Origin of the sequence: Pseudomonas sp. FH1 (assembly GCF_000510895.2) — a bacterium.
Taxonomy (GTDB): domain Bacteria; phylum Pseudomonadota; class Gammaproteobacteria; order Pseudomonadales; family Pseudomonadaceae; genus Aquipseudomonas; species Aquipseudomonas azotoformans_A.
Genome location: NZ_AOHM01000070.1, coordinates 1 through 51,234, shown reverse-complemented (window position 1 = coordinate 51,234; position 51,234 = coordinate 1). Strand labels below are relative to the sequence as shown.

Genomic DNA, 51,234 nt, shown 5'->3' with positions numbered 1-51,234 from the left:
CTAATTATATGATATTTATGGATAATTTCCAAAGTTGATGACATTGGCCTGTTCCCTACCCCGCTCGGTCAGTTCCGGGTCGAGCGCGCCGAGGTAGCGGTGCTCAGCGTTTGCCCAGGTTTCGCCGTGGCGAACAACGTAGAGGTTCATGAGGGTGCTCTCATTGAAGGGGGAAAGGGATAGTAGCAACTGTCGTGCATCGCCAGCCTCGACTTGACGCGTCCCGATGCCAGACTTTCCCTACACCTCATTCTTTATCCAATGTTCACTATGTCGCCCGAGCCGCACGCAGGAGGGCTTGTCCCTGTCGGGTTTCCATTCCCCGGTCGACCAACCTGCGTACGGCTCACCTTTTTTCAGGCTTCTTTGTGGCGGCTGTGCGCGGGGCACTTTCGAGTGCGCCGGGGTCCTGGAGTCCGGTCTTCCACACCTGCGTACAGTCGCCACCCATCATGTGGAAGTGATTGTGGCGGCTCCCTTTACTCCAGGAGCTACCGTATGAAAAAAGTCACGCCAAACCCTCCGTCATCCACCACGGGTCAAACCCCACCCGACGTAATTTTCACCGTCCGTCCCGGCCTCAGTACTGAAGTTGCCTTGAGCAACGCCAGCGAGATGCTTGAGTCGGCAACTGTCTGTGCGTACGACTGCGCTGAACATCTGGGTGGCTCGGGCCGCAAGCAAGTGCTGGCGGTAGTGCAGATGATTGAAATTGCGCAGTTGTTGGTGAATGAAGCGCTGAACCGGGAGTGTCCCGTGGCCTGATGGCTACCGCTCCCACATGGGGTCCGAGTACATCAGCGCATGTTCGTTTGCCGCTGACGCAGTCGCACCGCGACGAAGTCCAGGAATGCGCGCACTTTCAACGGCAGCGGCGCCTGCCCTTTGTGCACCAGGCTGATGGGCAAGGCGGCTGATTCGTAGGGCTGCAGCACCACCTGTAAATCGCCTTTTTGCAGCGCATCCGCCACTTGATACGACAACACGCGAATCACGCCAACGCCCAGCGTCGACGCGGTAATCGCAGCTTCCGCGGTGTTCACCGACAGCCGTGAATGCACCGGCACGGTCTGTTGCGATTTGCCACGTCCAAACACCCAGGCACCCACCGAGGCCAGCACGTCGAAGGTGATGCAGTCGTGGGCCGCCAAATCCTGCGGCGTGGCAGGTTCGCCGTGGGTTTGCAGGTAGCCGGGACTGGCACACACCACTCGCCGTACATTGCCCACGTTGACAGCCTTGAGTGAACTGTCGGGCAGGTCACCGATGCGTACGGCGACATCACATTGCTCTTCCATCAGATGCACCACGCGGTCGGTGAGCATCAGGTTGACGCTGATCTCGGGGTATTGCGCCAGAAACTGCGCCACCACCGGCACGATGTGCAAACGCCCGAATACGATGGGCGCGGTCACCGTCAGCTCGCCTTTGGGCACGGTATATTCGCCGGTTGCCGCACGCTCCGCCTCGCCAATCTCTTCCAGAATCCGCCGGCATGCCGCCAGGTAGGAAACGCCCACGTCCGTGAGCGACAGCTGCCGCGTGGTGCGGTGCAGCAGGCGCGTGTTCAGGTGGGTTTCCAGCTCTGTCACTTTGCGGCTGACGGTGGCAAGCGGCATGTCCAGCGCGCGCGCCGCCGCCGACAGGCTGCCCGCGTCCACAACCGTAACGAATACTGACATCGACTCAAGACGGTTCATAGCGCCCTATCAAATTCTGGAAGGATGATTCCCGATCCTAGGGGATTATCGACATAAAGGCGACTGCGTAAGGTTGGCCACTCTTCCCCTGCCCCCTAAGGAGCGCGCCATGAGCACAGCCGAGAGTCACCCACCGCGAGGCAAGATCATCATGATGGCGGTGATCGCCGGGGCGGTGGTCACCAACATCTATTGCACCCAGCCGGTGCTGCCGCTGATTGCTTCGGACATGGGCGTGGCGGTGTCGACGGTCAACCTGGTGGCGGGCGCGGCACTGTTAGGGTTTGCCACCGGCCTGTCCCTGTTGCTGCCGATGGGCGACCGTTTTGACCGGCGCAAACTGGTGCTGGGCCAGATCGCGTTGGCGTTCTGTTTTGCCTTGGCGGCGGCGTTTGCACCGAGCATCTGGGCGCTGATCGTCGCGTCATTCGGCTTGGGTATCGTGTGTTGCGTGCCGCAACAACTGGTGCCGTTTGCAGCGGTGATGTCCCAGCCCCATGAGCGCGGGCGCAATGTGGGCACGGTGGTCAGCGGGATCATGCTGGGGATCTTGCTCGGGCGCACCATCAGCGGCGTGGTCGGTGAGGCGTATGGCTGGCGCGCGGTGTACGGCATGGAAGCAGCCTTCATGATTCCGGTGTGGTTTATCGCGGCCAAGCTGTTACCGCCTGGGGTGCCGAGCAGCACGTTGTCCTACCCTCGCCTGCTGGCTTCACTGTGGCCGTTGATGCGCGATAACAGCCCGATCCGTCAATCGATGATGGTGCAGGCGTTGTTGTGGGCATGCTTCAACGCGTTTTGGGTGAATCTGGCCGGGTTGCTCGCCAATGGGCCATGGCAACTGGGCAGTGCCTGGGCCGGCGGCTTCGGGATTATCGGTGCGGTGGGCGCGCTCGCGGCGTCGTACGGTGGGCGCGCGGCGGACAAGGTGGGTTGCCGCAAGGTGATCGGGCCAGTGTCGGGATTGTGACCTTGGCGTTTCTGTTACTGGCCGGGGCGCAGACCTCGCTGATCTTGCTGGTTTTGGGAGTGATCGTGCTGGATATCGGGGTGCAGGCAGGGCTGGTCGCGAACCAGACCCGCGCGTTTGCGGTGGACCCGAAGGCGCAGGGTCGGATCAACAGTTTGTACATGACCGCGACCTTTGTGGGCGGGGCGATTGGGGCGACGGTGAGTGGGTGGTTGATGGCGCAGTTTGGCTGGGTGGGAATTGTGGAGTTTGGGGTGGTGTTGGGGGTGGCGGCTGGGGTGATTCATTGGCTGGGTGCGCCGCGCCCCATTCAAGAGCTTGCATAAATACCAGATCAATTGGAGATCAAAACTGTGGGAGCGGGCTTGCTCGCGAAGACGCAGTGTCAGTCACTGTATTAGCTAACTGAACCACCGCTTTCGCGAGCAAGCCCGCTCCCACATTTGGGCTCCAGTGGATGCAAAAATGCAATTCATGGGTATGAAAAAGGCGACCTGTAAAGGTCGCCTTTTATCATTGCGCGTACTGCTTGCTCAACCCCGGCGGCACGCCCTGCACATCCGTCTCTTCCCACGGCCCGTTCGGGCTGATGGAGCGGCTCCAGCCGTTGCTCCAGCGGTAATACGTGCGCTGGCGGTAGAAGGTGTCGGGCTGTTCGTCCAGCACATACACCTGCATCTTGCCGTCCCAGTGGCTCACGGCGCCCGGGGGTGGGGCGAAGGTGGCGGATTTGGTGGGCACTGGCTTCGGTGCAGGGGTCACTGGGCCGGAGGGTTTGGTGGTTGGCTGGGTCGACGGGCCCGACGGTGGAATGGTCGGGCCGGTAGGCGCGGGAGGTGGGCGGTGGACCGCACAAGCGCTCAGGCCCAATACCAGGCTAAGCAGGGTGATGCGTGCAAATGCGGTCATAGGCGTTTCCTCGATTTACTTGTCCGGACTGTCGATGGTCAGCTGCTGCAGGGCAGTCGTGGTGCTGGCCAAGGGTTGGCTGCGGCCGATCCACTCGCCAGCTGTCGGAACACCAGCCCGGGATATGCGCGCAACCAGTTGGACTTCGGGGAAGTTCGACAGTTTCAACTGCGGCATCATTGCGTCAGCATCGCCCAGTTCGACGGTGATCGGCAGTTCGGCGACGGTGACGCGTTTGGCGGCCAATGGCGCCGGTGGGCCGGAGACCGCACGGGCAAAGATGAACACGCTGTCAGTCGGCAGGGCTTTGGCCTTCACGTCGGCGCTCAGATCTACACGAACTTTCATCGCGGCTTTTTGAGGGGCGACGGTGCCGCCGTTTTCTTTCAGCTTCTCAGCTGCGCGATCAATGCCACCTTGCAACGCCGCGCGGGAGTTGTCTTCCGCTGGCAGTTGGGCCAGCAGACGGTTCCAGTAGTCAATCGCCTCCTGATAACGCTGGCCTTCAAATGCCGCAATACCGAGCAGGCCAAGGCTGGTGACTTCCTTCGGATCCAGCTTCAAGGCTTCATCGGTCAGCGCCTGAACCTTGGGCGACCACTGTTTATTCTCGGCAAAGTACTGCGCCTGGGCCCACTGGCCGAGCAGTTCCGGCTGGCGCCCGGCCAGGGCCACGGTGCGCTCGAAGACCTTTGCGGCATCGGCGGAACGGTCCTGGGCCATGTAGGCACGCCCCAGGAAATACAGGCCTTCCGGCGAATCCGGTTGGGCGGCGGCGGCACGCTCCAGGCGCTGGGTCATGTCTTCCATGGACACCGGCGGCTGGGAGAATTCGCGGGTCAGTTCAACCTTGTCGCTGGCCCCGTAATGCAGGTACAGCGCAACGCCCAGGACAGGCACCAGAAACGCCGCTAGAAATGGCAATGGCTTGCCCAGGCGCGACTCGCGGGGCTTTTCCACGCCTTCGGTGTCGGCCAGCAATTCGCGCGCAGCTTCGGCACGGCCGGTGTCGAGTTGGGCGGCGTTGAGCACACCTTCGTCCTGCTGCACTTGCAGCTCGGCCACACGTTCCTGGTAGAGCGCCACGTTCAGCGCGGTGCGATCCTCTTCACGCTGGGCGCGGCGGCCGCGCAGTACAGGGATCAGCAGGAAACTCAGGGCAATCAGAAGCAGCAAGCCGGCTGCGAGCCAGAAATCAATCATCAGTCTTGGTGTCCAGCAATTGGTCGAGGCGTTTACGCTCATCAGGGGACAGCGCGTCGGAGCCGTCAGTCGGTGCGGCGCGACGGCGGCGCACGATCACGGCCATCACGACGACGCCAGCCAACAATAACCCGGCAGGGCCGAACCAGAGCAGCGCGGTCTTGCCGGTGAGGGCCGGTTTGTAACGCACGAAATCACCGTAGCGGTCGACCATGAAGTCGATGATCTGCTGGTTGTCCTTGCCCTCCCCCAGCATGCGGAAGATCTCTTTGCGCAGGTCGGCGGCGATGGGTGCGTTGGAGTCGGCAATGTCCTGGTTCTGGCACTTGGGGCAGCGCAGTTCCTTGGTCAGTTCGCGAAAGCGTTCGCGGTCACCGTCCTTGGCGAATTCGTAGGTGTCGATGGCGGCATGGGCCACGCCGACTAGTCCAAGCGCCAGGACCGCAGCGGCTAACAGGCGCTTCATGGCTTGGCCTCATCGACCAGGGCCTGGTACTTGGCGGCCAGTTGCTCGCGCCAGACCACTTCGTCGATCACGCCGACGTACTTGTCGCGGATCACGCCCTTGGCGTCGATGAAGAAGGTTTCCGGGGCGCCGTACACGCCGAGGTTCAGGCCGAGGTTGCCGTCTTCATCGCGGATATCCAGCTGGTACGGGTTGTGGAACTCGGCCAACCACTTCAAGGCCGCCGCATTGTCGTCCTTGTAGTTGATGCCGTAGATCACCACGCCCTTCTCGGCCAGCTTGTTCAGCACCGGGTGCTCGACGCGGCAGGAAATGCACCAGGTGCCCCACACGTTGACCAGCGCCGGTTTGCCCAGCAGGTCGGCCTGGGTCAGGGTTTTGTCGCCCTGCACAGTCGGCAGCGAAAACGCCGGGAACGGCTTGCCGATCATCGCCGAAGGCAGCTCGGCCGGGTCCAGATACAACCCGCGATACAAGAACACCGCAACCACCAGAAACATCGCCAGCGGCACAACCATCAACCAACGCTTCATGCCGCCGCTCCCTGTAGGCCGAGCGCTTCACGCACCCGGCTCTTGACCTTGACCCGATAACGCCGGTCCAGCGCGGCCAGCAAACCACCGAAACCGGTGAGCAAGCCGCCGAACCAGATCCAGCGTACGAACGGTTTGACGTGCACGCGCACGGCCCAGGCGCCGTCGCCCAAGGGTTCGCCCAACGCCACATACAGGTCGCGGGTGAAACCGGCGTCGATGCCGGCTTCGGTCATCATCGAACTCTGCACGGTGTACAGGCGTTTTTCCGGGTGCAGCACGGCGATTTCCCTGCCGTTGCGCACGACACGAACGGTGCCTTTGTCTGACGTGAAGTTCGGACCTTCGAAGTGCTTGGCACCCTCGAAGATGAAGTGGTAACCGGCCAGGTCCATGGACTCACCCGGCGCCAGGCGCAGGTCGCGCTCGGCGCTGTTCTGGCTGGACAACACCACGCCCAGGGCGCACACGGCGATGCCAATGTGGGCGATCTGCATGCCCCAATAGCTGCGGGTCAGGCTGGGCAGGCCTTTGATCAGGCCTTTGTGGCGGGTCTTGTCGACGATGTCACGCACGCCGGCCAGCAATACCCAGGCGGCGAGCAGGAAGGTCGCGAGCACCGCCCAGTTGAAATCGCCGTAGGCAAACCCGGCGATCACCGCCAAGGCCACGCTGCCCAACAGCACCGGCATCAGCATGCCCGCCAGCCATTTAACCGGGGTGTCTTTCCAGCGCACCAGCACGCCGACCGCCATCACCACCATCAACAAGCCCATCAATGGAATGAACAACGCGTTGAAGTACGGCGGGCCGACGGACAGCTTGGCGCCGCTCAGGGCATCCAGCACCAAGGGGTAAAGCGTGCCGAGCAGAATCATCGACGCCGCCACCACCAACACCAGGTTGTTGCCCAGCAACAGGGTTTCCCGCGACCACAGGTTGAAGCCGACCTGGCTCTTGACCACTGGCGCGCGCAGGGCGAACAACGTCAGGGACCCGCCGACCACAAACAGCAGGAAGATCAGGATGAACACGCCGCGCTCCGGGTCGGAGGCGAACGCATGCACGGAGGTCAACACGCCGGAACGCACCAGGAAAGTGCCGAGCAGGCTTAGAGAAAATGCCGCGATGGCCAGCAACACCGTCCAGCTTTTGAACACGCCGCGTTTTTCGGTGACGGCCAGCGAGTGAATCAGCGCCGTGCCCACCAGCCAAGGCATGAAGGAGGCGTTTTCCACCGGGTCCCAGAACCACCAGCCACCCCAGCCCAGTTCGTAATAGGCCCACCACGAACCCAAGGTGATACCAATCCCCAGGAAAGCCCACGCCACGATGGTCCACGGCCGCGACCAGCGCGCCCAGGCCGCATCGAGGCGCCCACCGAGCAAGGCGGCGATGGCGAAAGCAAAGGCCACGGAGAAACCCACGTAACCCATGTAGAGCATCGGCGGGTGCACGATCAGGCCGATGTCTTGCAGCAATGGGTTGAGGTCATGCCCGTTTGTAGGAATCTGCGGCAGGATGCGGCTGAACGGGTTGGAGGTCATGATCAGGAACAGCAGGAAACCGATACTGATCATGCCCATCACCGCCAGCACCCGCGCCAGCATGACTTGCGGCAGTTGGCGCGAGAACACCGACACGGCGAAGGTCCAGCCGCCGAGAATCAGCGCCCACAGCAGCAGCGAACCTTCGTGGGCGCCCCACACGGCGCTGAATTTGTAGTACCAGGGCAAAGCGGTGTTGGAGTTATTCGCGACGTAGGCGACGGAAAAGTCGTCGGTCATGAAGGCATAGGTCAGGCAACCAAAGGCGAACAGCAAAAAGGCAAACTGGCCCCAGGCCGCCGGCTGCGCCAGGCTCATCCACAGGCGGTCGCCACGCCAGGCGCCGAGCAACGGCACCACGGCCTGGACGACGGCAAAACACAGGGCGAGGATCATCGCCAACTGGCCCAGCTCTGGAATAAACAGTGCGGACGTCATGGCTTAGCCCTCCTTGGCAGGCGTTGGCGCGGATTGGCCGCTGTCTTTCAGGGCCTTGGTGACTTCCGGCGGCATGTATTTTTCATCGTGCTTGGCCAGCACTTCATCGGCCACCACCACGCCGTCGGCGTTGAGCTTGCCCAGGGCGACGATGCCCTGGCCTTCGCGGAACAGGTCCGGGAGGATGCCGCGGTAGGTGATGGTCACGGCTTTGTTGAAGTCGGTGACCACGAACGTCACGTCCAGGGAATCACCGGAACGCTTCAGCGAGCCCTGCTCCACCATGCCGCCGGCGCGAATCCGCGTATCGACAGGGGCTTCGCCATTGGCGATCTGGGTCGGGGTGTAGAACAGGTTGATGTTCTGCTGCAGGGCACTCAAGGCCAGGGCCACGGCAATGCCAACGCCGGCCAGGATGGCAAGGATGATCAACAGACGCTTTCTACGCAGCGGATTCACTTTTCGGTCTCCCGGCGCAGACGACGCGCCTCTTGTTGCAGGTAACGCTTGCGGGCCAGGATCGGCGCGGCGACGTTGATGGCCAGCACCGCCAGGCAGATGCCGTAGGCCGTCCAGACATACAGGCCATGATGGCCCATGGCGAGAAACTCGCTGAAAGAAGCAAAACTCATGCGCGCGCTCCCAGGCTGCTTTGCACTTCGGCCTTGACCCAGCTGGCGCGGGCTTCACGCTTGAGCACTTCGAGGCGCATGCGCATCAGCAGCACAGCGCCGAAGAAGCAGTAGAAGCCCAGCACCATCAGCAGCAGCGGCGCCCACATTTCCACGGGCATTGCCGGTTTTTCGGTGAGGGTGAAGGTGGCGCCCTGGTGCAGGGTGTTCCACCACTCCACCGAGTATTTGATGATCGGGATGTTGATCACGCCGACAATCGCCAGCACCGCGCAGGCCTTGGCGGCGCTGTCACGATTGCTGATCGCGTTGCCCAGGGCAATCAGACCGAAGTACAGGAACAGCAGGATCAGCATGGACGTTAGTCGCGCATCCCACACCCACCACGAACCCCAGGTGGGTTTGCCCCAGATTGCGCCGGTGACCAGCGCCACGGCAGTCATCCACGCGCCAACGGGCGCGGCGCATTGCAGGGCCACGTCCGCGAGTTTCATTTTCCACACCAGGCCGACGATGCCGCACACGGCCAGCATCACGTAGCAGGACTGGGCCAGCATCGCGGCAGGTACGTGGATATAGATGATGCGAAAGCTGTTGCCTTGCTGGTAGTCCGGCGGCGCAAAGGCCAGGCCCCAGACCAGGCCGATGCCGATCAGCAATACGGCAGCGATGCTCAACCACGGCAGCAGCTTGCCGCTGATGCCATAGAACCATTTGGGCGAGCCGAGCTTGTGAAACCAGGTCCAGTTCATTGCTGTTTCCATCACGGTAGCTTTTCGTCGTTGCGAAAAGCTTAGGGTCTTTACTGGTTAAGACAACGCTTAACCAGACCTCATTATTCGCCGACGCTGATCTTCAGGCCGGCCGCTATAGCAAAGGGTGTCAGGGTTACCGCCAGGGCGGTCAGGCTACCAAGCCACAGGAGGTAACCGGTCGCCGGCATGCCCATGAGCGCGGCCTGTAAAGCACCGCTGCCCAGGATCAACACTGGGATATACAAAGGCAGAATCAACAGGGCCAGTAACAGGCCGCCCCGCTTCAAACCCACGGTCAACGCTGCGCCCACCGCCCCCAACAGGCTGAGCACCGGCGTGCCGAGCAACAAGGACAGGAGCAACACCGGCAGGCATTCGACGGGCAAGCCCAGCATCATCGCCAGCAGCGGCGAGAGCAAGACTAGCGCCAAGCCGGAAAAAGCCCAGTGTGCCAGTACCTTGGCCAGTACCAGAAGTGGCAGGGGGTGCGACGAAAGGACCCACTGTTCCAGGGAGCCGTCTTCGAAATCACTGCGAAACAGCCCATCCAGCGAGAGCAGGACCGATAAAAGCGCGGCCACCCACACCAGTCCTGGGGACAAGGTTTGCAACAGTTTAGTCTCGGGGCCGACTGCCAACGGGAACAACGCGATGACAATCGCGAAGAACACCAGCGGGTTGGCCAGTTCCGCCGGGCGACGGCAGAGCAAGCGCGCTTCACGGGCGACCAACAGGGCGAATACGCTCATGCCGACCACCGCCCTAGATCAAGATCGCGATAGCCAGCAGGCATGCGCGTCAGCGTGTGGTGGGTCGTGAGGATGACCAGACCGCCCTGCTCACAATGCTGGGCCAGGTGTTCTTCCAACTGGGCGACGCCTTGTTTGTCGAGGGCGGTGAAGGGCTCGTCGAGAATCCACAGCGGCGGGCCCGGCAGATACAAACGCGCCAAGGCCACGCGGCGCTGCTGGCCGGCGGACAAGGTGTGGCAGGGAACGTCTTCAAAGCCCTTGAGGCCGACGGCGGCCAGGGCCTGCCAGATCGCATCACGGGACGCGGGATGATGCAAGGCGCTGAGCCAACTGAGGTTCTCTTCGGCGGTGAGCACGTCCTTGATGCCGGCGGCGTGGCCGATCCAGATCAGGTTGCGCGCCAGTTCGGTACGTTGTTCGTTGAGGGGCTTGCCGTTGAGCCGGACTTCGCCCGCCGTCGGCTGCATCAACCCGGCCAACAGGCGCAGCAAACTGGTCTTGCCGCTGCCGTTGGGGCCGCTGACCTGCACCATGTCGCCGCCCGTCAGCCGCAGTTCGAGGTGCTCGAACAGCAGGCGCAGGTCGCGTTCACAGGAGAGCGCTACGGCTTCAAGAAGAGGGCTGGTCAAAAGATCGCGGGCCTTTACGGTTCAAGTCGGCGGTGCAGCGGCCGTTAAAGAGAAATGCACAATAACGGCTTTGGCGACCGATTTTAGAGAGCTGGATCAAATAGTTGTGAGTTTTTACCGCTCTCTTTGCAGACGGGCGGCATTATACATGTGATGCCCTACTCTAAAGAGGGCAATTTCCCCAGAGACGACGCGCGCGATGACCGGTGAGATCAACCTTCCTACGCTTCCACCCGCCCCGGCAGCCGGGCCCGGCCCTGCGCCTGCGGCCGGCGAGTTGCTGAAACTGCTGGAGCCGCAGATCGGCCTGATCGACCCTGGGAAAACCGCAAACGCCGAAGTCATCGCCCTGAAACAAGGCGGTGAAGCCTTTCAGTTGCTGCTCAAGCTGACCCTTGAAGGCGGCCGTCAGACGCTGGTGCAGGCCAGCAGCCCGCAGCCACTGCCGCTGGGCAGCAATGTGGCGGTGAGCCAGACGCCCACCGGCAACCTGACCCTCAGCCTGCAACAGGCCTTGAGCGCCAATGTCGCCGCCCTGACCCGCATCGACACGAACCAGATGCCCGTGGGCACGCTATTGCAGGCCAAGGTGCTGACCAGTCAAATGTTGCCTCAGGGCACGGCGCAACCGGCGATCTATCGCTCGCTGGTCACCGTGCTCAACAGCGCACTGACTGGCGCGACCCTGACCGTGGAAAGTCCACAGCCGTTGCGCGTCGGCAGCCTGCTCAGCACCGTGGTACAGAACGCGCAGACCTTGAGCTTTGTGCCGCTGAGCGGGCTCAAGGATCAGTTGGCCGTCACCCAACAACTGTCGACCCAGCAAAGTCGCCAAGGCTCGCTGGATGCCGTCTTCACGGCGCTGCAGAACCTGCCACGCGGCGACAGCACCTCCGCCGAGCTGCGCGGCGCTGCCGAGCGTTTACTCGCCGCCCTGCCCGACCTGGCGCAGGTCAGCAACCCCAAGGTACTGGCGCAAGTCATCCAGAACAGCGGTGCCTTTCTGGAAGCCAAGCTGCTCGCCGGGCAAAACCCCCAGGTCCCACCGCTGGACATGAAAGGCGCCCTGCTGCGCCTGGTCGCCGACTTGCTGCCGGCCCTACCCGCCAGCACCAATATGAATGCCATCCTCGCCGCCAACACCCTGGCCCAGGTGCTGCCCAACTTCGTGCGCAGCCCTTTGAACACCCTCGGCCAGGTCAGCGCCCGCCAGATACCCGCCGGCTTCCCCTTGCCCGAACGGCTGATGGCGAAACTGGAGGGCGAAGGCGACCTGGAAAACCTGCTGCGCCTGGCCGCCGGGGCGATCTCGCGGTTGCAGAGCCATCAATTGTCGAGCCTGGAACAGACCGGCACCACCGCCGACGGCCGCCTGCAAACCACCTGGCAGCTGGAAATCCCCATGCGCACGTTGCAAGACATCGTGCCATTACAGGTCAAGTTCCAGCGCGAAGAGCCGGCGCCGGACAAGGACCAGCCCGAACGCAAAGAGAAAAAGGACGCCAAGCAGATGCTCTGGCGCGTCGAACTGGCCTTCGACATGGAGCCGCTGGGGCCGCTGCAGGTGCAGGCGCAATTGAGCCAGGGCAAACTGTCCAGCCAGTTGTGGGCCTCGCGACCATTCACCGCCAGCCTGATCGAAAGCCACTTGGGCAGCTTGCGCGAACGCCTGGTGACGTCTGGCATCAATGTCGGCGACCTCGATTGCCACCTCGGCACCCCACCGCGCGGGCCGAAAACCGGACTGGAGCAACGCTGGGTGGATGAAACCGCATGAAAAACCCAACACCACCGCGCCAGGCGATTGCCCTCAAGTACGACGGCCAGCAGGCACCCACGCTGACCGCCAAGGGCGACGATGCCCTGGCGGAAGCCATCCTGAAGCTGGCGCGCGAAAACGAAGTGCCGATCTATGAAAACGCCGAGCTGGTCAAACTGCTGGCGCGGATGGAACTGGGTGACAGTATTCCAGAGGAGTTGTACCGCACAATTGCCGAGATCATTGCGTTTGCCTGGACGCTGAAGGGCAAGTTCCCGGTGGGGTACGACCCGCACGCCGCGCCGGTAGAGCGCGACGTGACCGAACGCGGGGATGACTACTGAATCAGCCGGGCCTCACACCGGCCAACACGCGGGCCGCTACCGAGGTAGCAACCGACATGCGCTGGGCGTGCTGTTTCAACGCCTGCTCGAACGTCTGCCCCTCATACCGCCGCAATGCCGCACCAAACGCACTCGCCTGCACGGGCGGAAGTGGAGCCGTGAAGGCCTCGATGAACGGCGCGTCAATCACGGTGCTGCGAACACTCTCTACCTCTGCCTGTACGGAACGGCTATCCCGGGCAGTGACCTTATCGAATAAGGCTTGATCCTTGATCACAAAATCGTTGGCACCGGGTGCGCGTTGAGCAACGAGCACATTCTGCTGACCGTTCCAGGCCGAGAGTGAATACTCCTTAAGCCTGTTCTGACTGTTCTTGACCGATTCGATACTCGGCCCACGATGCTCCAGACCCGCACTGAAAAACTGGCTCAAAACATTGAAGTCCATCACCGCCTCATCGGTGCCGCGCTTGAGAATCCGACAGCACAAGGTCGCGAGGTCCACCTGGATATCATGAAAGTGCAGCTTGGGCGCCTGGCACAAGCGTGCGATATCGGCGATTTTCTGGTTGAAATCGTTTGGCCACAGGTACAACGCATCTCGCGTCAGTGGCTGCCCCAGGCGCTTTTCCATGGGGCCCATGAACTGCTGAACCAACCCTGCGCCTTGGTCATGCACCTGCAACATGCTCGTGCCGGGCATACGGTTCTGGATCATGTTTTTGACAACATCGGTATTGAGCGCGAACTGGCCGGTGAGAAAGGTGGTTTTACCCGCTGAGGGCGCATCGCGGACTATCGAGACATCCTGCGACAAGGCAGGTGCCGGGTCTTGAAGTATGGACTGGAATTGCGCCAGGTATTTTTCTGCCACTTGTACCGTCAGGTTCTTCAGGATGTTGGCATTGAGGCTTTCCACCTCCGGCAGCCAGACATTTTTCTTGCCCAGGGCCTGAGCCAACGTCGGCATGTTTTTGTCAGCTGCGGCCGGGTCGGACCAACTCAGGCGCTCATTATCCTGCAGCCGTTGCAACTCGCCAGGGTTACGCGTCAGCGCCTGCCAGGAAGTGATGCTCGGATCGGCGATCATGCAGGCAAGCCGCTCCCGATAAGTGTTCTCGGAAAGCGGCCTGCCGATCAATTGACTCAAAACGCTACGCGCAGTGCTTGAATTGATTGACGCTGCCGTGGGCAAGCCAGGTTCGGCATGCACGGGTGCCGCCACGCCATGAACGGATGCAGCAGGTTGGATAGTCATCTTCAGTCCTCCAGTAACCGGGACTCGAAAAATTAGCCTGCCCGCCCTGCTTGGCTCATAGGACTTATCTTGACTGTGCGCCCGCCGTCGGTGAATTGTGTGTCAGCCAAATACCTCACTCAAGGGAATGAAGTTGACCCGGTCGCCGATAGCCAGCGTCGTGCCTTCCAACACCTCCACAAACCCTTCCGCCCACGCCGCACTGCGCAGCACGCCGGAGCTCTGGTTGCGGTAAATGATCGCTTTGCCTTGCTCGATGCGACCGCGCAGGTACTCGCGGCGGTTGCCCGGTTTGGGCCACTCGAACCCCACCGGCACGTCGAAACGCAGTGGCTCGACGTCCTGCACACCTTGGCGGCGCAGCAGATAAGGGCGTGCCAGCAGCGCGAACGTGACCAACGTCGACGCCGGGTTACCGGGCAGGCCGATCACCGGCACGCCACGGAAGTGGCCGAACGTCAGCGGCTTGCCCGGTTTGATCGCCAGTTTCCACAACGCCAGTTCACCCTCTTCACGCAGGGCGATCCCAAGGAAATCCGCTTCGCCCACCGACACACCGCCCGTGGACAGGATCAAGTCGACACGGCCCAAACCGCCCAGGCACGCGCGGGTTTGCTCCAGATCGTCGGGCAGGATGCCTGCGTCAATCACTTCACAGCCCATGCGCGTAAGCCATGAGCACAGCACGCGCCGGTTGCTGTTGTAGATCTGCCCCGGCCCGAGCGGCAAGCCCGGTTCGATCAACTCATCGCCGGTGGACAGAACCGCCACGCGTGGGCGGCGGATCACTGCCAGGCGATCATGGCCGAGGGACGCCGCCAGCCCCAGTTCAATCGGGCCCAGGCGCGTACCCGCCGTTAAAACAAGCTCGCCTACGGTGGTTTCCTGGCCCTGGGGGCGGATGTTCTGGTCGAGGTGCAGGGGTTCGGTGAAGCTCACGCGCCCATCGGCGTGGACCACGGTATTCTCCTGCATTTCCACGCAGTCGGCCCCTTCCGGTACTGGGGCGCCGGTGAAGATACGGGCGCAGGTACCGGCGGCCAGGGGGTGTGGCGCCTGGCCTGCGAAAATGCGTTGGCTGACCACCAGGGGTTCGCCGGTCCAGTCCGCCAACCGCACGGCATAACCATCCATGGCGCTGTTCGGCCACGGCGGCAGGTCGAGGGTGGAGATCAGGTCTTGCGCCAGTACACGACCATCGCAATCCGCCAGCAACAGGCTTTCCTGCTCACGGATCGGTGCGGCTTCGGCCATCGCTAGCAGTTGAGCCAAGGCATCCTCCACCGGCAACAGCGCGCCGGTCTTGCCGGGCTTACCCACGGGATTCACAAGGCTCGGCCTGTTTCAGGTGCGGGACGAAGTTGCACGGGCGGTGACGGTTGTCCAGTTGCTCGGCAAGGATGCCGTCCCAGCCGGTACGCACCGCATTGGTGGAGCCCGGTAGGCAGCACACCAGCGTGCCATTGGCCAAACCCGCCAAGGCGCGGGACTGCACGGTGGAGGTGCCGATGTCGGCCACGGAAATCTGGCGGAACAGTTCGCCAAAGCCGTCCACCTGTTTGTCCAGCAGGCAGCTCACCGCTTCGGGAGTGCTGTCCCGGCCGGTGAAGCCGGTGCCGCCGGTGATCAGCACGACTTGCACCACGTCTTCGGCGATCCAGTGGGCGACCTGGGCGCGGATCTTGTAGAGGTCATCCTTGAGCAGCACGCGTTCGGCCAGGTGGTGGCCGGCGGCCGTCAGTCGGTCGACAAAGACCTGGCCGGAGGTATCGGTTTCCAGGGTGCGGGTGTCGCTGACGGTCAATACAGCAATATTCAGAGGTACGAAGGGCGCATCTGCCTTGGCTTTCATGGCACGGTCCGGTTGTCGAAGGAACAGCCCGATGTTATATCACAGCCCCCCTTTTACTGCCGCTGCGGAACTGCCATGCCTATCGATTCGTCCCCACTGCCGTGTTCGGTTTTGCTGCTCTCTGGCGGGCGCGGCCAGCGCATGGGCGGCCAGGACAAAGGCCTGCTGGAGTGGCGTGGCCAGCCGTTGATTGCGCACTTGCAGCACTTGGTACGACCGCTCACCGATGACCTGATCATCTCGTGCAACCGCAACCCGCAGCATTACGCCAGCTATGCCGACCAACTGGTGACCGACGACAGCCCGGACTTTCCCGGCCCGCTCGCCGGCATTCGTGCGGGACTCGCCGCCGCACGCCATGCGCACCTGCTGATTTTGCCGTGCGATGTGCCGCATATCGACGCAGGGCTGATCCAGACGCTGCGTGAGACCGCGCAACGCAACCCGTTGCTGCCGGTGATGGTGCGCCATGGTGCGTTCTGGGAACCGTTGATCTGCATCGTTCCCACCGGCCTGCGCGATGCGGTGGACAGGGCCTGGCACGCCGGTGAGCGCAGCCCGCGCAAGCTCTTCCTACAGCTGGGCGGCGTGGGCCTGGAATGCCCGGCAGATGACCCGCGCCTGGCCAACCTTAATACGCCGGAGCTGTTACAGACGCCGTCGGGCGTGTCAGAATGAACCTCGCACCCGGAACTTTGTCGACGCTGCATGCGTCACAAGGTCAGCTATTAAAAAGTATTCTCTCGGAGACAGACTCATGACTCAACGGACCATCGCCGCTCTCATGCTTGCACTGGGCCTCGCCACCCTCGCCGGTTGCGCCTCGCCGACAGTGATCACCCTGAATGACGGTCGCGAAATCCAGGCCGTCGACACCCCTAAATTCGACAAGGACTCGGGCTTCTACGAGTTCGAACAGTTGGACGGCAAGCAGACCCGCATCAACAAAGACCAGGTTCGCACCGTCAAAGACCTGTAACTCTTAGCGTTTGCCATCAAGGCCCGCCTCGCGCGGGCCTTGTCGTTTCCGGGGGTTACCAGTCGAGGGTGATCCGGCTGCGGAAACTGCGTTCCTCCCCCGTGACCGGGTCAATAAAACGCACGCCCTGGGCCAGCAGTTTGAGGGGGTTGGCGTAATCGTCTACCGCGTCCTTGATCACGTCCGGGTAGAAGGGATCGTTGCAGATACTCGCGCCGAGGGCGCTCATGTGCACGCGCAGCTGGTGCTTCTTGCCGGTCACCGGGAATAGGCCGTAGCGCCACAGATCGCCGTTTTTCTCGCGCACCTCCACCGCCGTTTCGGTGTTGGGGACGCCATCACCTTCCTTCATGCGAAAGAACGGCTCGCCATCCACAAGTCGGCTTTTGTGCACCCTGGGAAAGGTCAGGTCCGGCAGGGCTGGGGCGATGGCTTCGTAGAATTTATCGATCTGGCGCGTGGGAAACAGTTGCTGGTAAGCCGAGCGGCTGGCCGGATTGGCCGAAAACAGCACCAGCCCCGCCGTGTGCCGGTCGATGCGGTGCAACGGCACCAGTGAGGGATTATCCAAGCGGCGAATCAGGCGGCGCAGCAGGGTTTGCTCGACGTATTCACCGGCCGGCGTCACGGGCAGGAAGTGCGGCTTGTCAGCGACCACCAGATGCTCATCGGCATACAGGATGGTTTCCTGCACCGGGATGACTTTCTCGTTAGGTACTTCGCGGAAGTAATAGATGCACAAGCCTTCCTTGTAGCCCAGGTCGACGGTGATCGGGGTGCCGTTGATATCCAGCACCCGGCCTCGCGCAATGCGGTCCAGCCAGTGTTCGCGGCTGATCGCCGGGAAGTGCTCGCACAGGCAGTCCAGCACTGTTACCCATGAACCGGGTGGCAGATACAAAGTGCTGGCTTGGTGCTGGGACGCGGAAAAAGCGGAGGTGGACATGAAATGCTCAAAGCCTGTGACAAAACCGGCGGGCATTATCCCGCATTGCGCGGGATTGAGCCTAGGGCGGATCTCAAGCCTTGGCCAACTCCGCCCGCAGGATCGGCGAAGCACTGGCGGCTTCGGTGAACTCCTTGAGCCAGCGCAGCACGTCCACTGCCTCCCAGCGGCCCGGATCGTACAACGCGTACAACAAGCCCTGGTAACCCACCACATCCAGCTGCTTGTGGTAGCCGGCGCGCTGGAACAGCGCCTCGATCTCGGCAAAACAGGTATTGAAATGCACTTTGTTAAAGGGCGTCTTGCCTTCCGTGACCAGCCCATCGAGGCGCAGCTCGTTCACCGCGTCGCGCACGACGTCGGCGGACATGCGATTGACGCTGCTTTTCAGTTGTTCGACATTCACCACGGGCGTTCCCTCAATTCAATCACTGTACAAACATACAGTAACTTAATATTTGGAAACCTGCCATCGCATAAACCTAACGAAGGAAGGCAACAACCTGTTGTGTGTCGAATGGCCAATCCAGTTCCGCCCCGGTGTCTACCCGGCGAAGCACCGGAATCCGCAGGCCGTAGGCTTCGGTCAGGTCGTCGGGGTCGGTGATGTCCACCAATTCCACCAGCAACCCGTGTTCGACGAGCGGCATGATTTCGGCTTCGGCAATCTCACACAGGTGACAACCCAGGGTGCCGAACAGCTGGCATTCAGGAAGCATGGCGAAGGGACCTGATCAGAAAACAGGCAGACATTCTAAGCCCGGTGACCGCCTGAAGCCCACTCTATAAACCCTGACCCAGGTCACCATGGCCTATAACTGTTTCAGCGATTCTCGCGGCTTTTTGCCTGCCCCCCTGCAACGGAGATGCGTGTGTTTGCCAACCTGTTGATTATCCTGGCCTCATCCCTGGTGGTGATTGCGCTGTTTCGTCGCCTGCAATTACCCCCCGTGCTGGGCTACCTGTGCGTCGGCCTGGCCGTGGGCCCCACCGCGCTGGACTGGGTGAATGACAGTGAAGAGCTACCCGACCTGGCCGAACTGGGCGTGGTGTTCCTGCTGTTTTCCCTGGGCCTGGAGTTTTCCCTGACCAGGATGCTCGCCCTGCGCCGAGTTGTATTTGGCCTGGGCAGCTTGCAGGTGTTGGGGTGCGGGGTGCTGTTGGGACTTTTGTTGATGATCCTGGGTGTGGCACCGGGTATCGCCCTGTTGTTGGGGGCAGGACTGGCACTGTCGTCCACAGCCATCGTCAGCAAGGAGCTGACCAGCCTCGGGGAGATCTTCAGCAGTCACGGCCAGAACGCGATTGGCGTGTTGCTGTTCCAGGATGTGGTCGCGGTGTTGCTGCTGACCTTGGTGCCCGTGTTTGCTGGCACTGGCGAGCAAGCCTGGTATTGGGCGCTGCCCCTGACCCTGGGCAAGACCGTGGTGCTGTTTGTCGGCCTGCTATTGGCCAGCCGCTGGTTGTTGCCGCGCCTGTTTCATGAAGTGGCCGCCTCCCATTCAGCGGAGCTGTTTGTGCTGCTGGCGTTGGTGATTGTGTTGCTGACCGCCTGGCTCACCCATCTGCTCGGGCTCTCCCCTGCGCTCGGGGCGTTCCTGGCCGGCATGCTGCTGGGCGAAAGCCATTACCGCCATCAGATCGAGGCGGATATTCGGCCGTTTCGCGACATCCTGCTGGGGCTGTTTTTCGTCAGCATCGGCATGCTGATCGATCTGCAATTGTTCGTCAGCCATAGTCTGCTGATCCTCGGGCTGACGCTTACGCTGATGCTGGTCAAAGGCTGTGTGGTCGCGGTGCTGGTCAAACTGCGCGGCAGCGACAGTGAAACCGCCTGGCGCAGCGGCCTGGCCCTGGCCCAAGGTGGCGAGTTCTGCTTTGCGTTGATGGCACAGATGCAGCAGAGCCGGCTGATCCCGGATGAGTTCAACGGTTTGCTGCTCGCGGCCACCTTTTGCTCGATGTTGCTCACGCCGCTGTTGTTGCGCGCCGCCCCCGCCATCGCCCTGCGCCTGCACCGCAAGCCCAACCAGCAGGTGCAGCTGGAAGCAATCACCGCGCTCAACGCCGAGCTGCGCGGGCACGCGGTGATCTGTGGCTATGGACGCGTCGGCCAGTCCATCGGGCGTTTTCTGCGCAACGAACAACAAACCTTCATCGCCCTGGATGACGACCCGGAACGGGTGCAGGAAGCCGCCACTGAAGACAGTAGCGTGCATTACGGCGATTGCCGGCGTGGCGCGTTGCTCAGCGCAGTCGGCCTGGAGCGTGCGCGATTGGTGGTGATTGCCGTGGACAACACCGACGTGGCGCTGGTGGTGCTCAAGGAAGCGCGTCGGATCAACGCCGACGTGCCAATCCTGGTGCGTACCCGCGACGACAGCCAGCTGGCAGAACTGAAAGCCGCAGGCGCCAGTGAAGTGGTGCCCGAGTTGCTGGAGTCGAGCCTGATGCTCGCCTCCCATGCCTTGATCCTGCTGGGCCTGCCGGACCAACAGGTTCAGGCGCGGGTCGATGAAGTGCGCCAGACCCGCTATCGCCTGCTACACGGTTTTTATCGGCCGGCAGACGAGCCGATCAATCCTGACTGACCGCGCCGATCTTGTGAATCGACAAGTCCGCGCCGTAATACTCCTGTTCCTGGCTCAAGCGCAGCCCGGTGACGCGCTTGATCACGCCATACACCAACAGGCCGCCCGCCAGCGCCACCAGCACGCCGAGGGCGGTGCCGATCAACTGGCTGATCAGGCTGACACCGCCCAGCCCGCCGAGCGCGGTCTGGCCGAAGATGCCGCAGGCGATGCCGCCCCACACGCCGCACAGACCGTGCAGGGGCCACACACCCAGTACATCGTCGATCTTCCAGCGATCCTGGGCCGCAATAAAGAACCACACAAACAAACCGCCGGCGACGACACCTGTGACCAGCGCGCCCACCGGGTGCATCAGGTCGGAGCCGGCGCAGATCGCCACCAACCCGGCCAACGGACCGTTATGCAGGAAGCCTGGGTCGTTGCGACCGATGATCAGGGCCGCCACCGTGCCGCCGACCATGGCCATCAGCGAGTTGACGGCGACCAAACCGCTGACGCCGTTCAGGGTTTGCGCGCTCATCACGTTGAAGCCGAACCAGCCCACGATCAGAATCCACGAGCCCAGCGCCAGGAACGGAATGCTCGACGGCGCAAACGCCACCAGGCGCCCTTCGCGGTAGCGCCCATTGCGCGGGCCCAGCAGCAACACCGCCGCCAGCGCCAGCCAGCCGCCCATGGCGTGCACCACCACGGAACCGGCGAAGTCATGGAAGCTGGCGCCAAAGGTCGCGAGCAACCAGGCTTGCAGGCCGAAATTGCCGTTCCACACCATGCCTTCGAAAAACGGGTAGATAAACGCCACGATCAACGCAGTCGCGCAGAGCTGTGGAGCAAACCTTGCACGCTCGGCAATGCCCCCGGAAATGATCGCCGGGATCGCCGCGGCAAAGGTCAGCAGGAAGAAAAACTTCACCAGGCCATAGCCGTGATCGGCACTGAGCACCGCCGCCGGTTGCATGAAGCTCACACCGTAGGAGATCCAATAGCCTATAAAGAAATAGGCCAGGGTGGAGATGGCGAAGTCGCTGAGGATCTTCGACAAGGCGTTGACCTGGTTCTTCTGGCGCACCGTACCGACTTCGAGGAACGCGAAGCCGGCGTGCATGGCCAGGACCATGACCGCGCCGATCAGGATAAACAGGGTATTGGAGCTGTGGACGAGCGTGTCCACTGCACTTTGCAAATTTTCCATGGAGGTTGGCAGGCCTGCAATAAAGGCAAAAAGCACCAAAGCGGTTCAAGCCAGGGTTGAGCGCACTAAATTGGCACCACCGGTCCCACCCCTCTTCAGAGGGCGTGAACCGCTTTAGCGCAGCGTTCAACACAACAAGCCGATGCCGACAGGGTTTTTCCGCGAATTTCAGTTATTTAGGGTAAGGTTTTTCAAGGCTTCCTGCCCGACCGCCCAGATTCAGCGCAAGCCCCGGGGCCTGCGCACCAAGGCAAAGCAAAAGCTGTACCACACAATTGCACTGAACCTTCACCGAAGCCGGTGACTCGAAACGTACAGATCAGCCAATCACGGAGATAACCATGGCCAGAAGAACTGCAAAGACTGCTCAAGAAATACTGATGGCGGATTTTCAAACCCTGGTCAGCGACACCGAAAAGTTGCTAGATGACACCAAGGTCCTCGCCGGCGACCAGGCTGACGAGCTGCGCAGCAAGATTCATGAAAGCCTGCTCAAGGCCCGCGAAACCCTGCAACTGACCGAAGACTCCCTGCGCGAACGCGGCCAGGCGGCGGTCACTGCGACCGAAGATTACGTGCAAGCCAACCCTTGGCAGTCGGTGGGCATTGCCGCCGGCGTGGGCTTTCTGATCGGCCTGCTGGCCACAAGGCGCTAACCATGTCTATCGGCGAAACGGGCTCGTCCACGGGCACTACCTCAAGACGTCTGGGCGCGGCCGTGCTGGGCTTGCTGCACAGCCACGTCGAATTGTTTGGCATCGAGTTGCAGGAACAGAAAGCCCGCACCGTCAGCCTGCTGCTGTTTGCAGGCCTGGCACTGGTGTTCGCGCTGCTGTTGCTGGTGGGGTTGTCGACCCTGGTGATGATCCTAGTGTGGGACACGGGCTACCGTCTGACGGGGATCATCTGTCTCTGCGTGTTCTACACGCTGGCCGCAGCCTTCTGCGGGGTGCGCTTGAAAGCGGCGGTATTCGATGAATCCACGCCCTTCCACGCCACCCTCGAAGAGCTGGCCAATGACCGGGAGCGCCTGCTGCCATGAGCATCACTGAAATCCCGCAAACCACCTCCCGCCGGGAAATGCGCAAGGCGTTGATCCGTCTGCGCATGGAAATGCACCGTCAGGAGATCCGCCACGAGTCCCAGCAACTAATGTTGCCCCTGAACAAGGTGCGCAATATGGGCAGCAACTGGCAGGACAGCCTGGGCATCAAGCACGCGCCGCTGTGGGGCGTGGCCGCGGTGACGCTGATGGGTTTCTTTACCGGCAAAGGTGCCAAGGGCGGCGGCATTGGCAGCTTGACGCGCCTGGTGCGCCTCGGTGCCGGCTTGATCCCGTTGATCAAACTGGCCATGCAGGGCTCTTCGCGTAAAAGTTGAGCCTGGCTGGCTGCATTCTTGCTAACAGAATCGGCCCGGCCCTCGTTTTCGAGGGCCGGGCCTTTTTTCGCCAATGTTTCTAAGGAGGCCCCGTGATCGACGGGCAACCGCTCGCCTGCTTCCAGCCGTTTATCGATACCGCCACCGGCCGCATTGCCGGCGTCGAAGCCCTGGGCCGCCTGCGCCAGGCTGACGGCCGCTTGCAGTCCGTGGGCCCGCTGTTCGCTGACCCGCGCACGCCGGGCGTGACCTTGCGCCGACTCGACCGGCAGATTCGCGACAACGCGCTGAGCCGCTTGCACGAAGCGCCCGAAGACTGGTTCCTGAGCCTGAACATCTCGCCACGCTGGATCAATCGCCTGCGACCGGGCCAGGCCCTGCCGAGCCTGAAACAGATCCACCACCATGGCGTCGACCCTCAGCGCATCGTGTTCGAGATCACCGAACTGGGTGGCGATATCCGACGCCTGGCCGACGTGGTGGCGCGCTATCGCGAAGCCGGTGCGCGCATTGCCATCGACGACTTTGGCGCCGGTTACTCCCAGCTCGACCGAGTGCTGGCGTTGCAACCGGATATCCTCAAGCTGGACATGCGCCTGTTCCAGGAGGCCGCCCGTGGTGGACCGAGCAGCGAAGTGGTGCGGGCCCTGGCGCAGATGGCCGAGAAGACCGGCTGCTGGATCATTGCCGAAGGCGTGGAAACCGAGGCGCAGTTGAGCTTCGCCCTGGAGTGCGGCTCGCGCTATGTGCAGGGCTATCTGTTTGCCCAGGCGCAGTTGGACTGGTTCGCCGCCGACGCCTTCGTGCCGCGTTTCGCCCAGTTGCGCACGGTGTACGTCCAGCAAAAGCTGGCAGAACGCGGCCGCGTCATGCAACTGCGCCAGCAGTTGGCCGAATTGATGAAGATCCTGCAAACCTGGGCCCAGGCCCAGGCACCGTTGAGCAAACTGCCGCAACTGCCGGCGTTTCCCTGGCTGCTGCGCTTCTACCAGTGCGACCGGCACGGCACCCAACTCACACCGAACTTTGAGTGGCGCCAGGATGCCTGGCAGTCCGACAGCCGTTACCTGGGCCACAACTGGTCATGGCGCCCGTACTTCTATCACCTGTTGGCCGAGGGCTGGGAGGAGCGGCGCCTGACACTGTCCTCGACCTACCGCGACGCCACCACCAATCAGTATTGCCTCACGGCCGGACAATTCTTCGATAACGGTCAGCGCTTGCTGTTAATCGATATCGACGCGGCCGGGCTGTAGATTTTCGCTTGCCCAGGCCGCGCTGAACCGGGAAGCTGGGAGGGTCATTCACCGCACGGAGAGTACCCGCCTTGGATTGGCCCACCCTGTTGACCCGCGAACGTCTTGGCAAACCGCTGCACAGCCCGGAAGAACTGGGGCGTAGCCCGTTTCACAAAGACCATGACCGTATTATCTTCTCCGGCGCATTTCGTCGCCTGGGCCGCAAGACCCAAGTGCACCCGGTCTCGAGCAACGACCATATTCACACGCGTCTGACCCATTCCCTGGAAGTGAGCTGCGTGGGTCGCTCCCTCGGCATGCGCGTCGGCGAAACCTTGCGCAGCGCCCTGCCCGACTGGTGCGACCCAAGCGACCTGGGCATGGTGGTGCAGTCGGCCTGCCTGGCCCATGACATCGGCAACCCACCGTTCGGGCACTCCGGCGAAGACGCCATCCGCCACTGGTTCCAACAAGCCGCAGGACGTGGCTGGCTGGACGACATGAGCAGCGCCGAGCGCAATGACTTCCTGAATTTCGAAGGCAACGCCCAAGGCTTTCGGGTGCTGACCCAGCTTGAGTACCACCAGTTCGACGGTGGCACCCGGCTGACCTACGCCACCCTGGGCACCTACCTGAAATACCCCTGGACTGCCCGCCACGCCGACTCCCTGGGCTACAAGAAACACAAGTTCGGCTGCTACCAGAGCGAACTGCCGATCCTCGAACAGATCGCCCACAGGCTCGGCCTGCCACAACTCGAAGAACAGCGCTGGGCCCGGCACCCGCTGGTGTACCTGATGGAGGCGGCGGATGACATTTGCTACGCCCTGATCGACCTGGAAGATGGCCTGGAAATGGAGTTGCTCGAATACGCCGAAGTCGAGTCGCTGCTGCTCAACCTGGTGGGCGATGACCTGCCCCAGACCTATCGCCAACTGGGCGCCCAGGACTCGCGCCGACGCAAGCTGGCGATCCTGCGCGGCAAGGCCATCGAGCATCTGACCAACGCAGCGGCACAGGCCTTCGTCGAGCAACAGGACGCCCTGCTCGCCGGCACCCTTCCCGGCGACTTGGTGGAACACATGCACGGCCCGGCCAAGCGTTGCGTGCTGGATGCCAAGGACATGGCGCGCAAGAAGATCTTCCAGGACAAGCGCAAGACCCTGCATGAGATCGGCGCCTACACCACCCTGGAAATTCTCTTGAATGCGTTCTGCGGTGCGGCACTGGAGCAGCATGGCGGGCGTACGCCGTCGTTCAAGAACCGGCGCATTCTCGATCTGCTGGGCAACAATGCGCCAAACCCTGAATGGCCGCTGCACGCGTCGTTCCTGCGCATGATTGACTTTATTGCGGGGATGACCGACAGCTATGCCACCGAGATGGCCCGGGAAATGACCGGACGTTCCAGCCCTCAGTAACGACCACGATCATGCCGCCTGTTTCTTGAAAGGAATCGACCTACGACGGGAACAGAGCGGCCTGATCGAATTCGCACAACCACTCGATGAATAATCACGCACGCTCCGGGCGACCCTGGCGAACTGGTCCTACGCGCCCTCCCTCGATGCTTGACTCAACGTGTGGCCCCAATGCCCAGTTACTCGCTCCGTATCCTGCTGGTGGAGGATCACCCGTTCCAACTCCTCGCCACCCAATGCCTGCTCAGAAGCTTCGGCTTCGCAAGACTGACGCCGGCCGAAAGCGCCGAGCAGGCGATCTGCTTGATGTCGCAGGCCGAGGTGCCTTTCGACATCATCTTGTGTGACCAATGCCTACCCGACTTACCGGGACTCGAACTGATTGAAATTGCCAGTCGCCGACGCTTTACCACGACCGCCATCCTGTTGAGCGGTTTACCGGTGGCGGAACTCGCCAGCCTGATAAGCCAAGCCATGGACCGTGGCCTGCCACTGCTTGGCTATCTATCGAAGCCGCTGAACAAGGATGAACTTGCACACTTGCTCTGCCCATTACTCAAGTTAAAAATGTAGGAATTAAACATCATGAGCCGACGAAAGACGACGGCACAGCATCAGTTAAATCCATGGCAGCAACCGTTAGCCTATTCACGTTCAAAGCATCGACGTAGCGCCTCACCAAGCCTCAGCAACTGGTAGGCTGCTACCTTTTTTAATGTAGGACTTTTCCTGTTTTATATCTACTCACCCCTCGACTCATGCTCCTCCCTCCTCTTCTGAGCTAATGTGCCCGCTTTATTTGCACTTGTACGGAATGTGATCATGAACTCAGTTTTTATTATCGATGACCACCCGGTTATACGGCTCGCCATCCGTATGTTGTTGGAACACGAGGGCTATAAAGTCGTGGGCGAAACCGATAACGGGTGCGACGCCATACAAATGGTACGCGAATGCCTGCCTGACCTGATTATCCTGGATATCAGCATTCCCAAGCTGGATGGCCTCGAAGTGCTCTGCCGCTTCAACGCCATGAACACCCCGATGAAAACCCTGATACTGACCGCCCAATCGCCCACCCTGTTCGCCACACGCTGCATGCGTTCGGGCGCGGATGGCTACGTGTGCAAGGAAGGCGACCTGAGCGAGTTGCTGAGCGCCATCCGTGCAGTGTTATCCGGTTACAACTACTTCCCCAGCCAGGCACTGAATACCAATGGTGTCGATAGCATCGAATCCCAGGAGCTTGAACTATTCAAGACCGTCAATGACCGGGAACTGATGGTATTGCAACTTTTTGCACAAGGACGAACCAACAAGGAAATTGCCAAGGGCATGTTTCTGAGTAACAAAACAGTAAGCACTTATAAAAAGAGGCTGATGCAGAAACTTCAAGCCAAGTCCTTGGTAGAACTTATCGAGATGGCAAAACGAAACGCGCTAGTGTGAGAAAGCGGATGCCCAGGCGTATAAAGGACTATCTGATTATATTGAGTGCCGGTTTGTGCTTCAGCACCGTGGTACTTGCGAACCCGCCAACGGGCCCGGAACATTTCGCCTTGTTGAGTCGTGCAGGCTCGGTTCAACTGGAAACCCACCTGAACAAGGCTCAACGCCAATGGCTGCAAAACAAGCGCGAGTTGGTGCTGGGTACTGCGGCGCCTGATTACCCACCTTTCGACCTCACGTCCAGCGGACGTGACTACGAGGGTCTCACCGCTGATTACGCCGGCCTGCTGGCCAAGGCGCTGGCCCTGCCGGTGAAAGTATTGCGCTACCCCTCTCGCGAGGCCGCGATCCGCGCGCTTGAAACGGGGGCTATCGATTTGCTGGGATCCTCCAACGGTTTTGAGGCGGCCAACCCAAACCTCACGCTGTCAGAGCCCTATGCGGTGGACCAGCCGGTCCTCGTCACCCGCGAAGGAGAGACCCGCAGCCTGACCAATGGCCTGGCCGGCATGCGCCTGGCGCTGGTCTACCACTACCTGCCCTTGCGCGAGGTGGAAAAACTGTACCCCAAGGCGACCCTGCGCGCTTATCCCTCTTATCAAAACGCCTTGAATGCGGTGGCGTTCGACCAGGCGGATGTATTCCTCGGCGATACCATTTCCACTCATTACATGATCAACAAGGGCTACCTGAAGAACATCCGCATGGCCAACTTCGGCAAACACGAAGCCTACGGGTTCAGCTTCGCCATGCCCCACCACCAGCAGACGCTCTTGAGCATTGTCGACGCCGTACTGACGGCCGTGCCCACCAATGAACGGGAAGCGATCGCCAAACGCTGGAGCGCCGGCAGCGATATCTTGCTGACCGACCAGAAACTGCAACTGACACAACGCGAAGAGCGCTGGCTACAGGAGCATCCGGTGGTCAAGGTGATCGTGAACGAGACCTTTGCCCCCCTGTCGTTCTTCGACGCCGATGGTAACTTCCGCGGCATTACCGCCGATCTGCTGGAACTGGTTCGCCTGCGCACAGGGCTGCGTTTTGATATTCAACGTGAGCGTGTCGTTCAGTCAATGATCGAACAGGTCGACACAGGGAAGGCCGACATCATTGGCGCCATCGTTCCCAGCACGGAACGGGAAGCCCGGTTGAACTTCAGCCGCCCCTACCTGGAAAACTCCTACGTGATGTTGACACGCAAGGAAAACCAGGCGGCGACCAGCCTGGAGGAAATGGAAGGCAAACGCGTGGCTGTCACTGAAGGCAGCCCAATTGCAACGTTCCTGCGCGAGCACTTCCCAACCATTCAAGTGGTCGAAACAGGCGACAATTTCAAAGCTGCCGAGTTTCTGGTGCAAGGACAGGTCGACGGTGCCGTGAACAGCTTGGTCATCGCCAACTATTACCTCTCGTCCTCCATGTTTCAGGACAAGGTCCAGATCAGTTTCAGTATTGGCACCACGCCGGCTAAATTTTCGCTGGCCACCTCACGTAACGCCACCGAACTCAGCTCGATTCTCGACAAGGCCATGCTGAGCATCGCGCCGGATGAGCTGGGGGTCATCAATAGTCGCTGGCGCGGTTACACCGCCGCCTCCGACAGCTATTGGCGCAACTATCACCAACTGATCGCGCGCATCATCATCGGCACCGGGCTTTTGCTGCTGATCTCCCTGAGCTGGAACGCCTACATGCGCCGTCAGATCAAGCATCGAAAAATGGCCGAGCGCGCCCTCAATGATCAGTTCGAGTTCATGCGGGCCTTGGTCAACGAAACCCCGCACCCCATCTACGTACGTGACCGTAAAGGCTTGCTGCAGACCTGCAACGACAGCTACTTGCAGGTGTTCAACGTCAAGCGCGAAGACGTGATAGGCAAAAGCGCCATCCAGATGAGCGCCGCCCTTGAAACCGATGCGGCGCAATACCATGCCGACTACCAGCGCGTGATGGCCGAAGGTAACCCGCTGATCCTGGACCGCACGCTGCATATCCAAGGGAAGAAGCTGACGATCTACCACTGGATCCTGCCCTACCGTGACTCGACTGGAGAGGTGCAAGGCATTATTGGCGGCTGGATCGACATCAGCGAACGACGCCAGCTGTTCGATGAAATCCGCGCAGCCAAAGAACGCGCCGACGAGGCCAACCGGGCCAAGAGCACGTTCCTCGCCACCATGAGCCATGAAATCCGCACGCCGATGAACGCGGTGATCGGCATGCTCGAACTCACCCTCAAGCGCGCCGACCAGGGTCATCTCGATCGCCCGGCCATCGAAGTGGCGTACAACTCGGCCAGGGACCTGCTCGAACTGATCGGCGATATCCTCGACATCGCACGCATCGAATCCGGCCGCCTGAGCCTCGCACCGGAGCGTGTCAACCTGCGGGAGGTGATCGAGTCGGTGGTGCGCGTGTTCGACGGCCTGGCACGCCAGAAAACCCTCAGCCTGTCGCTTGAGTTCAACCCCAACCTGGATGACACCGAAGTCTTGATCGACCCGCTGCGCTTCAAGCAGGTGCTGTCGAACCTGGTCAGTAATGCGATCAAGTTCACCGAGCGTGGCCAGGTGAAAGTCAAGGTCGAGGTGTTGCCCACCGAACTGGCGCAGCAGGTCGAGATGAAACTGGTGGTCGAGGACACCGGCATAGGGATCAGTCGGGATGATCAGTTGCGCCTGTTCGAGCCCTTTGCCCAGGCCGACAATTCCGGGCAGCTTGCCAGGAGCGGCGCTGGCCTTGGGTTGGTGATCTGCCGCAGCCTGTGCGCGATGATGGGTGGACAATTGAGCCTGAGCAGCGTGCCGATGGTGGGTACCCAGGTGCATATCAGCCTGAACATGACCCGTCTTCAGCCGGAACAGCCGGTGCTTGAATACAAGCCTGAGGCACCTGCAAGCGCGCCAGTGCTGAACGTGCTGGTCGTGGACGACCATCCCGCAAACCGCTTGCTGATGTGCCAGCAACTGGGCTACCTGGGGCATCAGTTCAGCGCCGCCCAGAATGGCGCCGCCGGTTTCCAGGCCTGGCGCCAGGAGCGTTTCGACTTGGTGATCGCCGACTGCAACATGCCCATCATGAATGGCTATGAGCTGAGTCGCTCGATCCGCGAATACGAACAGCGCGAACAGCTGGCGCCCTGCGTGGTGCTGGGGTTTACCGCCAATGCCCAGCCCGAAGAGAAGCAACGTTGTGCCGACGCGGGCATGAACGACTGCCTGTTCAAACCGATCAGCCTCACGGCACTGGAACGGCAACTGGCAAAGATCGCCCCGCAAACCACTGACCTGCACCTGGACCTCGGCAACTTCGAGGCCCTTACCGGTGGCGATCCACAGTTGAGCTGGCGTTTGCTGGAAGAACTGCTGAGCAGCAGTCGGCATGATCGCCAGGAACTGGCGGCGCTGATCAGTGCACACGCCCCGCTCCAGGAGATCACCGAGCAGGCCCACAAAATCAAGGGCGCTGCACGCATTGTTCAGGCAACCCCACTGGCTGGGCAGTGTGAAACCCTTGAACAGGCGTGCGCCCGTGAGGATGACTGGGCGGTGATCGAAGCCGGGGCAAAAGCCCTGGAAAAACTCATGCTGGAACTGGAGAGGTTGCTGCAAGGGCAGCTTCACGGCCTGGAGGGACAGTAAGGGGCGCAGGCCGCCCCTCCCGTGATCAGCAGTCGGTCAAGCGCAGGAAGATCGCCGCCAGCTGTTCGATACCCGCCTGGTCCTGGACGGTGAAACGCGCCAACGACGGGCTGTCGAGGTCAAGGACGCCAATCAGTTGGCCGTCCTTGACCAACGGCACCACCAGCTCGCTGTTGGACGCGCTGTCACAGGCGATATGCCCTGGAAACGCATGCACATCCTCCACGCGCTGGGTCTGCCGCGAGGCGGCCGCTGCACCGCACACGCCACGGCCAAACGGAATGCGCACGCAGGCGATCTGGCCCTGGAACGGGCCGAGCACCAGCTCTTCGTTACGGTTGAGGTAGAAGCCAGCCCAGTTCAAGTCGTCCAACTGGTTGAACAGGAACGCGGAAAACTGCGCACTGTTGGCAATGAAATCCCGCTCATCGGCCAGCAGCGACTCCAGTTGCGCACAGAGCATGGCGTAGCCATCAAGGCCAGTGCCAGCGCTTTGTAGATCGATCATGGTTGCAGCTCCAGCAATTTGAGGCCTACCCAGTAACGGGCGAATTGATACGCGCAACGACCGTTGCGGTTGCCGCGACCGGTGGCCCAGCGCACAGCCAGGATGTCGAGGGCTTCATCGCGTTGCCACTGCAAACCGGCCTTGCTGGCCAGCTCGCCGATCCAGTGCTCCACCACATCCAGGAAATGTTCTTGTGTGAAGGGGTAGAACGACAACCACAAGCCGAATCGGTCGGACAGGGCAATCTTGTCTTCCACTGCTTCGCTCGGGTGCAACTCGCCGTCCACGCGTTTCCAGTTGTCGTTGTCGCTCTGGTTTTCCGGCACCAGATGACGGCGGTTGGAGGTGGCGTACAGCAGCACGTTTTCCGGGGCCTGCTCCAAGGAGCCGTCGAGCACACTCTTAAGCACGCGGTAATCGCTTTCACCGGCCTCGAACGACAGGTCGTCACAGAACAGGATAAACCGCTGCGGCAGCTTGACCAGTTGTTCAACCACGCGTGGCAGGTCGGCCAAATGGTCGCGTTCGATTTCGATCAGGCGCAAGCCAGCCTTGGCATGCTGGGCCAGCAAGGCACGCACCATGGAGGATTTGCCGGTGCCACGCGAACCCCACAGCAGTGCATGGTTGGCAGGCAGGCCGTCGATGAATTGCTGGGTATTGCGCGCCAGTGTTTCACGTTGCTTGTCCACACCGATCAGGTCGGACAGGCGCATCTCCAGGCTTACATCCAACGGCAACAGGAAACCCGTGCGGCCTTCACGCTGCCAGCGGGCAGCCAGGCAGTGGTTCCAATCGATGGTTTGGCGGGGCGCGGGTAACAAGGGTTCCAGGCGGGCGAGCACTGCATCGGCCCTTTCAAGAAACGCATTCAATCGAGCATCCACGATTATTCCTCTGGCAAGTTCTTGCAAAAGATGGCGTATTGGCAACCCTGCGGCAGACCGCACGAGGCTGCGTAAAAAAACGATTCATGCCGGGTAAGCCAGAGCCTGTGGATGTTCAGCTATGCTTGCCGGGCGAAGGGAAACGTGAAGTGGTTCAACACTCGATGGATATCAAGTTCGCCCACCGCTTGTCTTATAAACAAGCCAGATTGACTGTGCTGGTCGGTTTCGTCTTGGGAACCTTGCTCAGCCTGATCCAAATCGGCATTGATTATGCCAGCGAAGACGCATCCATCAACCGTGAAATTCGCTCGCTGATCGAAATCAGCCACAACCCCGCCTCACGCATCGCCTACAACATCGACGCCGAACTGGCCCAGGAACTGGCCCTGGGCCTGCTGCACTCCCCCGCCATCATTCATGCCCAGTTGATCGACAACAACGGCGTGGTGCTGGCCGATGTCGACCGCCCACGTAAGGAGAGCACCTACCGACCTGTCAGCGATTTCCTGTTCGGCGCCAACCGTCAGTTCGAAGACCGGCTGTTCCTTAATCACATGCCCAACGAGTCCCTCGGGGTGCTGCGCCTGGACGTCGACACCTATGCCTTTGGCAGCCGTTTCCTGCGCCGTGCCGAGATCACCCTGCTCAACGGTTTTGTCCGCAGCCTGTTGCTGACCGGCATCCTGTTGGGCTTGTTCTACGTGATGCTGACCCAGCCGCTGGTGCGCATCATCCGCGAGCTGAGCAACCGCCGGCAGGCACGCCTGGATTGCCCGCCCGGCCACGAGCACGATGAGATCGGCGTGCTGGTGAACGTGGCCAACCAGCAGTTCGAAAACATGGAGACGGAGATCCAGCAACGCCGCCACGCCGAAGATCGGTTGACCGAATACTTGGGACAACTGGAAGACATCGTGTCCGCCCGCACCCTGGAGCTCAAGGCCAGCAACCAGCGGTTGAGCCAATCCAACGATGAGTTGGAAGCGGCAAAGATGCACGCGCTGGGCATGGCCCAGGCACGGGCGGCATTCCTCGCCAACATGAGCCACGAAATCCGCACACCGCTCAACGGCCTGCTGGGGATGATCGCGCTGTCACTCGACAGCCCGCTCAACGCCGAACAGCGCCAGCAACTGTCCATCGCCCATGACTCAGGCAAAGTGCTGGTGGAGTTGCTCAACGATATCCTCGACCTGTCCAAGTTCGACGCTGGCCAGTTGGAGTTGGAGCGCATCCCGTTCGACCTGGGTTCGTTGGTGGAAGACACTGCCAACCTGTTGTCACAGAACGCCGCGCCCAGCGTCGAACTGACGTGCCTGATCGACCCGCAGTTTCCGGCGCAGGTCCTGGGCGACCCGACCCGCGTGCGGCAGATCGTCAGCAACCTGCTGTCCAACGCCCTGAAATTCACGCGCTTCGGACGGGTGGATGTTCGCCTCAGCGCGCGGGAGGGCCAGGTACGCATCGAGGTCTGCGATACCGGCATCGGCATTGCGCAGGAAGCCCAGGTGAAGATCTTCCAGCCCTTCACCCAGGCGGGTGCCGGCATCACTCGCCAGTTCGGCGGCACCGGCCTGGGCCTGGCGCTGACGCACAACCTGTGTGAAGCGATGAAAGGCCGACTGAGCATCAGTTCGGAAGTGGGCTTCGGTAGCCAGTTTTGCGCCGACCTGCCGCTGCCAACCCATTTGCCCGCCGCCCAGCCACTGCCGCTCAAGGGTGAGGTCACCGTCATTACCCATGCCGGCAGCGGCCTCACTGAACTGCTGACCACCCTGCTGCCTCACTGGGGCCTGACACCTCGCTGCTACTCGCAAGATGATGACTTGAGCGGGCAAACCCCGGACCTGCTGATCACCGACTGCCCCGAGTGCCTGTTTCGCCTGCGCCCCACCCTCAACGCGCCGATCCTGCTGGTGACCGCCTATGGCAATTTCATGCCCAGCGAAGAAGTTGCGGCACTCGCACCGCTGCAACAACAGGCGCGCCCACTGAGCCGCAATGCGCTGTATCAGATCCTGCAACGTAACTTGCGCAGCGACGCACAACTGATCCTCGACCCGATCCAGATGGAGGCTGCCCCCTTGGCACACCGCGCGCGCATCCTGTTGGTGGAGGACAACCCGGTCAACCAACTGGTGGCCAAAGGCATGCTCAGCAAACTGGGGTGTGAAGTGATCGTCGCAGCCCATGGTGGCGAGGCGCTCAAATTCCTTGAGGAACAACGCTTCGACCTGGTGTTGATGGACTGCAATATGCCGGTGATGGACGGCTATGAGGCCAGTCGGCAGATCCGTCGCAGCGGACGCTGGCCAGACCTGCCGATCGTTGCCTTGACCGCCAACGCGCTGTCCGAAGAGCGCGAGCGTTGCCGGGCTGCGGGCATGAATGACTACCTGGCCAAGCCGTTCCGGCGTGAGGAACTCAGTGGCTTGCTGGAGCTGTGGGTGCCGAAGACGACAAGTCTCTGATCTGTCTAAGCAACTGGTCCAAGCCCTCGCGCAGCGCGTCAGCCTGGTTCAGGTCGATACCGCTGTCGCACAGCAGCCGCGTCTTGAGGCCATGAGTCTGGTCACGCAGCTGCACACCGGTTTCGCTCAGGCTCAAGTGCACTTCCCGCTCATCCTTGGCGCTGCGCTGGCGCCTGACCAGACTGAGTTGCTCAAGGCGCTTGAGCAGCGGCGTCAGCGTGCCGGAATCCAGCATCAAGCGCTCACCCAACGCCTTGACCGTGGGTTGCAGCGGCGTTGCGACGTGCCACTCCCACAACACCAACATCACCAGGTATTGCGGGTAGGTCAGGCCCAACTGATCAAGCATGGGCTTGTACGCGCGGGTCACCGCCCTGGAGGCGGCGTAGAGCTTGAAACACAGTTGATGGTCGAGCGCCAGGGAGACGGTCATTTGAGCAGGGCTTCGATCTCTTGGGTCAGGTCCTGCGGCTTGGTGGTCGGCGCAAAGCGCTTGACTACCTGGCCATCGCGGCCGATGAGGAACTTGGTGAAGTTCCACTTGATGCCCTTGGAACCGAGCAAACCCGGCGCCTGTTGTTTCAGTTGCACGAACAATGGGTGGGCGTCGCTGCCATTTACGTCGATCTTCTTGAACAGTGGGAAGCTGACACCGAAGTTCAGCTCGCAGAATTCGGAAATCGCGCCTTCGTTACCCGGTTCCTGCTTGCCGAACTGATTGCAGGGGAAACCCAACACCACCAACCCTTGATCCTTGTATTGCTGCCAAAGCTGCTCCAGGCCCTTGTATTGCGGGGTGAAACCGCACTTGCTGGCGGTATTGACCACCAGGATGGCCTTGCCGGCGAAATCGGCCAAAGTCTTTTGCTCCCCCTTGATGGTGGTGCAAGGGATGCTCAGCAGGTTGTTGCTCATGGCAATGCCTCAGTCTGGTGGAAAGAAGGATAAACATAGTAGGCAATTAAATTGTGTGCAATTGAATTGACCGGAATGATAGCCCGCTATAGGGCGCTCCCGCGTTATCCGCAGGAGCGCTGGCAGACCTAGCGCGGCACCAGGTCCAGGCACACCGAGTTGATGCAGTAACGCAGGCCGGTCGGCGGCGGGCCGTCCGGGAACACGTGCCCCAGGTGGGCATCGCATTTGGCGCAGGTGACTTCGGTGCGGATCATGCCGTGGCTGACGTCACGGATCTCGATCATCGCGCTGTCGGCAATCGGCGCGTAGAAGCTGGGCCAGCCGCAGCCGGAGTCGAACTTGGTGGTGGAGTCGAACAGCGGCTCGTTGCAGCAAATGCAGTGGTACACACCGTCCGTCTTGGTGGCGTTGTACTTGCCGCTGAAAGGTCGCTCGGTGCCCTTGAGACGGCACACGTTGTATTGCTCCGGATCGAGCATCGCCTTCCATTCTTCAACGGTTTTCTGCAACTTTTCCATCGGTACACCTCGGCAACTGAAAAAGCCTGATCTGTGTCTTTTCCATGGATCAGGCGGCACGTATGATTGCGCCTCTTCAAAACGCCAGTCTGGCACCCGCGCTACCGGCATTCAAACGTATTTATGGGTGCGGGCCCCGCAGGATTCGCAGTACGGTAGTGTCCCCACCGTCTGGATCGTTCATTTTCAGGATCACATCGCCATGCAGGTCAGCAAATCGAACAAGCTCGCCAACGTCTGCTACGACATTCGCGGCCCAGTGCTCAAGCACGCCAAACGCCTGGAAGAGGAAGGCCATCGCATCCTCAAGCTGAACATCGGCAACCCTGCGCCCTTTGGTTTCGAAGCGCCGGACGAAATCCTCCAGGACGTGATCCGCAACCTGCCCACCGCCCAAGGCTACAGCGACTCAAAAGGCCTGTTCAGCGCACGTAAGGCGGTAATGCAGTACTACCAGCAAAAGCAGGTCGAAGGTGTCGGCATCGAAGACATCTACCTGGGCAACGGCGTGTCCGAGCTGATCGTGATGTCCATGCAGGCCCTGCTCAACAATGGCGACGAAGTGCTGGTACCGGCGCCGGACTACCCATTGTGGACCGCCGCCGTGACCCTGGCGGGCGGCCATCCGGTGCACTACCTGTGTGACGAAGGCGCCGACTGGTTCCCGGACCTGGCCGACATCAAGGCCAAGATCACCCCGAACACCAAGGCCCTGGTGATCATCAACCCGAACAACCCGACCGGCGCGGTGTATTCCAAGGAAGTGTTGCTGGGCATGCTCGAACTGGCACGCCAGCACAACCTGGTGGTGTTCTCCGACGAGATCTACGACAAGATCCTCTACGACGACGCCGTGCACGTGTGCACCGCCTCCCTGGCACCGGACCTGCTGTGCCTGACCTTCAACGGCCTGTCCAAGTCCTACCGCGTGGCCGGCTTCCGCTCCGGCTGGATCGCCATCTCCGGCCCCAAGCACAACGCCCAGAGCTACATCGAAGGCATCGACATGCTGGCCAACATGCGCCTGTGTGCCAACGTGCCGAGCCAACACGCCATCCAGACCGCCCTGGGCGGCTACCAGAGCATCAATGACCTGGTCTTGCCCCAAGGCCGCCTGCTGGAGCAACGCAACCGCACCTGGGAACTGCTCAACGCGATCCCGGGCGTGAGCTGCGTGAAACCCATGGGCGCGCTGTACGCCTTCCCGCGGATCGACCCGAAGGTATGTCCTATCTTCAACGACGAGAAGTTCGTGCTCGACCTGCTGCTGTCAGAAAAGCTGCTGGTCGTCCAAGGCACCGCGTTCAACTGGCCGTGGCCGGATCACTTCCGCGTGGTGACATTGCCGCGTGTGGATGACTTGGAGATGGCCATTGGTCGCATCGGCAACTTCCTCAAGTCCTATCGCCAGTAACGCCAACGACGCTGTACGGCCGACAATCGGTCGTACAGCGAGTATCTGGCAACACTTCTCTGGCTCTCACTCGCTTCAGCACTGCGTCAACCTCTAAAAACCACCGCCCCCCTGTAATTGCAGGGCGGCAGGCCAACGGTGAATCGATCTAGCGGCCTTTTCCCTATCGGAAATTCCCTTCAAGGCTCTACATTCTGGCTGTAGGACACAGTTTGAAATAGTCGCTCGGTTGAATCACCCCATGCCGCACCTTATATACCCCGCAGTACGCGACATATTAAGCATGAGGAGAACTCTACAACCATGATGCGCATCCTGCTGTTCTTGGCCACTAACCTTGCGGTCGTGCTGATTGCCAGCATCACCTTGAGCCTTTTCGGCTTCAATGGGTTCATGGCGGCCAACGGGGTTGACCTGAACCTCAATCAGCTGCTGGTTTTCTGTGCGGTCTTTGGTTTTGCCGGCTCGCTGTTTTCGCTGTTCATCTCCAAGTGGATGGCGAAGATGAGCACCAGCACCCAAGTGATCACCCAGCCACGTACCCGGCATGAGCAATGGTTGCTGCAGACCGTCGAGCAGTTGTCCCGCGAAGCCGGTATCAAGATGCCCGAGGTCGGGATCTTCCCGGCCTATGAAGCCAACGCCTTTGCCACCGGCTGGAACAAGAACGACGCACTCGTTGCCGTCAGCCAGGGCATGCTGGAACGCTTCTCGTACGATGAAGTGAAGGCCGTGCTGGCCCACGAGATCGGCCACGTAGCCAACGGCGACATGGTCACCCTGGCATTGGTCCAAGGGGTGGTGAACACCTTCGTGATGTTCTTCGCGCGGATCATCGGCAACTTTGTCGACAAGGTGATCTTCAAGAACGAAGGCGGCCGCGGCATTGCCTACTTCGTCGCGACGATCTTCGCCGAGTTGGTGCTGGGCTTCCTGGCCAGTGCGATCACCATGTGGTTCTCGCGTAAACGGGAATTCCGCGCAGACGAAGCCGGTGCCCGCCTGGCCGGCACCGGGGCGATGATCGCAGCTCTGCAACACCTGCGCTCCGAACAAGGCCTGCCGGTGCATATGCCGGACAGCCTGACCGCCTTCGGCATCAACGGCGGTATCAAGCAGGGCATGGCTCGCCTGTTCATGAGCCACCCGCCGCTGGAAGAGCGTATCGACGCACTGCGTCGCATGGGCTGATAATCCGCAACGCAAAAAAAGGGGCGATTGAATCGCCCCTTTTTTGTGGCCGCGATCTACGCCCTGGTTAGCCGGTAGACCCGCTCATCAAGCTGCGTGACACCCTCCTGCACAAACTTCCAGCTCTCCTGCAGAACGTCTTGCTCTTGCAGCACTCTCAGGGTCCAGTCCGACCCGAACAGCACCTTCACCTCCTCATCCGTCACCGCAAAAGGCGGCCCGGCTTTTTGCGTCTGGTCGTAATCGAGTGTGATCAGCAGCCCCTGGCAACCCGACGGCAGCAAGCGGCTCAGCTGCTCGGCGTACTGCGCACGCATCAGCGGTGGCAAGGCAATCAGGGCCGCGCGGTCATATAATGCGGCGCACCCGATCAGGGCTTCGGCGTCCAGGGCAAAAAAGTCGCCGCACCATACTTCGATCAGGTCGGCCTGGTACACCGTAAAGGCATTGCGCCGAGTGATGCGTGGCACAAGGTTCTGCTCACTGAAAAACGCCTCGACGGCCTGTTCCGACAGCTCCACACCCATCACCCGCAACCCATGGCTGGCCAGCCACATCAAGTCCAGGCTCTTGCCGCACAGCGGCACCAATACCTTGGAGCCTTCGGCGAGCGCCAGCTGCGGCCAATGTCGTTGCAGGTAAGGGTTGACCTCGGGCAAATGAAAGCCGATCTGATTGCGCGCCCAGCGCTCCTGCCAAAATGTAGGCTCCATAGATCCTCCCAGTAATTCGATCAAATGGTGCTAAAACTTATATTAGATTTAGATCAATGATCTGATTGAAGATGGGCCCATGTTAACGCTCAGGACCCCACTTATGTTCCCCAGCCTGTTTATCTCCCACGGTTCGCCCATGCTTGCCCTGCAACCCGGTGCCAGTGGCCCGGCCCTTCAGCGTCTCGCTGCCGAGCTGCCCCGCCCGAAGGCCATCGTGGTGGTGTCGGCGCACTGGGAAAGTCATGAACTGCTCGTCAGCGGCAATGCGGCGCCCGAAACCTGGCATGATTTCGGCGGTTTCCCCCGCGAACTGTTTGCCGTGCAGTACCCGGCACCGGGCAACCCGCAACTGGCCGGGGAAATTGTCGAGCTGCTGAAGGCCGACGGCCTGAATGCGCGCACCGACGACCGCCGCCCATTCGACCATGGCACCTGGGTGCCCCTGTCGTTGATGTACCCGGAGGCCGATATCCCGGTGGTGCAGGTGTCGCTGCCCAGTGGCATGGGCCCTGCCCTGCAGACCCGGGTTGGGCATGCGCTGGCCAGCCTACGCGAGCAGGGCGTACTTCTGATCGGCTCGGGCAGCATCACCCACAACCTGGGCGAGTTGGACTGGCACGCAGGGCCTGAGAGCATCGAACCCTGGGCGCGAGACTTCCGGGACTGGGTGGTCGACAAGCTGGCCGCCGGCGATGAAGAGGCGCTGCACGACTATCGCCGCCAGGCGCCGAATGCCGTGCGCAGCCATCCTAGTGATGAGCACCTGCTGCCGCTGTACTTTGCGCGTGGTGCGGGAGGTGATTTCAGCATCACGCATCAAGGCTTCACCATGGGCGCTCTCGGCATGGACATCTATCGGTTCGGCTGACTGAGATCCAAATGTGGGAGCGGGCTTGCCCGCTCCCACATTTGACTGGGGGTTGATCCTAAATCGAGCAGGCAAAAAAAATCCCCGAACCAGTCGGGGATTTTTTATGTGCGATCAATCAGCCTAGGGGCGGATCAATCTTCGCGGTAGCGACGCAGCTTCAACTGCTTACCGGCAACGCGAGTGTCTTTCAGCTTGGCCAGCAGTTTTTCCAGGCCGTCTTCCGGCAGTTCCACCAGGGAGAAGCTGTCACGGACCTGAATGCGACCGATGGCTTCACGTGCCAGGCCACCCTCGTTGAGGATAGCGCCCAGCAGGTTCTTGGCAGCGATACCGTCACGCGCGCCCAGCGCGGTACGGCAACGAGCACGGCCTTCAGCCAATGGCACCGGAGCGCGACGCTCACGATCACCACGGTCTGGACGGTCGCCAGTACGCTCTGGACGATCACCGCGTGGCGCGTTGTTCGGAACCAGTGGGCGTTCTTTCTCGATGGCTGCCAGGGTCAGGGCTTGACCGTTGGTGGCTTTACGCAGCAGGGCCGCAGCCAGGGCACGCGGGGTGCAACCGATATCGGCGGTCAGGCGGTCCAACAGGTCGCCGTGGGTCGATTCAGCGTCAGCCACCAGCGGCGACAGGCTGTTGGTCAGTTTCTTGATGCGGGCATCCAGAACGGCCTGGGCATCCGGCAGGCGGACTTCGGCAACTTTTTGACCAGTAACACGTTCGATCACTTGCAGCATGCGGCGCTCACGTGGAGTCACCAGCAGCAGTGCACGACCTTCGCGACCGGCACGGCCGGTACGGCCGATACGGTGAACGTAGGACTCTGGGTCGTACGGCATGTCAACGTTGAACACGTGGGTGATACGTGGAACGTCGAGGCCACGAGCAGCTACGTCGGTCGCCACAACGATGTCCAGGCGGCCATCCTTGAGGGAGTCGATCACGCGCTCACGTTGGTTCTGGGCGATGTCACCGTTCAGCGCAGCGGCTTTGTAGCCTTTGGCTTCCAGGGCACTGGCCAGGTCCAGGGTGGCTTGCTTGGTGCGCACGAACATGATCAGCGCGTCGAAGTCTTCGACTTCCAGCAGGCTCAATACAGCCGAGGTCTTCTGGTCAGCGTGAACCAACAGGTGAGCCTGCTCGATCGCGGTAACGGTCTGAGTCTTGGTCTGGATCTTGACGTGCTCTGGGTCACGCAGGTGACGCTCGGCAATGGCACGGATCGACTGTGGCAGGGTGGCCGAGAACAGTACGGTCTGACGGGTCGGTGGCAGTGCCTTGAAGATGACTTCCAGGTCATCCATGAAGCCCAGCTTCAACATTTCGTCAGCTTCGTCCAGAACCAGGTGGTTCACGGTCGACAGTACTTTTTCGTCACGACGCAGGTGGTCGCACAGACGACCCGGAGTGGCGACAACGATCTGTGCGCCATTACGGATTGCTTTCAGTTGTGGGCCCATAGGCGCGCCGCCGTAAACGGCCACAACGGTAACGCCTGGCATTTGCTTGGCGTAGGTTTCGAAAGCGGTTGCTACTTGCAGCGCCAACTCACGGGTTGGCGCCAGGATCAGGGCTTGCGGTTCGCGCTTGGCAGGATCGATGCAGTGCAGGATAGGCAGGGCGAACGCGGCGGTTTTACCGGTACCGGTTTGCGCCTGGCCAATCATGTCCTTGCCGGCCATGATGATCGGGATCGATTGCTGCTGAATCGCCGAAGGTTCTTCGTAGCCGGTCGCGATGACGGCAGCGAGAATGTTCGGGTTAAGATTAAAAGCGGCGAAGCCGCCGGTTTCCTGGGTCATGGGTCTGCCTCTAAGTGCATCCGCAAAGACCCATGCTCCAAAGCTGCGCATGCCGTGTTGAGACTCAAGAGTCGCCCTGGCTGCTTTGTCGGCGGGGATTTGCGAAAACGAATGAATGAAAAAGATTCGTCAAGGGAGAGTCCGCTGTGCGGACGTGCAGCCGAAGCTGACTTCGGGGAATTGCGCTACCTAAACGCGGCCCGGTTAAAGGCCGGCGCGCACTATACCGGAAATAGCTGAAAAAGGGAGCTTTTTTTATCGGAAAGCACCGATAAACCGCGCTGTGTCACAGTCTTTGCAGATAACACCGGCAAGGTCTATTTTTCTAAGGCCCGGCCCTGTTGGTCATAACGCTTAAACGGTTCACCTGACCTTTCGAACCCTTTGGTCCGAAACCCTTCCCCGCGCCCGAGGGCACACCCGATGAATCAAGCCAGCAGCAGCCGCGTCAGCCGTGAACTCCAGGGCCATGTCTTGCTTTTAGGACTGGATCGGGTGGCCAAGCGCAACGCCTTCGACCTGGACCTGCTCAATGAACTGAGCCTGGCGTATGGCGAATTTGATCGAAATACCGACGCGCGGGTCGCCGTGGTGTTTGCCCATGGCGATCACTTCACCGCCGGGCTGGACCTGGCCAACGTCAGCAGCGTGATGGCCGGCGGCTGGCAGCCGCCTCTGGGCGGTTGTGATCCCTGGGGCGTATTTGCCGGCCCACGCGTGAGCAAACCGGTGATCGTTGCGGCCCAGGGTTACTGCCTGACCATCGGGATAGAGCTGATGCTGGCTGCCGATATCAATCTCTGCGCCAGCAACACGCGCTTCGCGCAGATGGAAGTACAGCGTGGGATCTTTCCGTTTGGCGGCGCGACATTGCGCTTTCATCAGATTGCCGGCTGGGGCAACGCAATGCGCTGGCTGCTCACCGGTGATGAATTCGACGCCCATGACGCCCTGCGCCTGGGCCTGGTGCAGGAAGTGATGGCCAGCGAAGACCTGCTGCCTCGCGCCGTCGAACTGGCCAACCGCATCGCCCGCCAGTCGCCGCTGGGTGTGCAGGCCACGCTGATGTCGGCGCGGTTGGCGCGGATGGAAGGCGAAACCGTTGCGGCAGCGGCGTTGCCGCCGATGGTGGATAAGCTGCTCAATAGCGAGGATGCCAAGGAAGGTGTACGGGCGATGATCGAGAAGCGGCCCGGCGTATTCAAAGGCCTCTAACTCAGGTCGCCGGGCGGATCGCCGTGATCAACGGCTGCAACGAATAACCCAATCGCGGTGCCAGGGCTTCGGCGCGAGCGGACAATGCCTGCAGGTCCACTTCCTGATCCAGCTCCGAAGGCACCAGCAAGATCACATTGCCCTCCTTCACCGGCAGTTCCCAATAATGCCGGTGATACAAACCACGCAACAAAGCAGCGCCCAGCGGTTTGCCATCATCGGTGGCCCACTGGTTGATCACCAGCCAGCCGCCGGGGTTGAGTTTCTTCTGGCAATTTTCCAGGAATGTCCAGGCCAAGTGCCCGACGCCAGGGCCGACATCCGTATACAGGTCGACGAAGATCAGGTCGGCCGGCTCTGCGGTCTCCAGCAATTGCAGGGCATCGCCAATGCGGATGTACAGGCGCGGATCATCGTCCAGCCCCAGGTATTCGATGGCCAGGCGCGGCACATCGGGGCGCAGTTCGATGGCTTCCACGTCTTCCAGCGGCAGGAACTTCAGGCACGCCTGGGTCAGCGTGCCCGCGCCCAAGCCCAGGAACAGCGCGCTTTCCGGCTGTTCATGGCACAACGCGCCGATCAGCATCGCGCGGGTGTAGTCGTACTCCAGCCAGCTCGGGTCAGCGGTGAACACACAGCTTTGCTCGATGGCATCGCCGAACTCGAGAAAACGGTAATCGGCCACTTCGAGCACACGGATCATGCCGAAGTCATCATGGACTTCAGCCAGCAGGCGCTCGACACGCTCCTCGGTCATCACTACTCCTAAAGGGTTTACCGCACAGCAAAGGCGCGATTGTCGGCCAACCGGCGGCAACAGGTCACGCACTAATTGCTGATAACATTGGCGCCCCACCGTCAATCAGCCAATCGAGTTCATGATGAGCCAACCCTGGAGCCCCGACAGCTGGCGCGCCCTGCCGATCCAGCAACAACCCCAGTACCCGGACGCTGCGCACTTGTTGCAAGTGGAGCAGAACCTGGCCAGCTACCCGCCGCTGGTGTTTGCCGGGGAAGCCCGCGAGTTGCGCCGTCAGTTTGCCGAAGTGACCCAGGGTCGCGCCTTCCTGTTGCAGGGCGGTGACTGCGCCGAGAGTTTTGCCGAATTCTCTGCCGCGAAGATCCGCGACACCTTCAAGGTGCTGCTGCAGATGGCCATCGTGATGACCTTCGCCGCCGGCTGCCCGGTGGTGAAAGTCGGGCGCATGGCGGGCCAGTTCGCCAAGCCGCGCTCGGCCAACGATGAAACCATCGACGGCATCACCCTGCCCGCCTACCGTGGCGACATCGTCAACGGCATCGGTTTCGACGAAAAAAGCCGCGTGCCGGACCCGGACCGCCTATTGCAGTCCTACCACCAGTCCACCGCCACCTTGAACCTGCTGCGCGCCTTTGCCCAAGGCGGTTTTGCCGACCTGCACCAGGTGCACAAGTGGAACCTGGACTTCATCGCCAACTCCGCGCTGGCCGAGAAGTACAGCCAACTGGCCGACCGTATCGACGAAACCCTGGCCTTCATGCGTGCCTGCGGCATGGACAGCTCGCCGCAACTGCGCGAAACCAGTTTCTTCACCGCTCACGAAGCACTGCTGCTCAACTACGAGCAAGCCTTCGTGCGCCGCGACAGCCTGACCAACGATTACTACGACTGCTCGGCGCACATGCTGTGGATCGGCGACCGCACCCGCCAGTTGGACGGCGCCCATGTCGAGTTCCTGCGTGGTGTGAACAACCCGATCGGGGTCAAGGTCGGCCCGAGCATGAACCCGGATGACCTGATCCGCCTGATCGACATCCTCAACCCGGACAACGACCCCGGCCGCCTCAACCTGATTGCGCGCATGGGTGCGGGCAAGGTTGGTGATCACTTGCCGGGCCTGATCCGTGCCGTGCAGCGTGAAGGCAAGCAGGTGTTGTGGAGTTCCGACCCGATGCATGGCAACACCATCAAGGCCAGCAGTGGCTACAAGACCCGCGACTTTGCGCAGATCCTGGGTGAAGTGAAGGACTTCTTCCAAGTACACCAGGCCGAGGGGACTTATGCCGGTGGGATTCATATCGAGATGACCGGGCAGAATGTTACCGAGTGCATCGGCGGCGCGCGGCCGATCACCGAGGATGGCTTGTCGGACCGTTATCACACCCACTGTGACCCACGGATGAATGCCGATCAGTCGCTGGAACTGGCGTTTCTGATTGCCGAGACCCTGAAACAGGTCAAACGCTGAACAACATAGCTGCCCTCAACCGGTCGGCACTGGGCCGCTGGCAATTGAGCTGGACCTGTTCCAGCCCGAGCCAGTCGGCCATTTGCAGCAGGTTCGACGCCAGCGCCGCCATCCCCTCATCATCCAAGCCTGGCTCTTCCTCATGCACGGCGTGCACCGCGAGGCGCCCGTTGGCGCGTTCGGCGCGCAGGTCGATGCGCGCCGCAATCCGCTCGTTGTGCAGAAACGGCAGCACGTAGTAGCCATACACCCGCTTGTCCTGCGGGGTGTAGATCTCCAGGCGGTAACGGAAATCGAACAGGCGCTCGGTACGGCTGCGCTCCCACACCAGCGAATCGAACGGCGACAGCAAGGCGCTGGCCGGCACTTTGCGTGGCACTTTCGGATCGGGCAGGCAGTACGCCGGTTGTTTCCAGCCTTGCACTTGGCAAACCCACAGTTGGCCGTCTTCCACCAGTTCGGCGAGACGGTTACGACTGTCGGCCGGATCGAGGCGAAAGTAATCGCGCAGGTCTTTTTCAGTCCCCACGCCTAATGCCGTGGCGCTGTGCAGTAACAAGCCACGTTGGGCTTCGGCTTCAGTCACAGCGATTTGAAGGATATCGCTGGGGATGACCCGCTCCGGCAAGTCGTAGAGCCGCTCAAAACCGCGTCGACCGGCAACCGTCACCAGTCCGGCGGCAAACAGCCATTCCAGTGCGTGCTTTTCATCGCTCCAGTCCCACCAAGGGCCGGCGCGCTCCTCACGGGTCGACAAACTGCCAGCCCCCAACGCGCCTTGTTGCTCGACAGTCTGCAACACCCGCTGAATGGTGGCTTGCTGCTCGCGGCCAAAACGCGCCATCTGCGAATAAATGCCCTGCCCCTGCTGCGCCCGCTGCATACGCCAACGCATCAACGGGTATAGTGCCATCGGCAGCAGTGAGGCCTCATGCCCCCAATACTCGAACAACGAACGCCGTCGACCCTGGCTCCAGGCAGCCTGTTCAAGGATTAACGGGGAGTAGTTGCCCAGACGGGAAAACAGCGGCAAGTAATGGGAACGTACCACGGCATTGACCGAATCGATCTGCAACACGCCAAGACGCTCGATCATGCGATTGAGGTGCGCAGCCTTGATCAGTGCAGGCGCCTGGCGCCCGGAAAAACCCTGGGCCGCCAGTGCCATGCGGCGTGCTTGCTTGAGAGAGAATGACAGTTCGGCGGGCATGGGGTTCTCCGTGTGGGCGCGCCGACTACCCTACTGCATCCGTGATCATTTTCGCAGCGGATCCTGCCAGAAATGCAGGTGGCGTTCATGCTCGACGTCACCGCGGCTGATGCCGATATCTTTGAGCGCATCATCACTCAAGGTTGCCAGCATCTGGCGCTCCTCATGCAGCGCCTGCCAACGGGCAATCTTGTGAAACAGCCCGGCAAACGGACGTTTCGCCATCAACACAAAACCTCTTTGACCTTTCATCTTCTCGCCCTCCAGTGGGGATGGCGCAAGTGTGTGCCTGGGCTTAAGATCAATCCAACGAATGTTTCTTATGCAATACATCTCAGAGATTGATCAATTGTCCAGCTTCCCGAGCATCGACACCGAAGTGCTGCGCACCTTCGTCGCCATCGCCGACCAGGGCGGTTTTACCCGCGCGGGTGAATTGGTCAACCGCACGCAATCGGCGGTGAGCATGCAGATGAAGCGCCTCGAAGAAGACGTGTTGCAGCGCAAGCTGTTCGAGCGCGAAGGCCGCCAGGTGCGGCTGACGCCTGAGGGCCAAGTGTTGCTGGGTTATGCGCGGCGTATCCTGAAGCTGCACAGTGAGGTGTTCAACACCCTGCGCGAGCCGCATATGGTGGGCCTGGTGCGCATCGGCACGCCGGATGACTACGTGATGCGGTTCCTACCAGGGATTCTCAAGCAGTTTTCCAAGGCCTACCCGCTGATCCAGATCGAGATGCACTGCGAGGCGTCCACGGTACTGATGCAGCGGCGGGATTTGGCACTGACCGTTGTCAGCCGCGAGCCTGGCAATGAGATCGGTGAACTGTTGCGCACGGAGCGCATGGTGTGGGCGGCAGCGCCGTGTTTTTGCACTGAAGAACACGACGCTCTGCCGCTGGCGATGTCCGGTACTGCCTGCCTGTATACCCAGTGGGCCTGCTCGGCACTGGACGCGGCCGGACGCGATTATCGTCTGGCCTACCATAGCTCCAACGTGTCGGCGATCCAGGCCGTGGTCAATGCGGGCCTCGCCGTGATGGTCAGCATGGAGAGTCTGGTAACCGAAGACCTGCGCATACTTGGCCGCGACGAGGGTTTCCCGCCGCTGCCATCCATGAATCTGCATCTGCTGCGTAACACGCGGATGAACTCGCCCATCACCGATTGCCTGGCGGAATACATCATCGAAGGGTTCAGACTTTAAAGGTCAGCATCACTGCGCACACCACCAGAAAGCCGCAGAACAGGCCGCGCAGTACGCGTTCCGGCAGCGCATGGGCGACTTTCACGCCCCAACTGATACTGAGCAGACCACCGACGGCCAAGGGCACGCCGATCATCCAGTCCACCTCTTGGTGCCAGGCGTAGGTGACCAGCGTCACGCCGGTACTCGGCAATGCCAGGGCCAGGGACAGGCCTTGGGCAACCACTTGGGTGGTGCCGAACACGCTGGTCAGCACGGGCGTCGCGACCACCGCGCCGCCGACGCCGAACAAGCCGCCCATGGAGCCAGAGGCTGCGCCGAGCACCCCGAGCCACGGCCAGGAGTAACGCATCTGCGCCGTCGGCGGTGCGTTGCGGGTGAACATGCGGACCAAGTTGTAGGCCGAAAGCGTCAGCAGGAAGGCAATAAAGCCGATGCGCATTGCGCCCGCATCCAGGCCGACCGCCCAGATCGACCCGAGCCAGGCGAAACTGAACCCCATCACGCCCAACGGCAGCGCATGACGCAGCTCGATACGGTTGCGCTGGTGATAGCGCCACAGCGCGAGCATCACGTTGGGCACCACCATGACCAGTGCCGTGCCTTGGGCCAACTGTTGATCGAGGCCGAACAACACGCCCAGCACCGGGATCGCGATCAGCCCACCGCCAATGCCAAACAGGCCGCCCACTGTGCCGAGGGCCGCGCCCAATACCAGGTACATCACTAAATCCAACACCGCTTGTTACTCCGCAATCCCAGGCCTTGCATGCTACGCAGTCGGCTCTGGCGCGGAAACGCACAGCAACGCACAATGGCTGTGCCAATTTCGCATAAGCGACTATTCGATGAACCCGAATACCCTGACCGATCAACTGAGCCTGTTTCTCGATGTCTTGGAAACCGGCAGTTTTTCCGCCGCCGCACGCCGGCATCCGCTGACGCCCTCCGCGGTGGCGCGGCGGATCGACAGCCTGGAAAGTTCGGTGGGCAGCCGCTTGTTCCAGCGCAGCACCCACGCGGTGGTGGCAACCCCGGCGGGGTTGGCCTTTGCCGAGCGGGCGCGGCGGATCGTCAGCGAATTGCAGTTGGCACGGGCCGAAGCCGTGTCTTTGAGCCATGCCCCGGAGGGCCTGATTCGGGTGGATGCGCCCGCAGCATTCGGTCGACGGCACCTGGCGCCAGTGATTGCCGACTTCCTGAACGTCTACCCCGGGCTGGATGTGCACCTGCATCTGATCGACAGCTTTGTGGACATGCAAGGCGCACACCTGGGCAAGGTTGACCTGGTGCTGCGTGCGGGGCATCTCGTCGACACACGCTTGATCGCCACGCCTCTGGCGAGCATCGTGCGCGTCGCCTGCGCCAGCCCGGCCTACCTGAAAAGCCGAGGCACGCCCAGCCACCCTCGCGAGCTGAGCGAACACGACGGGTTGGACTGGGACGGCCTGGCGCCCACATTCGCCTGGCGCTTCGAGCTGGATGGACGCCGCGCCACCTACCGCCCGCGCCGCATCCGCATGAGTGCGAATAACGCCGAAGCCTTGCTGTCCGGTGCCCTGGCCGGACTGGGCATTGCCCACCTGCCCACGTGGCTGGCCAGTGAATACTTGGTGCGTGGCGAACTGCTGCCGCTGTTTTGCGAAAATGGCCTGCCCAGCCCGGAAACCACCGGGATCTATGCGCTGCGCCTGGAACAGCAACCCAATGCACGCAGCCGCTTGTTGTTGGAATACCTCAAAACCCGTTTCAGCCCGGTGCCGCCCTGGGACCTGGCCTTGCAAAGTGGCTTGGTCTGACCGCTCGGACAAAATTATCTGGCGCATTAAAGATTTGCCCGCTAGATTCCAGCCCAGATACGTTTTCCGGAGGCACCGTCATGAGCAAAAACCCCGATCCTTGCGAATCCCTGATGCTGGACAACCAGTTGTGCTTCGCCCTGCACTCTACCTCGCTGCTGATGACCAAGGTCTACAAGCCACTGCTGCAAGCGCTGGGCCTGACCTACCCGCAGTACCTGGCCATGATGGTGCTGTGGGAAGAGGATGGTTTGACCGTCGGCGAAATCAGCAGTCGCCTGCTGACCGATCCGGGTTCGCTGACACCGCTGCTCAAGCGCCTGGAAGCTGAAGGCCTGCTCAGCCGTACTCGCAGCCGCGAAGATGAACGCGTGGTGGTCGTGGAGTTGACCGACGCCGGCCGCGCCCTGCAGGACAAGGCAATGGGCATTCCCCAGTGCATCCTCGGTGCCAGCGGCCTGGAACTGGAGCAATTGCGCAAGTTGCAAGGTGACCTGATTGCCTTGCGCACCAACCTGCAAGGCAGCCTTTAACCTCTCCCATCAAGGGCGTCGCGTCCGCGGCGCCCGCAGAAAATGACCGTTCGTCCCCGCCTCAGAATATTTTTATAAATTTATCTTGCGCGCAAAACATTAGCGCTATACATTCGCTTCACCAACTACTTAGCGCGCAAATATTTAGCGCTAATAACCAAGAGGAAAACCCCATGCAAACGCTCTATACCGCAGTAGCTACCGCCACCGGCGGCCGTGATGGTCGTGCTGTTTCCAACGACAACATCCTCGACGTCAAACTCTCCACCCCCAAAGAATTGGGCGGCGCCGGTGGCCAGGCCACCAACCCTGAGCAACTGTTTGCTGCCGGTTACTCGGCCTGCTTCATCGGCGCCCTGAAATTCGTCGCCAGCCAGACCAAACGCAAAATCCCGGATGACGCCTCGATCACCGCCCACGTCGGCATCGGCCAGATCCCCGGCGGTTTCGGCCTGGATATCGACCTGCACATCAGCCTGCCCGGCCTGGCTCAGGACGACGCGCAAAGCCTGGTCGACGCCGCTCACCAAGTCTGCCCGTACTCCAACGCCACCCGTGGCAACGTCGATGTACGCCTGCACGTGACTGTCTAAATGACCTCGGCCGCCCCTGGATCACTAACGCCTTTGCTGCGACCGGTGAAGTCGAACACAACACCCAGGCTTTTCTGGATGTGTTGAACGCCGGCACCGGTAAACCGATGGAACAACTGACGCCCAAGGACGCCCGTGCCGTACTGACCGGCGCCCAGGCCGGTGTGAAGCTGACCTTGCCAGCCGCAGAGGTGAGCCAGAAGACCATCCAGGTCGATGGCAAGCCGCTGGACCTGACCATCGTGCGTCCGGCCGGGGTCAAGGGCACATTGCCGGTGTTCATGTTCTTCCACGGCGGCGGCTGGGTACTGGGCGATTACCCGACCCATGAACGCCTGGTGCGGGACTTGGTGGCGGGTTCGGGGGCGGTGGCGGTGTTCGTCAACTACACGCCTTCGCCGGAAGCGCACTACCCGGTGGCGATCAACCAGGCCTACGGCGCTACAAAATGGGTGGCCGAACATGGCCAAGAGATCAACGTCGATGGCAAGCGCCTGGCGGTCGCGGGCAACTGTCTAGTCCTGAAATAGGTTTACACCTGTTTCAGTCTCAAAACGCCC

General features: G+C 61.2%; 56 protein-coding genes and 1 pseudogene. 27 read left to right on the top strand and 30 right to left on the bottom strand.

Annotation, left to right across the window (positions count from 1 at the left end):
- Positions 1 to 15 precede the first annotated feature (15 nt).
- On the bottom strand, positions 16 to 150 hold the full coding sequence (locus tag H096_RS33465; RefSeq protein WP_241495526.1) for a phosphoglycerate mutase family protein: 135 nt from the start codon (positions 148 to 150) through the stop codon (positions 16 to 18).
- Positions 151 to 498: 348 nt separating this feature from the next.
- Between H096_RS33465 and H096_RS21805 the strand changes: the two genes are divergently transcribed.
- Positions 499 to 765, top strand: coding sequence for a DUF6124 family protein (locus tag H096_RS21805; RefSeq protein WP_033901409.1), 267 nt, complete (start codon positions 499 to 501; stop codon positions 763 to 765).
- A gap of 32 nt (positions 766 to 797) precedes the next feature.
- Here the strand turns inward: H096_RS21805 and H096_RS21800 are convergent, their stop codons facing one another.
- Positions 798 to 1,682 carry a LysR family transcriptional regulator gene (locus H096_RS21800; RefSeq protein ID WP_033901414.1) on the bottom strand — a complete coding sequence of 295 codons (885 nt, stop codon included), beginning with the start codon at positions 1,680 to 1,682 and terminating at the stop codon, positions 798 to 800.
- Between the two features lie 127 nt (positions 1,683 to 1,809).
- On the opposite strand from H096_RS21800, the gene H096_RS21795 reads away from it, so the two are divergent.
- Positions 1,810 to 2,670 carry an MFS transporter gene (locus H096_RS21795; RefSeq protein WP_241495525.1) on the top strand — a complete coding sequence of 287 codons (861 nt, stop codon included), beginning with the start codon at positions 1,810 to 1,812 and terminating at the stop codon, positions 2,668 to 2,670.
- A gap of 2 nt (positions 2,671 to 2,672) precedes the next feature.
- Positions 2,673 to 2,996 (top strand): MFS transporter, encoded by a 324-nt coding sequence (locus H096_RS34580; RefSeq protein ID WP_241495524.1) that lies wholly within the window; start codon positions 2,673 to 2,675, stop codon positions 2,994 to 2,996.
- Between the two features lie 187 nt (positions 2,997 to 3,183).
- Here H096_RS34580 and H096_RS21790 read toward each other — a convergent pair whose 3' ends face one another.
- From H096_RS21790 to ccmA, 10 genes are all read right to left on the bottom strand, one after another.
- Positions 3,184 to 3,579 (bottom strand): lipoprotein, encoded by a 396-nt coding sequence (locus tag H096_RS21790; RefSeq protein WP_033901408.1) that lies wholly within the window; start codon positions 3,577 to 3,579, stop codon positions 3,184 to 3,186.
- A gap of 15 nt (positions 3,580 to 3,594) precedes the next feature.
- Positions 3,595 to 4,782 carry a c-type cytochrome biogenesis protein CcmI gene (gene ccmI / locus H096_RS21785; protein ID WP_033901407.1) on the bottom strand — a complete coding sequence of 396 codons (1,188 nt, stop codon included), beginning with the start codon at positions 4,780 to 4,782 and terminating at the stop codon, positions 3,595 to 3,597.
- Positions 4,775 to 5,248, bottom strand: coding sequence for a cytochrome c-type biogenesis protein (locus tag H096_RS21780; RefSeq protein ID WP_017136200.1), 474 nt, complete (start codon positions 5,246 to 5,248; stop codon positions 4,775 to 4,777). The genes ccmI and H096_RS21780 overlap by 8 nt, the downstream gene beginning before the upstream one ends.
- The gene (locus H096_RS21775; RefSeq protein ID WP_016978490.1) at positions 5,245 to 5,781 is read right to left on the bottom strand and encodes a DsbE family thiol:disulfide interchange protein; all 537 of its coding nucleotides are present in this window, start codon (positions 5,779 to 5,781) and stop codon (positions 5,245 to 5,247) included. Before H096_RS21775 ends, H096_RS21780 begins: the two co-directional genes overlap by 4 nt.
- The gene (locus tag H096_RS21770) at positions 5,778 to 7,766 is read right to left on the bottom strand and encodes a heme lyase CcmF/NrfE family subunit (RefSeq protein WP_033901406.1); all 1,989 of its coding nucleotides are present in this window, start codon (positions 7,764 to 7,766) and stop codon (positions 5,778 to 5,780) included. Before H096_RS21770 ends, H096_RS21775 begins: the two co-directional genes overlap by 4 nt.
- Positions 7,767 to 7,769: 3 nt before the next feature.
- Positions 7,770 to 8,225, bottom strand: coding sequence for a cytochrome c maturation protein CcmE (ccmE, locus tag H096_RS21765; protein ID WP_028615684.1), 456 nt, complete (start codon positions 8,223 to 8,225; stop codon positions 7,770 to 7,772).
- Positions 8,222 to 8,398 carry a heme exporter protein CcmD gene (gene ccmD, locus H096_RS21760; RefSeq protein WP_016978487.1) on the bottom strand — a complete coding sequence of 59 codons (177 nt, stop codon included), beginning with the start codon at positions 8,396 to 8,398 and terminating at the stop codon, positions 8,222 to 8,224. Before ccmD ends, ccmE begins: the two co-directional genes overlap by 4 nt.
- The gene (locus H096_RS21755; RefSeq protein ID WP_033901405.1) at positions 8,395 to 9,150 is read right to left on the bottom strand and encodes a heme ABC transporter permease; all 756 of its coding nucleotides are present in this window, start codon (positions 9,148 to 9,150) and stop codon (positions 8,395 to 8,397) included. Before H096_RS21755 ends, ccmD begins: the two co-directional genes overlap by 4 nt.
- 83 nt (positions 9,151 to 9,233) lie before the next feature.
- Positions 9,234 to 9,902, bottom strand: coding sequence for a heme exporter protein CcmB (gene ccmB / locus H096_RS21750; RefSeq protein WP_003189951.1), 669 nt, complete (start codon positions 9,900 to 9,902; stop codon positions 9,234 to 9,236).
- Positions 9,899 to 10,534 carry a cytochrome c biogenesis heme-transporting ATPase CcmA gene (ccmA, locus tag H096_RS21745; RefSeq protein ID WP_033901404.1) on the bottom strand — a complete coding sequence of 212 codons (636 nt, stop codon included), beginning with the start codon at positions 10,532 to 10,534 and terminating at the stop codon, positions 9,899 to 9,901. Before ccmA ends, ccmB begins: the two co-directional genes overlap by 4 nt.
- A gap of 199 nt (positions 10,535 to 10,733) precedes the next feature.
- Between ccmA and H096_RS21740 the strand changes: the two genes are divergently transcribed.
- Both H096_RS21740 and H096_RS21735 read left to right on the top strand, forming a co-directional pair.
- On the top strand, positions 10,734 to 12,311 hold the full coding sequence (locus H096_RS21740) for a flagellar hook-length control protein FliK (RefSeq protein WP_033901403.1): 1,578 nt from the start codon (positions 10,734 to 10,736) through the stop codon (positions 12,309 to 12,311).
- A complete protein-coding gene (locus H096_RS21735; protein WP_033901402.1) occupies positions 12,308 to 12,637 on the top strand; it encodes an EscU/YscU/HrcU family type III secretion system export apparatus switch protein in 330 nt (109 codons plus the stop codon). The genes H096_RS21740 and H096_RS21735 overlap by 4 nt, the downstream gene beginning before the upstream one ends.
- Before the next feature lies 1 nt (position 12,638).
- Here the strand turns inward: H096_RS21735 and H096_RS21730 are convergent, their stop codons facing one another.
- The 3 genes from H096_RS21730 to moaB all read right to left on the bottom strand — a co-directional run bounded on the left by H096_RS21730 (position 12,639) and on the right by moaB (position 15,747).
- Positions 12,639 to 13,895 carry a hypothetical protein gene (locus H096_RS21730; RefSeq protein WP_156717510.1) on the bottom strand — a complete coding sequence of 419 codons (1,257 nt, stop codon included), beginning with the start codon at positions 13,893 to 13,895 and terminating at the stop codon, positions 12,639 to 12,641.
- Between the two features lie 102 nt (positions 13,896 to 13,997).
- The gene (gene glp, locus H096_RS21725; RefSeq protein WP_033901400.1) at positions 13,998 to 15,224 is read right to left on the bottom strand and encodes a gephyrin-like molybdotransferase Glp; all 1,227 of its coding nucleotides are present in this window, start codon (positions 15,222 to 15,224) and stop codon (positions 13,998 to 14,000) included.
- Positions 15,208 to 15,747 (bottom strand): molybdenum cofactor biosynthesis protein B, encoded by a 540-nt coding sequence (gene moaB, locus H096_RS21720; RefSeq protein ID WP_032892684.1) that lies wholly within the window; start codon positions 15,745 to 15,747, stop codon positions 15,208 to 15,210. The genes glp and moaB overlap by 17 nt, the downstream gene beginning before the upstream one ends.
- A 75-nt stretch (positions 15,748 to 15,822) precedes the next feature.
- Here moaB and mobA point away from each other — a divergent pair, with 75 nt between their 5' ends.
- Positions 15,823 to 16,425, top strand: a complete 603-nt coding sequence (mobA, locus tag H096_RS21715; RefSeq protein WP_033901399.1) for a molybdenum cofactor guanylyltransferase MobA — start codon at positions 15,823 to 15,825, stop codon at positions 16,423 to 16,425.
- 79 nt (positions 16,426 to 16,504) lie between these two features.
- Positions 16,505 to 16,726, top strand: a complete 222-nt coding sequence (locus H096_RS21710) for a YgdI/YgdR family lipoprotein (protein WP_016978480.1) — start codon at positions 16,505 to 16,507, stop codon at positions 16,724 to 16,726.
- 55 nt (positions 16,727 to 16,781) lie between these two features.
- Here H096_RS21710 and H096_RS21705 read toward each other — a convergent pair whose 3' ends face one another.
- The 3 genes from H096_RS21705 to H096_RS21695 all read right to left on the bottom strand — a co-directional run bounded on the left by H096_RS21705 (position 16,782) and on the right by H096_RS21695 (position 18,391).
- Positions 16,782 to 17,672, bottom strand: coding sequence for a pseudouridine synthase (locus tag H096_RS21705; RefSeq protein ID WP_033901413.1), 891 nt, complete (start codon positions 17,670 to 17,672; stop codon positions 16,782 to 16,784).
- 73 nt (positions 17,673 to 17,745) lie between these two features.
- Positions 17,746 to 18,081 (bottom strand): hypothetical protein, encoded by a 336-nt coding sequence (locus H096_RS21700; RefSeq protein ID WP_010565034.1) that lies wholly within the window; start codon positions 18,079 to 18,081, stop codon positions 17,746 to 17,748.
- A gap of 73 nt (positions 18,082 to 18,154) precedes the next feature.
- A complete protein-coding gene (locus tag H096_RS21695; protein ID WP_033901398.1) occupies positions 18,155 to 18,391 on the bottom strand; it encodes a glutaredoxin family protein in 237 nt (78 codons plus the stop codon).
- Between the two features lie 147 nt (positions 18,392 to 18,538).
- On the opposite strand from H096_RS21695, the gene H096_RS21690 reads away from it, so the two are divergent.
- On the top strand, positions 18,539 to 20,263 hold the full coding sequence (locus H096_RS21690; protein WP_082461714.1) for a monovalent cation:proton antiporter-2 (CPA2) family protein: 1,725 nt from the start codon (positions 18,539 to 18,541) through the stop codon (positions 20,261 to 20,263).
- Here H096_RS21690 and H096_RS21685 read toward each other — a convergent pair.
- A complete protein-coding gene (locus H096_RS21685) occupies positions 20,250 to 21,458 on the bottom strand; it encodes an ammonium transporter (RefSeq protein WP_033901411.1) in 1,209 nt (402 codons plus the stop codon). The genes H096_RS21690 and H096_RS21685 overlap by 14 nt on opposite strands.
- A 341-nt stretch (positions 21,459 to 21,799) precedes the next feature.
- On the opposite strand from H096_RS21685, the gene H096_RS21680 reads away from it, so the two are divergent.
- The 8 genes from H096_RS21680 (at position 21,800) to H096_RS21645 (ending at position 30,590) form a co-directional block, all read left to right on the top strand.
- Positions 21,800 to 22,114, top strand: a complete 315-nt coding sequence (locus tag H096_RS21680; protein WP_010211812.1) for a YqjD family protein — start codon at positions 21,800 to 21,802, stop codon at positions 22,112 to 22,114.
- Positions 22,115 to 22,116: 2 nt separating this feature from the next.
- Positions 22,117 to 22,500, top strand: a complete 384-nt coding sequence (locus H096_RS21675) for a phage holin family protein (RefSeq protein ID WP_033901397.1) — start codon at positions 22,117 to 22,119, stop codon at positions 22,498 to 22,500.
- Entirely contained in the window at positions 22,497 to 22,838 is a 342-nt protein-coding gene (locus tag H096_RS21670; protein ID WP_033901396.1) for a hypothetical protein, read from the top strand. Before H096_RS21675 ends, H096_RS21670 begins: the two co-directional genes overlap by 4 nt.
- Before the next feature lie 92 nt (positions 22,839 to 22,930).
- Positions 22,931 to 24,094 (top strand): EAL domain-containing protein, encoded by a 1,164-nt coding sequence (locus H096_RS21665; RefSeq protein ID WP_033901395.1) that lies wholly within the window; start codon positions 22,931 to 22,933, stop codon positions 24,092 to 24,094.
- A gap of 71 nt (positions 24,095 to 24,165) precedes the next feature.
- Positions 24,166 to 25,497, top strand: coding sequence for a deoxyguanosinetriphosphate triphosphohydrolase (locus H096_RS21660; RefSeq protein WP_033901394.1), 1,332 nt, complete (start codon positions 24,166 to 24,168; stop codon positions 25,495 to 25,497).
- A gap of 171 nt (positions 25,498 to 25,668) precedes the next feature.
- Entirely contained in the window at positions 25,669 to 26,070 is a 402-nt protein-coding gene (locus H096_RS21655; protein WP_033901392.1) for a response regulator, read from the top strand.
- A 249-nt stretch (positions 26,071 to 26,319) separates the two neighbouring features.
- Positions 26,320 to 26,946: a response regulator transcription factor gene (locus H096_RS21650; RefSeq protein WP_033901391.1), complete on the top strand. Its 627-nt coding sequence runs from the start codon at positions 26,320 to 26,322 to the stop codon at positions 26,944 to 26,946.
- 8 nt (positions 26,947 to 26,954) lie between these two features.
- The gene (locus tag H096_RS21645; RefSeq protein WP_082461711.1) at positions 26,955 to 30,590 is read left to right on the top strand and encodes a transporter substrate-binding domain-containing protein; all 3,636 of its coding nucleotides are present in this window, start codon (positions 26,955 to 26,957) and stop codon (positions 30,588 to 30,590) included.
- Between the two features lie 25 nt (positions 30,591 to 30,615).
- On the opposite strand, the gene H096_RS21640 is transcribed toward H096_RS21645, so the two are convergent.
- Together H096_RS21640 and H096_RS21635 are read right to left on the bottom strand one after the other, a co-directional pair.
- Positions 30,616 to 31,098 (bottom strand): GAF domain-containing protein, encoded by a 483-nt coding sequence (locus tag H096_RS21640; protein ID WP_033901389.1) that lies wholly within the window; start codon positions 31,096 to 31,098, stop codon positions 30,616 to 30,618.
- Complete coding sequence (locus tag H096_RS21635; RefSeq protein ID WP_033901388.1) at positions 31,095 to 31,985, bottom strand: ATP-binding protein; 891 nt, start codon at positions 31,983 to 31,985, stop codon at positions 31,095 to 31,097. The genes H096_RS21640 and H096_RS21635 overlap by 4 nt, the downstream gene beginning before the upstream one ends.
- A gap of 164 nt (positions 31,986 to 32,149) precedes the next feature.
- On the opposite strand from H096_RS21635, the gene H096_RS21630 reads away from it, so the two are divergent.
- Positions 32,150 to 34,459 carry a response regulator gene (locus H096_RS21630; protein WP_033901387.1) on the top strand — a complete coding sequence of 770 codons (2,310 nt, stop codon included), beginning with the start codon at positions 32,150 to 32,152 and terminating at the stop codon, positions 34,457 to 34,459.
- On the opposite strand, the gene H096_RS21625 is transcribed toward H096_RS21630, so the two are convergent.
- The 3 genes from H096_RS21625 to msrB all read right to left on the bottom strand — a co-directional run bounded on the left by H096_RS21625 (position 34,413) and on the right by msrB (position 35,895).
- Positions 34,413 to 34,892, bottom strand: a complete 480-nt coding sequence (locus H096_RS21625; RefSeq protein WP_033901386.1) for a MarR family transcriptional regulator — start codon at positions 34,890 to 34,892, stop codon at positions 34,413 to 34,415. The two genes, H096_RS21630 and H096_RS21625, sit on opposite strands and share 47 nt — an antisense overlap.
- Positions 34,889 to 35,374: a glutathione peroxidase gene (locus H096_RS21620; protein ID WP_033901385.1), complete on the bottom strand. Its 486-nt coding sequence runs from the start codon at positions 35,372 to 35,374 to the stop codon at positions 34,889 to 34,891. Before H096_RS21620 ends, H096_RS21625 begins: the two co-directional genes overlap by 4 nt.
- Before the next feature lie 128 nt (positions 35,375 to 35,502).
- Entirely contained in the window at positions 35,503 to 35,895 is a 393-nt protein-coding gene (gene msrB, locus H096_RS21615) for a peptide-methionine (R)-S-oxide reductase MsrB (protein ID WP_033901384.1), read from the bottom strand.
- Between the two features lie 202 nt (positions 35,896 to 36,097).
- Between msrB and H096_RS21610 the strand changes: the two genes are divergently transcribed.
- A complete protein-coding gene (locus tag H096_RS21610) occupies positions 36,098 to 37,309 on the top strand; it encodes a pyridoxal phosphate-dependent aminotransferase (RefSeq protein WP_033901383.1) in 1,212 nt (403 codons plus the stop codon).
- 303 nt (positions 37,310 to 37,612) lie between these two features.
- Positions 37,613 to 38,500, top strand: a complete 888-nt coding sequence (gene htpX / locus H096_RS21605; RefSeq protein ID WP_033901382.1) for a protease HtpX — start codon at positions 37,613 to 37,615, stop codon at positions 38,498 to 38,500.
- A gap of 56 nt (positions 38,501 to 38,556) precedes the next feature.
- Here htpX and H096_RS21600 read toward each other — a convergent pair whose 3' ends face one another.
- A complete protein-coding gene (locus tag H096_RS21600) occupies positions 38,557 to 39,213 on the bottom strand; it encodes a thiopurine S-methyltransferase (RefSeq protein ID WP_033901381.1) in 657 nt (218 codons plus the stop codon).
- Between the two features lie 103 nt (positions 39,214 to 39,316).
- On the opposite strand from H096_RS21600, the gene H096_RS21595 reads away from it, so the two are divergent.
- On the top strand, positions 39,317 to 40,084 hold the full coding sequence (locus tag H096_RS21595; protein ID WP_033901380.1) for a class III extradiol ring-cleavage dioxygenase: 768 nt from the start codon (positions 39,317 to 39,319) through the stop codon (positions 40,082 to 40,084).
- 134 nt (positions 40,085 to 40,218) lie between these two features.
- On the opposite strand, the gene H096_RS21590 is transcribed toward H096_RS21595, so the two are convergent.
- Positions 40,219 to 41,892: a DEAD/DEAH box helicase gene (locus tag H096_RS21590; protein ID WP_017734403.1), complete on the bottom strand. Its 1,674-nt coding sequence runs from the start codon at positions 41,890 to 41,892 to the stop codon at positions 40,219 to 40,221.
- Positions 41,893 to 42,315: 423 nt separating this feature from the next.
- On the opposite strand from H096_RS21590, the gene H096_RS21585 reads away from it, so the two are divergent.
- Positions 42,316 to 43,107 carry a crotonase/enoyl-CoA hydratase family protein gene (locus H096_RS21585; protein ID WP_033901379.1) on the top strand — a complete coding sequence of 264 codons (792 nt, stop codon included), beginning with the start codon at positions 42,316 to 42,318 and terminating at the stop codon, positions 43,105 to 43,107.
- A 1-nt stretch (position 43,108) separates the two neighbouring features.
- On the opposite strand, the gene H096_RS21580 is transcribed toward H096_RS21585, so the two are convergent.
- On the bottom strand, positions 43,109 to 43,864 hold the full coding sequence (locus H096_RS21580) for a spermidine synthase (protein ID WP_033901378.1): 756 nt from the start codon (positions 43,862 to 43,864) through the stop codon (positions 43,109 to 43,111).
- Positions 43,865 to 43,988: 124 nt separating this feature from the next.
- Between H096_RS21580 and H096_RS21575 the strand changes: the two genes are divergently transcribed.
- Positions 43,989 to 45,335 carry a 3-deoxy-7-phosphoheptulonate synthase class II gene (locus H096_RS21575; protein ID WP_016975387.1) on the top strand — a complete coding sequence of 449 codons (1,347 nt, stop codon included), beginning with the start codon at positions 43,989 to 43,991 and terminating at the stop codon, positions 45,333 to 45,335.
- Here the strand turns inward: H096_RS21575 and H096_RS21570 are convergent.
- Both H096_RS21570 and H096_RS21565 read right to left on the bottom strand, forming a co-directional pair.
- Positions 45,325 to 46,545 carry a winged helix-turn-helix domain-containing protein gene (locus H096_RS21570; RefSeq protein ID WP_033901377.1) on the bottom strand — a complete coding sequence of 407 codons (1,221 nt, stop codon included), beginning with the start codon at positions 46,543 to 46,545 and terminating at the stop codon, positions 45,325 to 45,327. The genes H096_RS21575 and H096_RS21570 overlap by 11 nt on opposite strands.
- Positions 46,546 to 46,590: 45 nt before the next feature.
- Positions 46,591 to 46,797: a DUF1127 domain-containing protein gene (locus tag H096_RS21565; protein WP_033901376.1), complete on the bottom strand. Its 207-nt coding sequence runs from the start codon at positions 46,795 to 46,797 to the stop codon at positions 46,591 to 46,593.
- Between the two features lie 70 nt (positions 46,798 to 46,867).
- Between H096_RS21565 and H096_RS21560 the strand changes: the two genes are divergently transcribed.
- On the top strand, positions 46,868 to 47,749 hold the full coding sequence (locus tag H096_RS21560) for a LysR family transcriptional regulator (RefSeq protein ID WP_033901375.1): 882 nt from the start codon (positions 46,868 to 46,870) through the stop codon (positions 47,747 to 47,749).
- Here the strand turns inward: H096_RS21560 and H096_RS21555 are convergent.
- On the bottom strand, positions 47,739 to 48,488 hold the full coding sequence (locus H096_RS21555) for a sulfite exporter TauE/SafE family protein (protein WP_016975383.1): 750 nt from the start codon (positions 48,486 to 48,488) through the stop codon (positions 47,739 to 47,741). The genes H096_RS21560 and H096_RS21555 overlap by 11 nt on opposite strands.
- A 109-nt stretch (positions 48,489 to 48,597) precedes the next feature.
- Here H096_RS21555 and H096_RS21550 point away from each other — a divergent pair, with 109 nt between their 5' ends.
- The 4 genes and pseudogenes from H096_RS21550 to H096_RS21535 form a co-directional block, all read left to right on the top strand.
- The gene (locus H096_RS21550) at positions 48,598 to 49,548 is read left to right on the top strand and encodes a LysR family transcriptional regulator (protein WP_033901374.1); all 951 of its coding nucleotides are present in this window, start codon (positions 48,598 to 48,600) and stop codon (positions 49,546 to 49,548) included.
- 80 nt (positions 49,549 to 49,628) lie between these two features.
- Positions 49,629 to 50,081, top strand: coding sequence for a MarR family transcriptional regulator (locus H096_RS21545; protein ID WP_033901373.1), 453 nt, complete (start codon positions 49,629 to 49,631; stop codon positions 50,079 to 50,081).
- 173 nt (positions 50,082 to 50,254) lie between these two features.
- Positions 50,255 to 50,674 (top strand): organic hydroperoxide resistance protein, encoded by a 420-nt coding sequence (locus tag H096_RS21540; RefSeq protein ID WP_010211852.1) that lies wholly within the window; start codon positions 50,255 to 50,257, stop codon positions 50,672 to 50,674.
- 20 nt (positions 50,675 to 50,694) lie between these two features.
- Positions 50,695 to 51,186: pseudogene (locus H096_RS21535) on the top strand (alpha/beta hydrolase fold domain-containing protein); the annotation flags it as partial.
- Between the last annotated feature and the right edge of the window lie 48 nt (positions 51,187 to 51,234).

Bases quoted from the DNA above. Each gene is read 5' to 3' on its own strand.
- H096_RS21600 (WP_033901381.1), bottom strand. From the start codon at position 39,213: ATGGAGCCTACATTTTGGCAGGAGCGCTGGGCGCGCAATCAGATCGGC.
- H096_RS21565 (WP_033901376.1), bottom strand. From the start codon at position 46,797: ATGAAAGGTCAAAGAGGTTTTGTGTTGATGGCGAAACGTCCGTTTGCC.
- msrB (WP_033901384.1), bottom strand. From the start codon at position 35,895: ATGGAAAAGTTGCAGAAAACCGTTGAAGAATGGAAGGCGATGCTCGAT.
- H096_RS21675 (WP_033901397.1), top strand. From the start codon at position 22,117: ATGTCTATCGGCGAAACGGGCTCGTCCACGGGCACTACCTCAAGACGT.
- H096_RS21560 (WP_033901375.1), top strand. From the start codon at position 46,868: ATGCAATACATCTCAGAGATTGATCAATTGTCCAGCTTCCCGAGCATC.
- H096_RS21590 (WP_017734403.1), bottom strand. From the start codon at position 41,892: ATGACCCAGGAAACCGGCGGCTTCGCCGCTTTTAATCTTAACCCGAAC.
- H096_RS21670 (WP_033901396.1), top strand. From the start codon at position 22,497: ATGAGCATCACTGAAATCCCGCAAACCACCTCCCGCCGGGAAATGCGC.
- H096_RS21800 (WP_033901414.1), bottom strand. From the start codon at position 1,682: ATGTCAGTATTCGTTACGGTTGTGGACGCGGGCAGCCTGTCGGCGGCG.
- ccmB (WP_003189951.1), bottom strand. From the start codon at position 9,902: ATGAGCGTATTCGCCCTGTTGGTCGCCCGTGAAGCGCGCTTGCTCTGC.
- H096_RS21805 (WP_033901409.1), top strand. From the start codon at position 499: ATGAAAAAAGTCACGCCAAACCCTCCGTCATCCACCACGGGTCAAACC.
- H096_RS21540 (WP_010211852.1), top strand. From the start codon at position 50,255: ATGCAAACGCTCTATACCGCAGTAGCTACCGCCACCGGCGGCCGTGAT.
- H096_RS21685 (WP_033901411.1), bottom strand. From the start codon at position 21,458: ATGGAAAATTTGCAAAGTGCAGTGGACACGCTCGTCCACAGCTCCAAT.
- H096_RS33465 (WP_241495526.1), bottom strand. From the start codon at position 150: ATGAACCTCTACGTTGTTCGCCACGGCGAAACCTGGGCAAACGCTGAG.
- htpX (WP_033901382.1), top strand. From the start codon at position 37,613: ATGATGCGCATCCTGCTGTTCTTGGCCACTAACCTTGCGGTCGTGCTG.
- H096_RS21645 (WP_082461711.1), top strand. From the start codon at position 26,955: ATGCCCAGGCGTATAAAGGACTATCTGATTATATTGAGTGCCGGTTTG.
- ccmD (WP_016978487.1), bottom strand. From the start codon at position 8,398: ATGAGTTTTGCTTCTTTCAGCGAGTTTCTCGCCATGGGCCATCATGGC.
- H096_RS21795 (WP_241495525.1), top strand. From the start codon at position 1,810: ATGAGCACAGCCGAGAGTCACCCACCGCGAGGCAAGATCATCATGATG.
- H096_RS21755 (WP_033901405.1), bottom strand. From the start codon at position 9,150: ATGAACTGGACCTGGTTTCACAAGCTCGGCTCGCCCAAATGGTTCTAT.
- ccmI (WP_033901407.1), bottom strand. From the start codon at position 4,782: ATGATTGATTTCTGGCTCGCAGCCGGCTTGCTGCTTCTGATTGCCCTG.
- H096_RS21695 (WP_033901398.1), bottom strand. From the start codon at position 18,391: ATGCTTCCTGAATGCCAGCTGTTCGGCACCCTGGGTTGTCACCTGTGT.
- H096_RS21775 (WP_016978490.1), bottom strand. From the start codon at position 5,781: ATGAAGCGTTGGTTGATGGTTGTGCCGCTGGCGATGTTTCTGGTGGTT.
- H096_RS21580 (WP_033901378.1), bottom strand. From the start codon at position 43,864: ATGACCGAGGAGCGTGTCGAGCGCCTGCTGGCTGAAGTCCATGATGAC.
- H096_RS21620 (WP_033901385.1), bottom strand. From the start codon at position 35,374: ATGAGCAACAACCTGCTGAGCATCCCTTGCACCACCATCAAGGGGGAG.
- H096_RS21625 (WP_033901386.1), bottom strand. From the start codon at position 34,892: ATGACCGTCTCCCTGGCGCTCGACCATCAACTGTGTTTCAAGCTCTAC.
- H096_RS21690 (WP_082461714.1), top strand. From the start codon at position 18,539: ATGCGTGTGTTTGCCAACCTGTTGATTATCCTGGCCTCATCCCTGGTG.
- H096_RS21575 (WP_016975387.1), top strand. From the start codon at position 43,989: ATGAGCCAACCCTGGAGCCCCGACAGCTGGCGCGCCCTGCCGATCCAG.
- H096_RS21730 (WP_156717510.1), bottom strand. From the start codon at position 13,895: ATGACTATCCAACCTGCTGCATCCGTTCATGGCGTGGCGGCACCCGTG.
- H096_RS21655 (WP_033901392.1), top strand. From the start codon at position 25,669: ATGCCCAGTTACTCGCTCCGTATCCTGCTGGTGGAGGATCACCCGTTC.
- H096_RS21595 (WP_033901380.1), top strand. From the start codon at position 39,317: ATGTTCCCCAGCCTGTTTATCTCCCACGGTTCGCCCATGCTTGCCCTG.
- H096_RS21630 (WP_033901387.1), top strand. From the start codon at position 32,150: ATGGATATCAAGTTCGCCCACCGCTTGTCTTATAAACAAGCCAGATTG.
- H096_RS21550 (WP_033901374.1), top strand. From the start codon at position 48,598: ATGAACCCGAATACCCTGACCGATCAACTGAGCCTGTTTCTCGATGTC.
- H096_RS21790 (WP_033901408.1), bottom strand. From the start codon at position 3,579: ATGACCGCATTTGCACGCATCACCCTGCTTAGCCTGGTATTGGGCCTG.
- H096_RS21710 (WP_016978480.1), top strand. From the start codon at position 16,505: ATGACTCAACGGACCATCGCCGCTCTCATGCTTGCACTGGGCCTCGCC.
- H096_RS21735 (WP_033901402.1), top strand. From the start codon at position 12,308: ATGAAAAACCCAACACCACCGCGCCAGGCGATTGCCCTCAAGTACGAC.
- H096_RS21610 (WP_033901383.1), top strand. From the start codon at position 36,098: ATGCAGGTCAGCAAATCGAACAAGCTCGCCAACGTCTGCTACGACATT.
- H096_RS21770 (WP_033901406.1), bottom strand. From the start codon at position 7,766: ATGACGTCCGCACTGTTTATTCCAGAGCTGGGCCAGTTGGCGATGATC.
- H096_RS21650 (WP_033901391.1), top strand. From the start codon at position 26,320: ATGAACTCAGTTTTTATTATCGATGACCACCCGGTTATACGGCTCGCC.
- H096_RS21545 (WP_033901373.1), top strand. From the start codon at position 49,629: ATGAGCAAAAACCCCGATCCTTGCGAATCCCTGATGCTGGACAACCAG.
- H096_RS21705 (WP_033901413.1), bottom strand. From the start codon at position 17,672: ATGTCCACCTCCGCTTTTTCCGCGTCCCAGCACCAAGCCAGCACTTTG.
- H096_RS21780 (WP_017136200.1), bottom strand. From the start codon at position 5,248: ATGAAGCGCCTGTTAGCCGCTGCGGTCCTGGCGCTTGGACTAGTCGGC.
- mobA (WP_033901399.1), top strand. From the start codon at position 15,823: ATGCCTATCGATTCGTCCCCACTGCCGTGTTCGGTTTTGCTGCTCTCT.
- moaB (WP_032892684.1), bottom strand. From the start codon at position 15,747: ATGAAAGCCAAGGCAGATGCGCCCTTCGTACCTCTGAATATTGCTGTA.
- H096_RS21570 (WP_033901377.1), bottom strand. From the start codon at position 46,545: ATGCCCGCCGAACTGTCATTCTCTCTCAAGCAAGCACGCCGCATGGCA.
- H096_RS21640 (WP_033901389.1), bottom strand. From the start codon at position 31,098: ATGATCGATCTACAAAGCGCTGGCACTGGCCTTGATGGCTACGCCATG.
- H096_RS21585 (WP_033901379.1), top strand. From the start codon at position 42,316: ATGAATCAAGCCAGCAGCAGCCGCGTCAGCCGTGAACTCCAGGGCCAT.
- H096_RS21680 (WP_010211812.1), top strand. From the start codon at position 21,800: ATGGCCAGAAGAACTGCAAAGACTGCTCAAGAAATACTGATGGCGGAT.
- H096_RS21740 (WP_033901403.1), top strand. From the start codon at position 10,734: ATGACCGGTGAGATCAACCTTCCTACGCTTCCACCCGCCCCGGCAGCC.